The 57,671-nt window shown below is 40.2% G+C and carries 53 protein-coding genes, 2 tRNA genes, 1 pseudogene and 1 other annotated feature (2 of these 57 cut by a window edge); of the genes and pseudogenes, 36 read left to right on the top strand and 20 right to left on the bottom strand.

Annotated features, from left to right (window positions below; translation table 11 throughout):
* Positions 1 to 1,131 carry the 5' portion of an acetate--CoA ligase gene (acsA, locus tag ABRT01_RS04015; RefSeq protein ID WP_367746372.1) on the bottom strand. It extends 585 nt beyond the left edge of the window, so the window shows 1,131 of its 1,716 coding nt (coding positions 1-1,131); it begins with the start codon at positions 1,129 to 1,131; the stop codon falls past the left edge of the window.
* A gap of 390 nt (positions 1,132 to 1,521) precedes the next feature.
* Positions 1,522 to 1,594: transfer RNA gene (locus ABRT01_RS04020), tRNA-Arg, on the bottom strand.
* A gap of 131 nt (positions 1,595 to 1,725) precedes the next feature.
* Here ABRT01_RS04020 and ABRT01_RS04025 point away from each other — a divergent pair.
* Together ABRT01_RS04025 and ABRT01_RS04030 are read left to right on the top strand one after the other, a co-directional pair.
* Entirely contained in the window at positions 1,726 to 2,388 is a 663-nt protein-coding gene (locus ABRT01_RS04025) for a deoxynucleoside kinase (RefSeq protein ID WP_269410796.1), read from the top strand.
* Complete coding sequence (locus ABRT01_RS04030) at positions 2,385 to 3,068, top strand: deoxynucleoside kinase (RefSeq protein WP_269410795.1); 684 nt, start codon at positions 2,385 to 2,387, stop codon at positions 3,066 to 3,068. Before ABRT01_RS04025 ends, ABRT01_RS04030 begins: the two co-directional genes overlap by 4 nt.
* Before the next feature lie 46 nt (positions 3,069 to 3,114).
* Here ABRT01_RS04030 and proC read toward each other — a convergent pair whose 3' ends face one another.
* The 3 genes from proC to ABRT01_RS04045 all read right to left on the bottom strand — a co-directional run bounded on the left by proC (position 3,115) and on the right by ABRT01_RS04045 (position 5,503).
* Entirely contained in the window at positions 3,115 to 3,927 is an 813-nt protein-coding gene (gene proC / locus ABRT01_RS04035; protein ID WP_367746373.1) for a pyrroline-5-carboxylate reductase, read from the bottom strand.
* Between the two features lie 404 nt (positions 3,928 to 4,331).
* Positions 4,332 to 4,421: transfer RNA gene (locus tag ABRT01_RS04040), tRNA-Ser, on the bottom strand.
* 104 nt (positions 4,422 to 4,525) lie between these two features.
* Positions 4,526 to 5,503: an NAD(P)H-quinone oxidoreductase gene (locus ABRT01_RS04045; protein ID WP_367746374.1), complete on the bottom strand. Its 978-nt coding sequence runs from the start codon at positions 5,501 to 5,503 to the stop codon at positions 4,526 to 4,528.
* A gap of 143 nt (positions 5,504 to 5,646) precedes the next feature.
* Between ABRT01_RS04045 and ABRT01_RS04050 the strand changes: the two genes are divergently transcribed.
* Complete coding sequence (locus tag ABRT01_RS04050; protein WP_367746375.1) at positions 5,647 to 6,996, top strand: MATE family efflux transporter; 1,350 nt, start codon at positions 5,647 to 5,649, stop codon at positions 6,994 to 6,996.
* Between the two features lie 104 nt (positions 6,997 to 7,100).
* Here the strand turns inward: ABRT01_RS04050 and serS are convergent, their stop codons facing one another.
* The 5 genes from serS to guaB all read right to left on the bottom strand — a co-directional run bounded on the left by serS (position 7,101) and on the right by guaB (position 13,347).
* Positions 7,101 to 8,375, bottom strand: coding sequence for a serine--tRNA ligase (serS, locus tag ABRT01_RS04055; RefSeq protein WP_367746376.1), 1,275 nt, complete (start codon positions 8,373 to 8,375; stop codon positions 7,101 to 7,103).
* Positions 8,376 to 8,446: 71 nt separating this feature from the next.
* Positions 8,447 to 8,656 (bottom strand) — a binding site (T-box leader).
* 146 nt (positions 8,657 to 8,802) lie between these two features.
* Positions 8,803 to 9,408, bottom strand: a complete 606-nt coding sequence (pdxT, locus tag ABRT01_RS04060; protein ID WP_269410790.1) for a pyridoxal 5'-phosphate synthase glutaminase subunit PdxT — start codon at positions 9,406 to 9,408, stop codon at positions 8,803 to 8,805.
* Positions 9,409 to 9,423: 15 nt separating this feature from the next.
* A complete protein-coding gene (gene pdxS, locus ABRT01_RS04065; RefSeq protein WP_269410789.1) occupies positions 9,424 to 10,308 on the bottom strand; it encodes a pyridoxal 5'-phosphate synthase lyase subunit PdxS in 885 nt (294 codons plus the stop codon).
* Between the two features lie 60 nt (positions 10,309 to 10,368).
* Positions 10,369 to 11,709 carry a serine hydrolase gene (locus ABRT01_RS04070; RefSeq protein WP_269410788.1) on the bottom strand — a complete coding sequence of 447 codons (1,341 nt, stop codon included), beginning with the start codon at positions 11,707 to 11,709 and terminating at the stop codon, positions 10,369 to 10,371.
* Between the two features lie 168 nt (positions 11,710 to 11,877).
* Complete coding sequence (gene guaB, locus ABRT01_RS04075; RefSeq protein ID WP_269410787.1) at positions 11,878 to 13,347, bottom strand: IMP dehydrogenase; 1,470 nt, start codon at positions 13,345 to 13,347, stop codon at positions 11,878 to 11,880.
* A 164-nt stretch (positions 13,348 to 13,511) separates the two neighbouring features.
* Between guaB and ABRT01_RS04080 the strand changes: the two genes are divergently transcribed.
* Positions 13,512 to 14,462, top strand: coding sequence for a YaaC family protein (locus ABRT01_RS04080; RefSeq protein ID WP_269410786.1), 951 nt, complete (start codon positions 13,512 to 13,514; stop codon positions 14,460 to 14,462).
* 39 nt (positions 14,463 to 14,501) lie between these two features.
* Here ABRT01_RS04080 and gyrA read toward each other — a convergent pair whose 3' ends face one another.
* The 7 genes from gyrA to dnaA all read right to left on the bottom strand — a co-directional run bounded on the left by gyrA (position 14,502) and on the right by dnaA (position 23,878).
* A complete protein-coding gene (gyrA, locus tag ABRT01_RS04085; protein ID WP_269410785.1) occupies positions 14,502 to 17,027 on the bottom strand; it encodes a DNA gyrase subunit A in 2,526 nt (841 codons plus the stop codon).
* Positions 17,028 to 17,147: 120 nt separating this feature from the next.
* On the bottom strand, positions 17,148 to 19,073 hold the full coding sequence (gene gyrB / locus ABRT01_RS04090; RefSeq protein WP_269410784.1) for a DNA topoisomerase (ATP-hydrolyzing) subunit B: 1,926 nt from the start codon (positions 19,071 to 19,073) through the stop codon (positions 17,148 to 17,150).
* 154 nt (positions 19,074 to 19,227) lie between these two features.
* Entirely contained in the window at positions 19,228 to 19,506 is a 279-nt protein-coding gene (remB, locus tag ABRT01_RS04095) for an extracellular matrix regulator RemB (protein ID WP_269410783.1), read from the bottom strand.
* A gap of 14 nt (positions 19,507 to 19,520) precedes the next feature.
* A complete protein-coding gene (gene recF, locus ABRT01_RS04100) occupies positions 19,521 to 20,633 on the bottom strand; it encodes a DNA replication/repair protein RecF (RefSeq protein ID WP_269410782.1) in 1,113 nt (370 codons plus the stop codon).
* 40 nt (positions 20,634 to 20,673) lie between these two features.
* Positions 20,674 to 20,892 carry a S4 domain-containing protein YaaA gene (yaaA, locus tag ABRT01_RS04105; protein ID WP_269412644.1) on the bottom strand — a complete coding sequence of 73 codons (219 nt, stop codon included), beginning with the start codon at positions 20,890 to 20,892 and terminating at the stop codon, positions 20,674 to 20,676.
* 228 nt (positions 20,893 to 21,120) lie between these two features.
* A complete protein-coding gene (gene dnaN, locus ABRT01_RS04110) occupies positions 21,121 to 22,257 on the bottom strand; it encodes a DNA polymerase III subunit beta (RefSeq protein WP_367746378.1) in 1,137 nt (378 codons plus the stop codon).
* Between the two features lie 271 nt (positions 22,258 to 22,528).
* Positions 22,529 to 23,878 (bottom strand): chromosomal replication initiator protein DnaA, encoded by a 1,350-nt coding sequence (dnaA, locus tag ABRT01_RS04115; protein ID WP_269410780.1) that lies wholly within the window; start codon positions 23,876 to 23,878, stop codon positions 22,529 to 22,531.
* 633 nt (positions 23,879 to 24,511) lie between these two features.
* On the opposite strand from dnaA, the gene rpmH reads away from it, so the two are divergent.
* The 12 genes from rpmH to ABRT01_RS04175 all read left to right on the top strand — a co-directional run bounded on the left by rpmH (position 24,512) and on the right by ABRT01_RS04175 (position 36,115).
* Entirely contained in the window at positions 24,512 to 24,646 is a 135-nt protein-coding gene (gene rpmH, locus ABRT01_RS04120; RefSeq protein ID WP_269410779.1) for a 50S ribosomal protein L34, read from the top strand.
* A gap of 210 nt (positions 24,647 to 24,856) precedes the next feature.
* On the top strand, positions 24,857 to 25,201 hold the full coding sequence (rnpA, locus tag ABRT01_RS04125; protein WP_269410778.1) for a ribonuclease P protein component: 345 nt from the start codon (positions 24,857 to 24,859) through the stop codon (positions 25,199 to 25,201).
* A 134-nt stretch (positions 25,202 to 25,335) separates the two neighbouring features.
* Positions 25,336 to 26,103 (top strand): YidC family membrane integrase SpoIIIJ, encoded by a 768-nt coding sequence (spoIIIJ, locus tag ABRT01_RS04130; RefSeq protein WP_269410777.1) that lies wholly within the window; start codon positions 25,336 to 25,338, stop codon positions 26,101 to 26,103.
* Positions 26,100 to 26,717: an RNA-binding cell elongation regulator Jag/EloR gene (gene jag / locus ABRT01_RS04135; protein WP_269410776.1), complete on the top strand. Its 618-nt coding sequence runs from the start codon at positions 26,100 to 26,102 to the stop codon at positions 26,715 to 26,717. Before spoIIIJ ends, jag begins: the two co-directional genes overlap by 4 nt.
* A gap of 319 nt (positions 26,718 to 27,036) precedes the next feature.
* On the top strand, positions 27,037 to 28,413 hold the full coding sequence (gene mnmE / locus ABRT01_RS04140) for a tRNA uridine-5-carboxymethylaminomethyl(34) synthesis GTPase MnmE (RefSeq protein ID WP_269410775.1): 1,377 nt from the start codon (positions 27,037 to 27,039) through the stop codon (positions 28,411 to 28,413).
* Between the two features lie 103 nt (positions 28,414 to 28,516).
* The gene (mnmG, locus tag ABRT01_RS04145; protein ID WP_367746379.1) at positions 28,517 to 30,403 is read left to right on the top strand and encodes a tRNA uridine-5-carboxymethylaminomethyl(34) synthesis enzyme MnmG; all 1,887 of its coding nucleotides are present in this window, start codon (positions 28,517 to 28,519) and stop codon (positions 30,401 to 30,403) included.
* Positions 30,404 to 30,421: 18 nt separating this feature from the next.
* Positions 30,422 to 31,138 (top strand): 16S rRNA (guanine(527)-N(7))-methyltransferase RsmG, encoded by a 717-nt coding sequence (rsmG, locus tag ABRT01_RS04150; protein WP_269410773.1) that lies wholly within the window; start codon positions 30,422 to 30,424, stop codon positions 31,136 to 31,138.
* Between the two features lie 363 nt (positions 31,139 to 31,501).
* On the top strand, positions 31,502 to 32,350 hold the full coding sequence (gene noc, locus ABRT01_RS04155; RefSeq protein WP_269410772.1) for a nucleoid occlusion protein: 849 nt from the start codon (positions 31,502 to 31,504) through the stop codon (positions 32,348 to 32,350).
* A 216-nt stretch (positions 32,351 to 32,566) separates the two neighbouring features.
* Entirely contained in the window at positions 32,567 to 33,340 is a 774-nt protein-coding gene (locus ABRT01_RS04160) for a ParA family protein (RefSeq protein WP_269410771.1), read from the top strand.
* Complete coding sequence (locus tag ABRT01_RS04165; RefSeq protein ID WP_269410770.1) at positions 33,321 to 34,160, top strand: ParB/RepB/Spo0J family partition protein; 840 nt, start codon at positions 33,321 to 33,323, stop codon at positions 34,158 to 34,160. Before ABRT01_RS04160 ends, ABRT01_RS04165 begins: the two co-directional genes overlap by 20 nt.
* A gap of 75 nt (positions 34,161 to 34,235) precedes the next feature.
* Entirely contained in the window at positions 34,236 to 35,390 is a 1,155-nt protein-coding gene (locus ABRT01_RS04170; RefSeq protein ID WP_269410769.1) for an aminotransferase class V-fold PLP-dependent enzyme, read from the top strand.
* A gap of 20 nt (positions 35,391 to 35,410) precedes the next feature.
* Complete coding sequence (locus tag ABRT01_RS04175; protein WP_269410768.1) at positions 35,411 to 36,115, top strand: DUF554 domain-containing protein; 705 nt, start codon at positions 35,411 to 35,413, stop codon at positions 36,113 to 36,115.
* 145 nt (positions 36,116 to 36,260) lie between these two features.
* On the opposite strand, the gene yyaC is transcribed toward ABRT01_RS04175, so the two are convergent.
* A complete protein-coding gene (gene yyaC / locus ABRT01_RS04180; protein ID WP_367746380.1) occupies positions 36,261 to 36,887 on the bottom strand; it encodes a spore protease YyaC in 627 nt (208 codons plus the stop codon).
* Between the two features lie 90 nt (positions 36,888 to 36,977).
* On the opposite strand from yyaC, the gene ABRT01_RS04185 reads away from it, so the two are divergent.
* From ABRT01_RS04185 to rpsR, 7 genes are all read left to right on the top strand, one after another.
* Positions 36,978 to 38,003, top strand: a complete 1,026-nt coding sequence (locus tag ABRT01_RS04185) for a hypothetical protein (RefSeq protein WP_269410766.1) — start codon at positions 36,978 to 36,980, stop codon at positions 38,001 to 38,003.
* Between the two features lie 107 nt (positions 38,004 to 38,110).
* The gene (locus tag ABRT01_RS04190; RefSeq protein WP_269410765.1) at positions 38,111 to 39,046 is read left to right on the top strand and encodes a mechanosensitive ion channel family protein; all 936 of its coding nucleotides are present in this window, start codon (positions 38,111 to 38,113) and stop codon (positions 39,044 to 39,046) included.
* A gap of 27 nt (positions 39,047 to 39,073) precedes the next feature.
* Positions 39,074 to 39,271, top strand: a complete 198-nt coding sequence (locus tag ABRT01_RS04195; RefSeq protein ID WP_269410764.1) for a DUF951 domain-containing protein — start codon at positions 39,074 to 39,076, stop codon at positions 39,269 to 39,271.
* A 271-nt stretch (positions 39,272 to 39,542) separates the two neighbouring features.
* Complete coding sequence (ychF, locus tag ABRT01_RS04200; protein WP_269410763.1) at positions 39,543 to 40,643, top strand: redox-regulated ATPase YchF; 1,101 nt, start codon at positions 39,543 to 39,545, stop codon at positions 40,641 to 40,643.
* A gap of 236 nt (positions 40,644 to 40,879) precedes the next feature.
* A complete protein-coding gene (rpsF, locus tag ABRT01_RS04205; RefSeq protein WP_269410762.1) occupies positions 40,880 to 41,170 on the top strand; it encodes a 30S ribosomal protein S6 in 291 nt (96 codons plus the stop codon).
* Positions 41,171 to 41,185: 15 nt separating this feature from the next.
* Complete coding sequence (gene ssb, locus ABRT01_RS04210; protein ID WP_269410761.1) at positions 41,186 to 41,659, top strand: single-stranded DNA-binding protein; 474 nt, start codon at positions 41,186 to 41,188, stop codon at positions 41,657 to 41,659.
* Positions 41,660 to 41,857: 198 nt separating this feature from the next.
* Complete coding sequence (gene rpsR, locus ABRT01_RS04215) at positions 41,858 to 42,088, top strand: 30S ribosomal protein S18 (protein WP_170840739.1); 231 nt, start codon at positions 41,858 to 41,860, stop codon at positions 42,086 to 42,088.
* Positions 42,089 to 42,203: 115 nt separating this feature from the next.
* Here the strand turns inward: rpsR and ABRT01_RS04220 are convergent, their stop codons facing one another.
* Positions 42,204 to 42,704, bottom strand: coding sequence for a DUF1189 family protein (locus ABRT01_RS04220; protein WP_269410760.1), 501 nt, complete (start codon positions 42,702 to 42,704; stop codon positions 42,204 to 42,206).
* A 218-nt stretch (positions 42,705 to 42,922) separates the two neighbouring features.
* Here ABRT01_RS04220 and ABRT01_RS04225 point away from each other — a divergent pair, with 218 nt between their 5' ends.
* From ABRT01_RS04225 to ABRT01_RS04275, 11 genes and pseudogenes are all read left to right on the top strand, one after another.
* Positions 42,923 to 43,861, top strand: a complete 939-nt coding sequence (locus tag ABRT01_RS04225; RefSeq protein ID WP_269410759.1) for a YybS family protein — start codon at positions 42,923 to 42,925, stop codon at positions 43,859 to 43,861.
* Positions 43,862 to 44,163: 302 nt separating this feature from the next.
* A pseudogene (locus tag ABRT01_RS04230) lies at positions 44,164 to 46,136 on the top strand (DHH family phosphoesterase).
* Positions 46,133 to 46,579 (top strand): 50S ribosomal protein L9, encoded by a 447-nt coding sequence (gene rplI / locus ABRT01_RS04235; protein ID WP_269410757.1) that lies wholly within the window; start codon positions 46,133 to 46,135, stop codon positions 46,577 to 46,579. Before ABRT01_RS04230 ends, rplI begins: the two are co-directional and overlap by 4 nt.
* A gap of 269 nt (positions 46,580 to 46,848) precedes the next feature.
* Positions 46,849 to 48,216 carry a replicative DNA helicase gene (gene dnaB / locus ABRT01_RS04240; protein WP_269410756.1) on the top strand — a complete coding sequence of 456 codons (1,368 nt, stop codon included), beginning with the start codon at positions 46,849 to 46,851 and terminating at the stop codon, positions 48,214 to 48,216.
* A gap of 204 nt (positions 48,217 to 48,420) precedes the next feature.
* Positions 48,421 to 49,011 (top strand): uracil-DNA glycosylase, encoded by a 591-nt coding sequence (locus tag ABRT01_RS04245; RefSeq protein WP_269410755.1) that lies wholly within the window; start codon positions 48,421 to 48,423, stop codon positions 49,009 to 49,011.
* Between the two features lie 119 nt (positions 49,012 to 49,130).
* On the top strand, positions 49,131 to 49,835 hold the full coding sequence (gene yycF, locus ABRT01_RS04250; protein WP_269410754.1) for a response regulator YycF: 705 nt from the start codon (positions 49,131 to 49,133) through the stop codon (positions 49,833 to 49,835).
* A 6-nt stretch (positions 49,836 to 49,841) separates the two neighbouring features.
* Positions 49,842 to 51,668 (top strand): cell wall metabolism sensor histidine kinase WalK, encoded by a 1,827-nt coding sequence (gene walK, locus ABRT01_RS04255; protein ID WP_269410753.1) that lies wholly within the window; start codon positions 49,842 to 49,844, stop codon positions 51,666 to 51,668.
* Positions 51,668 to 52,957: a YycH family regulatory protein gene (locus tag ABRT01_RS04260; RefSeq protein WP_367746381.1), complete on the top strand. Its 1,290-nt coding sequence runs from the start codon at positions 51,668 to 51,670 to the stop codon at positions 52,955 to 52,957. The genes walK and ABRT01_RS04260 overlap by 1 nt, the downstream gene beginning before the upstream one ends.
* Before the next feature lie 2 nt (positions 52,958 to 52,959).
* Positions 52,960 to 53,883 (top strand): two-component system regulatory protein YycI, encoded by a 924-nt coding sequence (locus ABRT01_RS04265; protein WP_367746382.1) that lies wholly within the window; start codon positions 52,960 to 52,962, stop codon positions 53,881 to 53,883.
* The gene (locus tag ABRT01_RS04270; RefSeq protein WP_367746383.1) at positions 53,880 to 54,677 is read left to right on the top strand and encodes an MBL fold metallo-hydrolase; all 798 of its coding nucleotides are present in this window, start codon (positions 53,880 to 53,882) and stop codon (positions 54,675 to 54,677) included. Before ABRT01_RS04265 ends, ABRT01_RS04270 begins: the two co-directional genes overlap by 4 nt.
* Positions 54,678 to 54,799: 122 nt before the next feature.
* On the top strand, positions 54,800 to 56,023 hold the full coding sequence (locus tag ABRT01_RS04275; RefSeq protein ID WP_269410749.1) for a S1C family serine protease: 1,224 nt from the start codon (positions 54,800 to 54,802) through the stop codon (positions 56,021 to 56,023).
* Between the two features lie 256 nt (positions 56,024 to 56,279).
* Here ABRT01_RS04275 and ABRT01_RS04280 read toward each other — a convergent pair whose 3' ends face one another.
* The gene (locus ABRT01_RS04280; protein ID WP_269410748.1) at positions 56,280 to 56,654 is read right to left on the bottom strand and encodes a DoxX family protein; all 375 of its coding nucleotides are present in this window, start codon (positions 56,652 to 56,654) and stop codon (positions 56,280 to 56,282) included.
* Positions 56,655 to 56,757: 103 nt separating this feature from the next.
* Between ABRT01_RS04280 and ABRT01_RS04285 the strand changes: the two genes are divergently transcribed.
* Positions 56,758 to 56,922 carry a hypothetical protein gene (locus tag ABRT01_RS04285; protein WP_367746384.1) on the top strand — a complete coding sequence of 55 codons (165 nt, stop codon included), beginning with the start codon at positions 56,758 to 56,760 and terminating at the stop codon, positions 56,920 to 56,922.
* Between the two features lie 256 nt (positions 56,923 to 57,178).
* Positions 57,179 to 57,671 carry the beginning of an ABC transporter ATP-binding protein gene (locus ABRT01_RS04290; protein ID WP_367746385.1) on the top strand. 1,220 nt of this gene lie beyond the right edge of the window, so the window shows 493 of its 1,713 coding nt (coding positions 1-493); its start codon is at positions 57,179 to 57,181; its stop codon lies beyond the right edge, outside the window.

Raw genomic sequence — 57,671 nt, forward strand, 5'->3', positions numbered from 1 at the left:
ACCAGGACGGATTTCCAACGCCGGAATGTTGCAAATCATCTGGGCACCTGTCTCGGTCATCCACCATGTATCATGAATGCGTAAATCAAAGGCTTTTAATCCCCATGTAATGACTTCCGGATTGAGTGGCTCCCCAACACTAAGTATATGCCTTAATGAAGACAAATCATATTTCTTCACAACATCCTCACCAGCACTAACCAATTTCCGTAGAGCAGTTGGTGCCGTATACCAAACCGTAACCTTAAATTTATCCAAAGTACCATACCAGTCGTCTGGTGTAAAGCGCCCGCCACGAATGACATTGGTTACCCCTTTTAGCCAGGGAGCAAATATACCATAACTTGTTCCGGTTACCCAGCCTGGATCGGCAGTACACCAATAAACGTCATCGTCTTTCAAATCCAACACCCATTCAGCAGTAGCATAATGTTGAATCATGGCATTGTGGACATGATAGACACCTTTTGGTTTTCCAGTAGATCCGGATGTATAATGGATCACCATGCCATCTTCCAAATCAACCCATTCTATCGCAAAATCGCTGGATGCCTGCTTCATTTCACTTGCATAATCAATGTATTTATCTGACGTTTCGTTATGTTCCCCAACAAGGACAATCTTTTTCAAATCAGGTAGATCATCTTGTGGCACACGTTCAAGCAGTTCTGGTGCGGTAATCAACACACTTGCTTCACTATCCTGCAACCTGTCGCGAACTGCCTGCTCCATAAACGCTTCAAACAATGGGCCGGCAATCGCACCTGTTTTTAAAATGCCAAAGAATGAGACATAAAACTCTGGACTTCTTGGTAAAAATAAGAAAACCCGATCTCCTTTATTGACACCATATTTCTTCAAGACATTGGCAAATTGATTACTTTGCTCACTGATTTGGGCAAAGGTCATTCTTTCTTCCCGGTCTGGTGAGGAATATAATAGAGCAACCTGATCTTTTTTGTTTGGATTTTCAGCATGTCGGTCAATTGCTTCATAGGCAATATTTACCTTGCCTGTTTTATTCCAGCTGAAGTTCTTTTTCATATCATCCCAGGAAAAGTTCTCCCGTAATTTTTCATAGTTTTGCAGATTATGATTCCCTTCCTGTGCAGGGATCCGTTGCATATCCATCCTATCACCCCATCTGTAAATTTGAAATCGGTTACAAATATTGTTTTACTAAACTTACTAATAAATGGCAACAAATATGTTATTGATTTATTTGAACATTTTGCTAACCACTTTCTATTTTAGAACACTTTGTGACAATTTTAAAGTAATATGATTAAAATTTGTCAATTAATACTTTCAGAATCAGTAGTAAGCCTTTCTACTATTGATTTTTCTTTTGCGGTAATTAGTCGACAAAAAAGTACATCTGCTTTCATCAACTTGTCAAATACAGACAAGAAAACATTGGAAGATGTACTTCAGTTCATTACATATTCAGGTTGTAAACCATGGATCATCAGTTGGGCAACTGTTAAGCAAAAGTCTTGCAACCATTGACACAGGTTATGACGCCCCCGGCAGGATTCGAACCTGCGACGCATAGTTTAGGAAACTAACGCTCTATCCCCTGAGCTACGGGGGCTTATTAATCGACAATGTACATTATACAAAAAATAATACGAAATGAAAAGTAATACAATCAATCTCACTACATGGAACCATTCGTTTTTGTATGATAAAATAGACCATATTCATTTTATTGGAGGGAAAGGAATGGCAAAGGTTCCGTTCATTGCTGTTGAAGGGCCGATTGGTATTGGAAAGACATCTTTGGCAAAAAAGCTTTCCGTCCATTTTAATTTCCATTTACTACAAGAAATCGTGGAAGAAAATCCGTTTCTTGGCAAATTTTATAAAGATATCGAGACATGGAGTTTTCAAACTGAAATGTTCTTTTTATGCAATCGATTCAAGCAACTGGAAGACATTCAACGTCAATACCTAGCACAAAAAAAAGCAGTTATTGCTGATTATCACATATCCAAGAGCATGATTTTCGCCAAACGTACATTGCAACAGGATAAATATAATAAATACGAGCAAGTTTATCATATTTTAACGGATGATATGCCCGTTCCGAATATGATGATTTATTTACATGCCAGTCTTGATACCATACAGGATCGTATCCATTCACGCGGGAGGAAGATTGAGCAGCATATAAAACCGTCCTATTTGGCTCAACTTACACAGGATTATGAAGCGTATATGAATCAATTTGAAGTGCTTCATCCAGATATTCCGGTCATTCGTATCGATGGCGATAAACTGGATTTCGTAAAACGGCAGAACGATTTAAACGATATTATCGAACGAGTCGAACATCAGCTACAATCTAATCAAGCAATACCAATCAGAGGAGAAAATCAACCATGAATTTACGTGAAAAATATCAGATCCCCAATGACAGCATCATTACCGTTGCAGGCACTGTCGGGGTAGGCAAATCAACTATGACCACCGCCCTTGCTAATGCCCTTCGTTTCAAAACATCCTTCGAGAAAGTAGACACCAATCCTTATTTGGAAGACTTTTATGCAGATTTCGCACGCTGGAGTTTCCATCTGCAAATTTACTTTTTGGCTGAACGGTTTAAAGAGCAAAAACGCATTTTTGAATACGGCGGTGGTTTTATTCAGGACCGCTCCATTTACGAAGATACGGGCATTTTTGCCAAGATGCATTACGACAATGGCACCATGTCAAAAACGGATTATGAAACTTATACCAATTTGTTTGAAGCTATGGTTATGACGCCATATTTTCCACATCCGGATTTATTAATTTATCTGGAAGGCTCACTGGACCATATTTTGGAACGAATCCGTTTGCGCGGGCGGGAAATGGAGAAGAACACCCCTGTTTCGTACTGGAAGGAAATGTATGAGCGCTATGATAACTGGATCAATAATTTCAATGCCTGTCCGATATTACGCATAAATATATCTGATTACGATCTATGCAATGAGGAAAATTCTATTGAACCGATTTTGGAAAAGATTGGACAATTTATTCAACAATCACGACGATGGAAATCAAGACAGTTAATTAAGTAACAAAAAGCGAGATAATAGCACAACTATATCTCGCTTTTTTTCGTTTTTAATGGTCTCCCAGTTCAACTGAACGCTTCCGAGCACTATCCACACATTTTATAATTAGTTGCTGGAAGTCATTTTCCTCCAATGTTTCAATGGCTGCTTGTGTGGTTCCCCCAGGACTGGTGATTTTTTCACGCAACATGCTTGCCGACTCACCGGATTTTTTAAGCATCTCTCCCGCACCAATAATCGTTTGCGTAATTAAATCATTCGCCACTGTATGGTCGAGTCCTGCCTGTGCTGCTGCTTTTTCCATGGATTCCACCAAGTAATAAAAATATGCGGGGCCACTCCCAGAGATACCTGTGACCGCGTGCATATCCCTTTCCTCGACAATGACGGTCGTGCCAATGGTCTTAAATAAAGAATCGGCCAAATCTAAATCCGTTTTTCGTGCATGAACACCTGCTGTGATTGCTGTTGCAGACAAACCAATGGAAGCAGATGTATTCGGCATGACCCGAACAACCGGTACCTTAGACCCTAACCGTTCGGAAATAAATCCAGTGTCTATTCCAGCAACGACCGATATTACAAGTTGTGTCGGCTTAATATATGTTTTCACTTGATCAATCGCTTCACCAATGTCATGCGGCTTGGTAGCCAGAATAATGAGTTCCGCCCCATCAATCGCATATTTCTTATCAGCCGTTACCTGAATGTCATACATATTTTGCAGCTTGGTTAACCGCTCCTCGCTATTTTTATTTGTCACAACGATTTGACTACCCGTTAAAAATCGCTTATTCAATATCCCGATGATGATCGACTCGGCCATCGATCCTGCACCAATAAAACAAATCTTTTCCACCATGCTCAACCACCCTTTATGATTTTCATATAAAAAGACCCCATTTTAGCCCTTTGAAAAGGACGAAAATGAGGTCTCGAATTTCCGCGGTACCACCTAATTTGGCATTTATATTCATGCCCAGCTCAATCGATAACGCATTTATCTGCGGTTAGATATTGATCTAACAACTCCCAGGTAGGTTCACAATCATAGTATCCGATGGAATCTTGCAGCCGATGAATTCCACTCTCTTTCGGGCTAAAGATTGGTACTGGCCTGTTCTTTGCCTTTATCATATACGATATGTTTTATGTACTATAAGCTGAAAATGGAAATTTGTCAAGGGACGGTTCTTCTGTCCCACTATTTTTTTACATGGAAGAAAAAAACTGGGACAAGGTGCCTGTCACCTTGTCCCAGTTCAAAGGAGGTAGAGGGATTCGAACCCCCGCGCGGTTTGACCCGCCTGTCGGTTTTCAAGACCGATCCCTTCAGCCAGACTTGGGTATACCTCCGTAATCGACAAGAATTAATATATCATGGCTATACCTATCATGTCAACGTGAAAATGCCAAAATCCATGATAATTCTACAATAAATCTTGTCGAATAATGTATGCTTATGCTAAATCAATGACGATTTTACCAATATTTTTGTTGGCCTCCATGTGTCGATGTGCGTCCTGAATTGCAGTTAAAGGGAAAACCTGGTCAATAATCGCCTTTATTTTCTTTTGGGCAAATAGTGGTAGTGCTTTTTCGGCAAATTCTTTGGTTAATTGTTGTTTGTAAACGTCACTTCTAGGTGTCAATAATGTTGCCTTTAGATGAATTCGTTTGGCCATTAGCGACATGATATCCACTTTTTTGACGACTGATCCACCCAGCACACCGATCAACACCCAGCGTCCATCTACCGCAATGCTGTTTAGGTTTTTATTCCAATAAGATGCACCAATAAAATCAAGAATCACATCGACACCGGCTTGATTTGTCACCTTTAATACTTCTTCGTCAAATTGTTGTTCTCTATAGTTGATTCCGACATCCGCACCAAGGGATCGACAATAATCCAGTTTTTCTTTGGAACCAGCAGTGGTAATAACCTTTGCGTTGGTCAATTGCTTGGTTAATTGGATTGCGGCTGTACCAACTCCACTACCACCAGCATGAATTAATACGGTATCCTGGTTGGTCAGATTCCCCAACCAAAACAATGTCTGATAAGCTGTGAGGAACACTTCCGGAATTGCCGCCGCTTCTTGAAATGACAGGGCATCGGGAATAATCATCGCCCGATTAGCCGGCATGACAGCATACTCAGCATAACCGCCACCGTTTACTAATCCCATAACCCGGGTACCAATTTCTATATGGCTATCAGCACCAGCATCCACCACGACACCGGCAACTTCAATGCCAAGGATCGGGTTCGTCATATAGACAGATCCTTGTTCCCGCGTCATGATATCTGTACGGTTGATCGCACATGCTTTGACCTGAATAAGCAGTTCATCATTGTCTATCTTCGGTTTGGGCCGATCGGTAATCTGTAATTGCTCCGGTCCGCCAGGGTTTGATACAACTACTGCTTTCATGATTGATTGCTCCTTTATTATTTGAGTTAATAGTATCATACTAAAATATTTCATAAAGACAAGCAACTATTGGAAAACAGTTTAATGGACTATTACTATAGGAAAAATTAAAATGGAGATATTATGCAATCGGGGTGATCTTGATGAGCATGGTAAATCAACGATTGGATACCCAGTCAGTAGCTAAAAGCTTTTTTCAATACTTTATTCCAACACTGCTTGGCATGATGCTAATGTCAGTCAACATTGTCGTGGATGGTATTTTTGTCGGGAATGGTGTCGGTTCGGTCGCCCTGGCCAGTGTCAATGTAGCTGTTCCGGTGTTTTCCATTATTATCTCCATTTCCTTGCTTATCGGAGTTGGCGGGGGAACGATCTATTCGATGAAAATGGGTGAAGGTAAAACAAAACAAGCACAGCAGTTGTTCACCATAGCCTTTGCGCTATTAACCACCATAACCGTGATTATTGCTGTTATTTGTTATTGGAACATGGAGAACATTGCGCTGCTTTTCGGTGCAAATGAGGAAACTTTGGACTATGCGGTTGATTATATGCGTGTCTTATTTATTTTCTCATTGATCTTGGCATGGGAAAATTTTTTCAGTATTTTTGTACGTAATGACGGTGATCCACAACTCGCCATGATCGGTCTGGTTGTCTCCGCCTTACTTAACATTGTCCTCGATTATTGGATGGTCTTTATTTTGAAGCTTGAGGTAACCGGGGCAGCACTGGCAACCGTGATTGCTACGTTAATTGGTCTGATTATTTATCTGTTCCACTTTTTCAAAAAGGGAACAGCTTTAAAGTTTACTCGCCTGCATTGGGATAAAACCGCTTTGAAACGAATTAGCACGATCGGTGTGCCTAGTTTTCTTTCCGAAGCAGGAACGGGAATTTTTGTGATGGGTTATAATATTGCAATTGCCCATTATGCTGGTACAACAGGCCTTGCTGCGTTTTCTGTGATTAATTATTTGCATACCTTTATGTTTTTGGCCTTTATCGGTATCGGGCAGTCTATTCAGCCGATGATTAGTTATTACCATGGGGCAAAGCAGGATGCGTCCATCAAGCAAACCGTTAAAATATCGGAAATTACCGGGCTTATTCTTGGTCTCATCTTCTTGGCGATCGGCTATGTTGGGGCAGACGTATTAGTAGCAATTTTTGGAGTAACTGATGAAGCAACTGCTAAACTTGCAACTAAGGGGATAAAACTATTTTTCCTTGGCTATTTGTTTATGGGCACCAATTTTATTTATATGACCTATTACCAGTCAATCGGTTATGTACGACCAGCGATCGGCATTACACTGTTCCGCGGGTTTATTTTATTGATTGGAGCACTCTACATCTTGCCACTTTGGTTTGGTACAACTGGAGTTTGGCTAGCCCTGCCAGTAGCGGAAGGATTAGTTGCCATTACCCTAATATTCTTTTCCAGGGGTGGCGTTATGGGAAAAAGAACGCAATCACCTGGGTATTAACGATATAATAGGAAACCCCCAGAATGTGGAAACTCCGGGGGGCTTCATGTTTCTACTTTAACAACGCATGAATGGGGTGTTCATCGGAAACATCACTGAATGATTCACTTTATATATTCTTTTCCACCCATGTAAGGCTGCAATACTTCCGGAACTGCAACAGAGCCATCTTCCTGCTGATAATTTTCCAGGATGGCTGCAACGGTTCGGCCCAGTGCCAATCCAGACCCATTTAAGGTGTGGACAAATTCCGGTTTTCCATTCTCCTCACGACGGAAGCGGATACCCGCACGTCTTGCTTGGAAATCCTCAAAGTTAGAACACGATGATATTTCCCGGTATGTTTCCTGGTTTGGAATCCACACCTCAAGATCGTATTTTTTTGCAGCTGTGAAACCAAGATCACCGGTACACATGCTCATCACCCGGTACGGCAATTTCAATAACTGCAACACTTTTTCAGCGTGACCAGTTAATGCTTCCAATGTCTCATATGAATCCTCTGGTTTGGTAAAATGCACAAGTTCCACTTTATTAAATTGATGCTGGCGAATCAGACCGCGTGTATCGCGACCGGCAGAACCTGCTTCAGAACGAAAACAGGCACTAAAAGCAACGTATTTTTTTGGCAGATCGTTTTCCTTTAAAATTTCTCCACGATAATAATTGGTTACTGGTACTTCTGCGGTCGGAATCAGGAAATAATCCCAGTCTGATATTTGGAATGCATCTTCTTCAAACTTCGGCAATTGCCCGGTTCCCGTCATACTTGTACGATTAACCATATACGGTGGCAACATTTCCTCATAACCATGTTCATCGGCATGCAAATCCATCATGAAGTTAAGCAGGGCCCGTTCCAAGCGTGCACCCAAGCCTTTATAGTAAACAAATCTGCTACCCGTTACCTTTCCAGCCCGTTCGAAATCAAGAATATTAAGATCAGTAGCGATATCCCAATGTGGTTTTGCGTCAAATGCGAATGTTGGGAGGTCTCCCCATTGACGAACTTGCACATTATCATCCTCATCTTCACCAACCGGTACACTTTCATGAGGGATATTAGGGATAGAAAGCATCATGTGTGATAGTTTTTCTTCAATTTCCTTTAGCTCTGTATCGAAGGCTTTAATTTGCTCACCAACCCGACGCATCTCTTGAATGACAGCATCGGCATCTTTTTTTTCTTTTTTCAAAGCAGATATCTGTTGGGAAGCTTCATTACGTTTTGCTTTTAATTGTTCCGTTTCGGCAATTAATTGGCGACGTCTTGTATCAAGTTCACCGAATTTCTCCAGTTCCGATAAATCCTCACCCCGATGGGCAAGTTTTCCTTTTACCTCATCAAAGTTATTGCGTAAATACTTCATATCAAGCATTTCCTTTTCCTCCTATTTCAATCTGTTTAGTTCCAGCAACTTTCTCATTAAAAAACTCCCGTCCCTAATAAAATAGGGACGAGAGTTTTTTCCCGCGTTACCACCCTTGTTGAAGATAACATCTTCCGGCTCCAATCATAACGGTGATTTAACCGGGTTTACCTACTTAATTCAGCAAACCAGTTCAAGGATGGATTCGCAGTATGTTTGCATCGATTCACACCAGCCATCGACTCTCTGTTAACAAATGATACTGTTACTATTCCTATCATTACTTTTATAATCCTTTATTACCTAATATGATAGCTAACTTGCCCTTATGAAGCAAGTGTTTTTAAAAAGCTAAGAAAGTATAAAAATCCAGCCTACATTCAGCTTATGCCAGAATAGGCCCCGTCCGGCTCCAGCGCCCAGCGGCTAGCAAACTTCAGGTTTGTACGCCGCTAACCGGGCGCTTACGCCTTTGTTCTGAGTCTTCCACTATTTGAGCAAAATATTCCATAAACCGGTTATCATCGGTTAATTCTGGGTGAAATGCAGTACAAATATAATGCTCTTGTTTGGCTGCAACGATTTTATCGTCATACGTTGCCAGCACTTCAACACCATCGCCAACTTCCAATATGTATGGCGCACGGATAAAAACGGCATTGAAGTCCTCGGCAACATGGCTAATCGGCAATTGGACTTCAAAGCTGGCCACCTGACGTCCGAATGCATTTCTGGCTACCTTCATATTCATTAATCCTAAATGAGCCTCTTGCCCGGAGATTTCATTTGCCATTAGGATCAGTCCGGCACAAGTACCAAAAATCGGTTTTCCCTTTGCACCAAATTCCTGGATCGCGGTAAAAAAACCATAGCTATCAATCAGCCTGCGCATTGTCGTACTTTCACCGCCAGGCAGGATCAACCCATCAATTTCTTCCAGCTGCCCTTTATGCTTTATTTCTACAGCTTTTGCCCCGGTTGCTTCAATGGAACGAATATGCTCACGTACAGCACCCTGTAATGCCAGTACACCTATTATCATCGGTATTCCTTCCTTCTATTCACTGCGATCCTGCATACGGTCGCCAGCTGCAAGTGTACTCATTTCAATTCCCTTCATTGCTGTACCAAGTCCTTTGGATAGCTCAGCAATTAATCCATAGTCTTGATAATGGGTGGTTGCTTCCACGATTGCTTTGGCAAACCGTTCTGGATTATCTGATTTAAAGATACCGGAACCAACAAATACACCGTCTGCTCCTAGTTCCATCATTAATGCCGCATCACTCGGTGTCGCAACCCCACCTGCAGCAAAGTTAACAACTGGAAGTCGGCCTTCTTCACGAATTTGTAATAGAAGTTCATATGGTGCGCCGATTTCTTTGGCATAAGTCATGACCTCATCCGCTGACATTGCCGTAAGCTTACGGATTTCTGATTGCACCTGGCGCATATGACGAACTGCTTCGACGATATTTCCTGTTCCCGGTTCCCCTTTTGTCCGTAACATGGATGCACCCTCACCAATTCGACGCGCTGCCTCGCCTAAATTACGGCAACCACAAACAAATGGCACGGTGAAATCTGATTTTTTTAAATGATAAACTTCATCAGCTGGTGTTAACACTTCACTTTCATCAATATAGTCTACACCCATCGCTTCCAATACGCGGGCCTCAACAATATGACCAATTCGTGCTTTCGCCATTACCGGAATGGATACCGCGCGCAAAACTTCCTCGGTGACTGTTGGGTCAGCCATCCGGGCAACACCTCCTGCAGCACGAATATCGGATGGAACACGTTCTAACGCCATAACAGCAACTGCCCCTGCTTGTTCAGCTATTTTAGCCTGCTCAGCGTTCACCACATCCATGATAACGCCACCTTTTTGCATTTCCGCCATTCCGCGTTTAACACGATCTGTACCAGTGTTTGCCATTTAGAATTCCCCCTCTTGTCATTTTTCTATCTACTCTATTATAATACGAAATCCTTTATACTAAAACCATCCTTTAACCATATCAACGAGTGATGAAAATAGATTACTGAAAAAACCGCCGATGGAACCAAGCATAAGCATAAACCAATTCTTTTTATCAACTGTTTCCGTTGCGACAATATCAACCTGATCAGAACCAGCTGTATCAGTGATATACCCATAATCATTTTCTCCATTATACTTTACTTCAGCTGTACCAACTTTTTCTCCTTTTTTAATTGGAGCTGTTAACTCACCATTTTCATTTAACTTACGCTTATCAATATGATACTCAAGCGAATACCCTTCTTTATCGCCTTTTTCAATCGGTTGCTTGACTTGCTTGTTGATAGCAATTTCAACTTTATCTTCTTTGCCTTTGGTTACAGGGAGGGTTTTTTGGTCTTTTAGTTGATAACCTTTGGCAAACAACTCTTTATCCTCAAAGTTTTGAAATCCATAGTCAAATAGTTTGGCTGTTTCTTTAAAGCGTGCATTATCATTCTTCGTTTTCATCACCACGGAAATCAGCCGGTGACCATCACGTTCTGCTGTTCCCGTAAAACAATAGCCAGCAGTATCCGTAAAGCCTGTTTTCAGTCCATCTACCCCTTCATAATAGAATTGGGTCAATGAGCTTGCATCTTTTTTATCATGCTTTAACATCCAGTTCCAGTTGGTGATTGCCTGATCTTCAAACTTCGCTTTTGGAATACTGGAAATTTCCAATGCTTTAGGGTAATCCTTAATCAGATTATAAGCAAGTAATGCAGCGGATCGTGCGGACAATAGATTGTCATCATCTGGTTTTGTGCCTTTTGGATGGTTTTTACCCAGGTCTTCATTTGCTAACCCGGTTGCGTTAACAAACTTGTAATCTGGCAATCCCATTTCTTTCGCTTTTTTATTCATTAACTTGACAAAATCACCCTCGGAACCACTAATTAATTCCGCAAGTGCAATCGCTGTACCGTTATCAGAATAAATTGCCATTGCATTGTAAAGATCACGAACCTTATAATCTTTGTTTTGTTTTAAACCTACACCAGAAAAGCTATCATCTGCAGATATGCTATATGGATAATCACTAATCTGTGTGGTTGTATCCCAGCTGATTTGACCTTCATCGATTGCTTCCCATACCAGGTATTCGGTCATTATTTTGGTCATACTAGCTGGAGGAAGGGCCTCATCAGAATTTTTTTCGTAAAGGATTTTTCCCGAATCTGAATCAACCAGAATAGTTGATTCAGCATCAATGTCTACTGCTGCCTGTACTGTAAATGGCTGTACCATAAATGATGTCATTATGACAAGCATGGCGAGTAATATCGATAAATCTTTGCGTAACTTCAATTTCACTTTCTCTACCTCCACCGATAAATAGTATGCATCTTTTGTATTTTACCACATGAAGAGATAAAAAAATAGATAGGGAATCAACCCTATCTATTAAAAATTTTCGTATTGGAAAATCCAAAGAACCAGTGTTGGTCAAAAGCGCTAATCGGGGCGCTTGCATCTTTGTTTTTAAACCGAGTAGTTTGGTGCTTCCTTGGTTATTTGCACATCATGTGGATGGCTTTCGCGCAATCCGGCATTGGTAATGCGGACAAATTGTGCTTCTTCCCGCAATGCGTTAATAGTTGGAGCACCGCAATAACCCATTCCTGAGCGCAGACCGCCAAGCAATTGATGGACTGTATCAGCAAGTGGCCCTTTGTATGCCACCCTGCCTTCAATCCCTTCTGGAACCAGTTTTTTGTTTTCTTCTGATTCCTGGAAGTAACGGTCCTTGGATCCGGCTTTCATCGCACCGACAGAGCCCATACCACGATACACCTTATAACGCCGGCCTTGGAAAATTTCTGTTTCTCCAGGACTTTCCGAAACTCCGGCAAACATACTACCTAACATGACGGCATGTGCTCCTGCTGCAATAGCTTTGACAACATCACCGGAATATTTGATACCACCATCAGCAATCACAGCAACACCATATTTTTCTGCTATTGTCGCACAATCATTAACCGCCGTTATTTGTGGAACACCGACACCGGCAACAACTCTGGTCGTACAAATCGATCCCGGTCCGATACCAACTTTAACAATGGTTACCCCTGCTTCAATCAGATCCTTAGTTCCTTCGGCTGTAGCAACATTACCAGCAATAATATCTAAATCAGGATATGCCTTTCTTATATTACTAATCTGTTCTAATACACCTTTGGAATGACCATGTGCTGTATCAATAACAATTACATCAACACCAGCTTCGACAAGTTTTTCAATCCGTTTCATACCATCCGCAGTAACACCAACGGCTGCACCAACCAACAATCGGCCATGCTCGTCTTTTGCAGCATTTGGAAATTCAATTGCCTTTTCGATATCTTTGATGGTGATCAGACCTTTTAATACCCCTTGTTCATTGATTAGTGGCAGCTTTTCTATTCGATGTTGCTGCAACATTTTTTCCGCTTCTTCAAGAGTAGTACCAACAGGGGCGGTGACAAGATTTTCACTCGTCATCACATCTTTGATTAATGTCGAATAATCTTGAATGAACCTTAGATCCCGATTCGTCAAAATACCAACTAATTTTTGCTCCTCCAGACTATTGACGAGTGGTACACCAGAAATGCGAAATTTACTCATCAAGTGTTCCGCGTCATAAACTTGATGTTCCGGTGTCAAAAAGAATGGATTGGTAATTACCCCACTTTCCGACCGCTTTACCCGATCGACTTCTTCCGCCTGTTCCTCAATCGACATGTTTTTATGAATGACACCCAGGCCACCCTGACGTGCCATAGCAATCGCCATACTTGATTCAGTAACGGTATCCATACCTGCACTAATCAATGGTGCATGAAGCTTTAACTTATTCGACAATTGTGTCTGTAATTTGACTTCCTTGGGCAGGACTTCTGATTTAGCCGGGACGAGCAACACATCGTCAAATGTTAATCCTTCTTTGGCAAATTTATCAGTTCGCATGATTTTTCCTCCTTCTTGATAGTTGCGGTGTATATTTCAATTCACTGGGATAAACTATTTATTGTTATATACAATACGGTATCCAAAATACTTTTTCAATAAAAGTTTTTTATACACAAAAAGAAAATGGATTCATAATATTTTAAGCATTGAGGTAGAACAACATGTCCAAACAAGATTTAGCACTATTATACCTATACCTGCAATCTCAGGACACAGCCCAACGGTATTTAGAGCAGCATTACAAGGAACTTACCGGTGTCGAAGCAAAGGCAAAAAGCTACGAAAATTGTAACCCGTTTATTTACTATCTTGATCATGGGCAGCAGTTCATTACAGCCAGTCACAACTCACCAATGCTGATGCAGCCAATATTATTATTTTATGGATTGACTCATTTACTAAAGGCATGTCTCTTAACAAGAAGACCAGATTATCCCGAATCTACTTCTATCCTTGCCCATGGTGTTTCAACAAGAAAACGGAAAAAGAAACACTATACCTTTGTCCATGATGAAGTTAAAATCCAGCATAATGGTTTGTTCTCCTATGCTGCCAGGCATCTGTATGATATGAATACCATTCCATTTGAAAAGATAAAGATGAAAAAGTTATTTGCACTAATCCCGGAAATGAATGATTTATGGAGCCTTTCTAATCAGCAAAAATTAGTTGCGATTGGAAAAGCGGACAATAATCGACTTGTTTTTCCTGCAACAACTTTAGATGATTATCATATAACAAAAAAGGCATTCATTCATCGCATTTCCCCACACTTGCCTTATATTCATAAAGTATCACAAACAGTCAATCAAATTCATCTTGAACTGGATAAGCCGATTGCCCAATCGCATGGCCCATTTTTTTGCCATCAAAATGGAACAATCTATTTCCCGTTGGACCGGGAATATTTTTTGACCCTTCCAGAGATATTAATTCATTATTTGCTGCTTTACAATCTAAGTATGATCAGCAGGTATGAGACAGAATGGTGGGGCGAATTGATAACGGGGAAGGCAGATATGGATTATCCCTGGATCAAACATTTTTTGAAAACAGCTGCCGATAAGATTCCTTTTCTTTTGGGACAAGAGCTCGCAATTGGAAATACATGAGAATAAAGGTGACCATGAATGACACAGGTCACCTTTAGATTATTCTTCATCGTCATCATTTTCATCTATTTTCTCTGCCGGTTTCGTTTCTTCGTTGATTACTTCCTCATCGTCACTTTCTTCTTCTTCGTCTTCGTCTCGTTCTAGTATTGTAACTGTAGCAACTTCCTCTTCATCGTGAAGACGAATCAGGCGGACACCTTGTGTATTTCTTCCTGTTTCTGAAATACCGCCGACCGGAATACGAATTAACACACCCGCAACAGTAATTAACATCATATCCTCTTCACCGGTAACTGCCTTAACAGCAACTACATGTCCGGTCTTTTCTGTTACGTTACAAGTGAAGATTCCCTTACCGCCACGATTTGTTACCCGGTATTCTGCTTCAGGTGTTTGTTTTCCATACCCTTTGCTGGTAACATTCAGGATTCTGGAACCTTCTTCAAGAATCTCCATGGAAATCACTTCATCATCACCACGTAATGAAATACCTTTGACGCCAGCTGAGATACGTCCCATTGAACGAATTTGGTCTTCAGGAAAGCGAATAAGATAACCATTTCGGGTGCCAATCATAATATGTTTATTCCCATCGGTTAAACGTACAGAGATTAATTCATCACCCTCGCGAAGATTCAAGGCAATTAACCCGCCCTTTCGTATATTAGCGAATTGTGACAAACTCGTCCGTTTGGAAATGCCATATTTTGTCGTGAAAAAGAAATACCAGTCGTCAGAAAACTGTTCAATCGTAATCACTGCATTTACCCATTCATCCGGTTCGATCTGCAGCACATTAATAATAGGAATTCCTTTGGCTGTCCGTCCAAATTCAGGTATCTCGTAACCTTTGACCTTGTATACTTTCCCTTTATTCGTGAAGAAAAGTACCGTATCATGGGTGGAGGTGGACACTAAATGTTCGACAAAGTCATCTTCATTTGTCCCCATTCCTTGTATTCCCCGGCCACCACGTTTTTGCGTACGATATGTCGACGATGGCAGGCGTTTAATATACCCCTTGTGGGTTAGCGTAATGACGATATTTTCTTCCGGAATTAAGTCTTCATCCTCGAAAAAATCAGCGCCGCCAACCATGATTTCCGTCCGCCGGTCATCGCTGTAGCGCTCTTTTATTTCAGTTAACTCTTCACGGATGATCTCAAGCACTTTTTCATCATCAGCCAGAATCGCCTTCAATTCCTCTATTAGTTTGACTAAGTCATTATATTCGCTTTCGATCTTTTCCCGTTCCAAACCGGTTAGTCGTTGCAAACGCATATCAAGAATTGCCTGTGCCTGTTTTTCTGACAACTTGAAGCGTTCCATCAAGCCATCACGGGCAATATCGGCTGTTTTGGAGTTGCGAATAAGTGAAATAACTTCATCAAGATGATCAAGTGCTATCCGCAATCCTTCCAATATGTGTGCCCGGGCTTCTGCTTTTTTAAGTTCAAATGCCGTACGACGTTTAATGATGACTTTTTGGTGATCCAAATAGTGTACCAGGCATTGTTTTATCGTTAATACCTTTGGATGTCCGTCAACCAGTGCCAGCATATTGATTCCAAATGTTGTTTGAAGTGCTGTATATTTATATAAATTATTCAACACCACATTTGGATTGACATCACGACGTAATTCAATGACAACACGCAGACCATTTCGATCAGATTCATCGCGTAAATCAGTAATTCCGTCAATCCGTTTATCCCTGACAAGTTCAGCAATCTTTTCCACTAATTTTGCCTTGTTTACCTGGTAAGGCAGTTCAGTTGCAATGATCGTTGCCTTGCCATTTGCCTGTTCCTCAATATTCACTTTTGCCCGAATCGTGATCGATCCTTTTCCTGTTTCATACGCCTTGCGAATACCACTGAGTCCAAGAATTTGACCTGCAGTCGGGAAGTCGGGACCATGGATATAGTTTTCCATTAATTCTCCAATGGAAATTTCCGGGTCTTTACTTATAGCCAGAACTGCATCAATTGTTTCACCCAAATTGTGCGGCGGAATGTTTGTCGCCATCCCGACAGCAATTCCCGATGTCCCGTTAACAATCAAGTTTGGAAAGCGGGAAGGAAACACAATTGGCTCGCGTTCTGTACCATCATAGTTATCCTGGTAATCAATGGTATCCTTATTGATGTCGCGAAGTAACTCCATTGATATTTTGGACATACGCGCCTCTGTATATCGCATTGCCGCTGCCGAATCACCGTCAACGGACCCAAAATTCCCGTGTCCATCAACAAGCATATACCGATAACTAAAATCCTGTGCCATCCGTACCATTGATTCATACACGGCAGAGTCACCATGTGGATGATACTTACCGATTACTTCACCGACAATACGAGCGGATTTTTTATATGCTTTATCCGCATGCATACCTAAATCGTTCATCGCAAATAATATTCTGCGATGAACCGGCTTCAAACCATCACGCACATCAGGCAATGCACGTGACACAATTACACTCATTGCATAGTCAAGAAAGGATGTCCGCATTTCCTGACTAAGATTCACTTCCTGAACATTTGGACGTTGTTGATCCGCCATCTACTCTACCTCCTGATTCAGACCCCCGACTTCTACTGGTCACCGGATTATCTTCTGGTTAAGAAATTCAGACTCTGTTCTGCTTATGCCGGCTCCAGCGCCTTTGTTCTTATGCATCAATTAAATATCCAGGTTCTTCACATATTGCGCATTTTCCTGGATAAAGTTCCGTCTTGGTTCTACTTTGTCACCCATCAGGATATTAAACACCTGATCCGCATCAATCGCATCTTCCAGTTCCACTTGCAGTAATGTTCTGGACTCCGGATTCATGGTTGTTTCCCATAACTGTTCGGCATTCATTTCACCAAGACCTTTATAACGTTGTAAACCTGGTTTTGGTACCTTGGGAATTTCCTCCAAAATACGATCCAATTCCTTATCATCATAAGCATAGTGGGCTATTTTACCTTGCTGGATTTTATAAAGCGGTGGCTGAGCAATGTAAATATAACCATTTTCAATTAATGGACGCATATACCGATAGAAAAAGGTTAATAATAATGTCCTGATATGCGCACCATCCACATCTGCGTCGGTCATGATTACTACTTTATGATAACGTGCCTTGGTGATATCAAAATCCTCCGCAATTCCGGTTCCAAGAGCAGTAATCATCATTCGTACTTCATTATTCGACAAGATCTTATCCAATCGGGCTTTCTCCACGTTTAGAATTTTCCCACGTAGCGGCAGGATCGCCTGAAAATGCCGGTCACGTCCTTGTTTTGCAGATCCACCAGCGGAATCTCCCTCAACAATGTATAATTCACTTATTTCAGCGTCACGGGACGAACAATCTGCAAGTTTTCCCGGAAGATTGGAAACTTCCAAGGCACCTTTTCTACGGGTTAATTCACGTGCCTTCTTAGCTGCCATTCGTGCCCTTGAAGCCATCAAACCTTTTTCCACAATAATCTTTGCAGTTGTTGGATTTTCAAATAAAAAATTGGAAAAGGATTCACTAAAGGCCGCATCGGTAACCGTACGAACTTCGCTATTGCCTAGTTTTGTCTTTGTTTGACCTTCAAATTGCGGGTCAGGATGTTTAATGGATACGATCGCAGTCAACCCTTCACGTACATCATCACCTGTCAAATTCGGGTCATTTTCCTTAAACAGGCTATTCTTTCGCGCATAATCATTAATCACCCGTGTCAGCCCTGTTTTGAAACCAGCCTCATGGGTGCCACCTTCATAGGTATGAATATTATTGGCAAACGAGTAAATATTACTGGCAAAGCCATCATTGTATTGGATAGCTACTTCGACGATAATATTCTGTTCTTCCGTTTCAGCATAAAACGGCGGGTGCAGTACTTCTTTCGTACGATTAATATATTCAACATATGACTTAATCCCGCCTTCATAGTGAAAGGTCACGGGTTCTTCGTCTGTACGTTTATCTTCTAATGAAATCCGAATTCCCTTATTTAAAAAGGCTAATTCACGAACACGCTGCTGTAAGGTGTCAAATTCAAATGCCGTTGTTTCCGTAAATATTTCCGGGTCAGGCTTAAAGTGGGTAATTGTACCAGTAATCTCTGTTTCACCAATTACTTTAATTCCATCCTGTGCAACACCCTTTTCAAAAGCCAAAAAGTATATTTTGCCATCCCGATGGACATACACTTCCAAATTGCTTGATAATGCATTGACAACTGATGCTCCAACACCATGCAGACCACCGGATACCTTATAACCGCCACCGCCAAATTTCCCTCCGGCGTGCAAGACAGTCATGATTACTTCCAGTGCAGGTTTGCCTGTTTTCTTTTGAATATCAACTGGAATTCCCCGGCCATTATCTTTTACTGTGACGCTATTATCCTTTTCGATAATGACCTGGATATGATCACAAAAGCCGGCCAAAGCCTCATCAATACTATTATCCACAATTTCCCAAACCAGATGATGTAAGCCTCTTTCACTCGTTGAACCAATATACATACCAGGCCGTTTGCGAACAGCCTCAAGCCCTTCAAGTACCTGGATCTGATCTGCATTATAGGCTTGTTTATCTGATACTCTGTTGTCTATTGACATTTTTTCACCCACATTTCTTCATACAAGAGTCATCTCTAATATTCGTTATATCGTATACAGCAAGACCGCTGTTATTTTCTTTTTATAAAAAAGTATAAATTCATGGTTTTATAAACTTGTTAGTTTCATGCCGCTTACCGGGCATTTCAGCTTTTCACTCGATTTCCTCCACATAATCATCCAGCTTGCTGATTGTTGAGATCATACTTGCTCGTTTTTTTAGTGTAGATACGGATAGTGAACTGTAGTAAATATAATCAGTGGTCACCACAACAGATTTTGACTCATCAGGATCGCCTGCTATCTTGTCCGTTTGTTTGGCAGCATTCATCATCTCCTCCATGATGGAAGAGGAAGTAACCACATTTCGGTCAATAATGGTGACCACATCTTTTGATTGTATAACTGTATCATTTCCAATGTGAATAAACATCAGTTTCACCACCTCTATGTATCTACTGTGCCGTTTCTGACACGAAATAGCTCCGCTTCCTGCAATGTATCATGGTTAATTCCTTCAATGCTTGTTGTTGATACAAAGGTTTGAACCTTACCTTTAATCGTATTTAACAGATGAGATTGCCGGTAATCATCCAGTTCACTCAATACATCATCAAGTAAAAGTACCGGATATTCACCAACTTCATTACAAATTAACTCAATCTCGGCAAGCTTAAGGGATAATGCAGTTGTTCGCTGCTGGCCTTGGGAGCCAAAGGTTTGCACATCCTTGTTGTTGACCAAAAACAACAAATCATCACGGTGTGGACCGATCAAGGTGGTTCCCCGGTCAATTTCTTTATCTTGCAGGCTTTTAAATTTGGATAGATAAGTTGTTACTATTTTCTCCTTATTTGCTGTTTCTGATACTTCAATCGTTGGAGAATACTGGATTTCAAGGCTTTCAAGCCCCCGACTTATTCCCCGATGAATAGGACCTGCCCATTTCCGCAATAAATCCAGGAAGTTAAATCGCCGCTCAACTAATGTTGCAGCATGTTCAATTAACTGCTCCGTTAAAACAGTAAGCATGGTACGATCAAATACTGACTGGCGTTGCATTTGTTTTAATAAATGATTTCGTTGTTTTAATATTTTTTGATACTGTCCTAAATGATAAACATATCGGGGTTGAATTTGACCAAGTTCCATATCAATAAACCGTCGGCGAATTTGCGGCACACCTTTAACCAGCGTCAAATCTTCCGGGGCAAACATAACGACGTTTAATGCGCCCACATAATCACTCAGGCGCTTTTGTTCCATATGATTCATTTTTGCTTTTTTCCCTTTTGAGGAGATAACAATTTCAAGTGGCAGCGATTGATTTCGTTTTGTAATCCTTCCCTCTATTTTAGCATATTCTTTCTCCCACTGGATGAGTTCTTTTTCCCTTGCTGTTCGATGGGACTTGGTGAATGCTAAAACATAAATGGCTTCCATCAGGTTTGTCTTTCCTTGTGCATTTTCACCAATAATAAGATTGATTTTATCATCAAACGCGAGGTCCAGCTGATCATAATTTCGATAATTTTTCAAGGTTAATTGCTGAATATGCATTTAAATTCCTCTTTTTTCCATTTGTTTAGCAACATGTATGTTATTTCTTAGTAACTATATAGGACCCGTTTTGCTCTACTTCAATCACATCATGTTCATAGAGTTTTCTGCCACGGCGATGCTCTTGCTCACCATTAACCATAACACCAAAATCTTGTAGAAAAGCCTTAATCATACCGCCTGATTCAAAAATATTTGTCAGCTTTAAAAACTGGCCCAATGTAATGAATTCGGTGTCTATTTCAATTTGTTTATGCAAGTTTTTCACCACTTTTAATGCAAAATATATTCGTTTCATTCTCATTTGTTCGTCATGCACGATTAATATCCATACTCTATTGTACTAAAGTTTTGTCATGAAAGAAAGGAAGGACATAATATATATGATTTAATAAACAGTAAAAGGTCCTTATCAAACAAGATAAGGGCCTTTAGATAACATTTTTTCCAAAAAGAGTAAAAAAGGAAACTACTGCCAGAGTTTTTTCTAATATGTCCGAACAGGTAAAATAAGTTGCAGAATTGGTTCATCAGTGATTGGTTGAATAATAAATGGGCGCATGGCACCGGTGAATTCAATCTTTACGATGTCATTATTAATTGCCCTTAGCGCATCAAGCATATATTTTGCACTGAACGATATCTTTAAATCTTCGCCTTCGATGGATTCCGCTGAAACCTCTTCAACAACCCGGCCAATTTCCGGTGAATTGCTGGAGATCTCTAATACGTGATCACTTTTTGTTGTTAACTTGACAACGTTATTTCGTTCATCCTTGGCCAAAAGTGAGGCACGATCGATCGTATGCAACAGATCTTTGGTAATGACTGTAATTTGCGTTTTACTTTGATCCGGAATTAACCGGGATGTTTCCGGGTAATTGCCGTCTAATAAACGTGATAAAAAATATAAATGATTTGTTCGAAATAAAATTTGATTGTTAGTTACACTAAGTTCAACAGGTTCATCAGAATCCGCCAAAATCTTATTTAATTCGGTTAAACTTTTTCCGGGTACAACCACATTTGAAAATTCAATGGTAGTGTCGGCAACAGGAACATCCCGTGATGCGAGACGATGGCTGTCTGTCGCATTAAAACTTAGCGTGCTATTTTTTAGTTGCAGATTCACCCCGGTTAGAATGGGACGTGTTTCCATTGCTGATACCGCAAATACGGTTTGCTTGATTAGATTTTTAAGTATATCTGTCGGTATTTGAAAGCTGTTGTCTGTTTGCAGTCTTGGCAATGGCGGGTATTCCTCCGCATCTTGACCATTAAGACTAAACTCGGCTTTACCGGAACGAATAGTTACCTTTAGATTGTCGTCTGCCTCTATTTCTACAGTGTTTTCTGGTAATTTGCGGACAATTTCAGGGAAATATTTTGCTTGTAAAACAATACTTCCCTCTTCAATATTTTCCACTTGAACAATCCCATCTTCTTCAGCAGGAATAAATGATTCAATTGAAATGTCTGAATCACTTCCAGTTAATGTGATCCCGTGCTGTTCAGCATTTATTTTCATTCCGGTTAAGATTTGGACAGCTGTTTTTGACGAAATTGCCTTCATTACATTCTGAACGCTTGCAATTAATTGCTCGCGTTGAATCATAAATTTCATGAAATATGTCCTCCTATGTGGAAGTAAGTTAAATGTTGTACAAATAATCCGTTCTAGCAAAGGAATGTATATTCAGCGTGCTTGCCATGTATTTATATTTATTATCTTTATAAAAAATAATAGTAATAATAATAGGGACTGTGATTATGTGGATAACCGTTCATGTCGCTTATTTTATGAAGTTGTACACATGTGGATAACGTGTTGATAAGTCGGAACTACTGTTCACATTATACACATGTGCATAACGGTAGTATGAATCAATGTGCGTTTAAAATGTTTTAAGCTGTTCTTTTAATTGTTCAACTTCCCGATCAAGTAATGTATCATTTTCAAGTAATTTTGCTATTTTTTCGTGCGCATGAATGACGGTAGTATGATCACGTCCGCCAAATTCCTCTCCGATTTTAGGGAGGGAGAAATCAGTTAATTCCCTCGCTAAATACATGGCAATTTGACGCGGAAAAGCAATCGACTTTGTTCGTTTTTTTGCTGCAAAATCCTCTAGTTTGACATTATATTTTTCACCAACGGCTTGTTGAATTTTGTCGATTGTAATGACTTTAGGTTTACTGCTGGGAATAATATCTTTTAAAGCGTCTGCCGCAAGTGATGCATCAATATCATGGTTGACAAGCGATGAGTAGGCAACGACACGAATTAATGCACCTTCAAGTTCTCTGATATTGGTATCTATTTGATTGGCAATATAATTCATTACCTCACTTGGAATATCAAGTCCTTCAGCTTTTGCCTTTTTGCTTAGAATTGCAATTCTTGTTTCCAGGTCTGGCGGCGTTATATCTGTGATTAATCCCCATTCAAACCGGGAACGCAAGCGATCTTCTAGCGTTGGTATTTCCTTGGGCGGACGGTCACTGGAGATAATAATCTGTTTATTTTCTTCATGTAACGCATTAAAAGTATGGAAGAATTCCTCTTGTGTTGACTCTTTTCCCGCAATAAACTGAATATCATCAATCAGTAGAACATCGACGTTACGGTATTTATTACGAAAATTATTTGATTTGTTATCCATGATGGCATTAATAAATTCATTGGTAAATTTTTCAGAAGTAATATAAACAACATTTGCCTTTTGATTGTGTTCACGTACATAATGACCGATTGCATGCATTAAATGTGTTTTACCAAGCCCGACACCACCATAAATAAATAGTGGGTTGTAAGCGTTTGCTGGTTGTTCAGCGACTGCGAGTGAGGCAGCATGAGCAAAACGGTTCCCTGAGCCAATAACAAATGTATCGAAGACGTAATTGGGATTTAGCATGGTTTTCGCAGTGTCCTGGCCTTGGGTATTACTGGCTGCAGTTGGTTCAGGTACCGGTTTTGTCTCATTGGGCTTGGTGTTAGCTTCAGGAATAATAAATTTCACTTGTAACTTGGAACCGGTTATTTCATATAACGCGTTGGAAATTAAATTCGTATACTTACTCTCTAACCAATCCTTTGAGAATTCATTCATTGCAGAGATCGTCAAGGTGTCACCGTCTAGTGAATATGCCTTAGTATTTTTTAACCATGTATCAAAACTTGGTTTACTGATCTGTTCCTCAATGACTTCCAGTGTAGCCATCCAAAGTTCATCAATGTTTTCCAATCCGGTTTTCACTCCTTTCAGGTCAAGATGATAGAAAAAGCCTCTCTCAATCCTTCAGTGCTAAAAGTGAAAGATGGAAAGGCGTAAACGTACAGAATACTCCTTTTTTGTTATTGTGGATAAAAAAGAATCTATATATATGTTGTAACAGAAATTATATACAATATCCACTAGCTTGTTGATAAGTTAGCAAACAAGACTGTGAACAACTATCCACAACTTATTCACACTTTGTGGATAAGTGAAACATATGATTGGGTTTTCCACATGTTAAAACACAAATATAATATCAAATAAAAGGCTATTGTGCAACGGTTTTTCGACAGTTATCCACAAATTCCATACATTGTAGATATTTGTTGTCCACACTACTATATTTTGTGATTTTCTTGTCGATAGCTGTTGTGGATAGAAAAAAATCGTCAATAAACAGTGAACATTGGTATGTGGATAAAATAAAATTTTCTTTGGGAAGGAGTTTAGCTAAAAAATGTAGGTGAGTTATAAATGGGGAATGAAGTTTATCTTCGTACCTTGACAGATAATACGCTTATTCCGTATAATTAGTGAGACTGTCTGAAGGATTAGTTTAAAGTTGTATTTATATATTTTCCCCTGGGAGGTGCATGATAGATGAAAAGAACGTTTCAACCAAATAATCGTAAACGTAAAAAAGTACACGGATTCCGCGCACGGATGGGCACTAAAAACGGACGTCAAGTTTTAGCTCGTCGTCGCCGTAAAGGAAGAAAAGTATTATCGGCATAGGCCACTGAAATAAGTCAGTGGTCTTTTTCCACTTGTTATGCCTTGACGTGGAAATAATGCAGTGTATATGGCTTATATTATATAAAAATGTGGGAGATATTTTCTTAATCGTAAGGGAGTCTCCCGTATTTCCGTTTAGTATGATTTTTTGTACAAGTACAGCGTCGGTTAAATCGGTGTTTGCGCTTTTAATATAAAGGTGATTGATATATGAAAAAGGAATTTCGGATTAAAGCCAATAAAGAATTTCAACATGTATTTAAGAAGGGGAAATCATTTGCTAATCGTCAGCTGGTCATTTATTTCTTAAAGAAGCCGGATCAACGTCATTTTCGTATTGGTCTTTCTGTTGGGAAAAAGATCGGCAATGCTGTAACAAGAAATCGGATTAAACGTTACTTGAGACAAGCATTTCTTGAATTGGAAGAGAACATCAGGAATGACTACGATATTGTTATTATCGCCAGACAACCAACAAAGGAAATGAGCTCCCATCAAATGAAAAAAAGTTTAACACATTTATTAATGAAACAGCATTTGCTTAAAAAATCGTAAAGGAATGCTGGTTTTATATAGAAATTTTCATGAATGTAATGATAAACTAATGAATAAGTAATATACATAGGCTTGTCTTGTGCACTATAGTCTTGATAGATTAAGTTATAGTGCAAGAGTTAGGAGGAAACAGGGTGCGTAAAAAGTTATTACTGCTTGCAAGCCTGGTTGGTTTGCTGGCAATTCTCTCTGGATGTACAGAATGGGATCAACCAATAACACCGGAGAGTAAAGGGTTTTGGAATACAGTTTTTGTTTATCCTTTGTCATGGGTTCTTACATATTTTGCTGACTTGTTCAGTGGCAGTTATGGTTTGTCGATTATTATTGTAACCATTATCATTCGTTTAATTTTACTGCCATTAAATGTGAAGCAATTAAAAAGTTCGCAGGCAATGCAGGACATTCAGCCGCAATTAAAAGAACTGCAAAAAAAATATAGTTCAAAAGATGCCAATACACAACAGAAACTACAGCAAGAAACGATGGCATTGTTTCAAAAACATGGAGTCAATCCGCTTGCTGGATGTTTGCCAATTTTTATTCAAATGCCGATTTTAATTGCTTTTTACCATGCAATCAGGCGAACGCAGGCAATTCAAAACCACCAGTTCTTATGGTTTGAGTTAGGTCAGCCGGATCCATTCTTTATTTTACCATTACTTGCAGGTGTAGGTACATTCTTGCAGCAAAAATTGATGATGGCGGGCAACCCCGCAGGACAAAACCCGCAAATGGCGGTTATGCTGTATATGATGCCAATTATGATTTTTGTCTTTGGGTTATTTTTACCATCCGCGTTACCATTATATTGGGTGGTCGGTAACATATTTATGATTGCGCAAACTATTTTCATTCGAAAGCCGATGATGGCTAATAATAATGGAGGAGAGAAGAAGTGAAAGAGATAACTGCTAGTGGACAAACGGTTGAGGAAGCGGTCCGGTCAGCGTTAGAGCAGTTAAACACCACGAAGGATCATGTCGAAGTTGAGGTTATTGATGAGGGAAAAAGGGGACTTCTTGGGGTCTTTGGTTCGAAACCTGCAGTTGTAAAAGTAACAAAAAAGGAAAATCGGGTCGAATATACAAAGAAATTTATTCATTCAGTTACCAGACAAATGAATGTGCCTGTTGAGATAGTGGTAACAGTGGAAGACAATCATGTACACTATGACTTGAGTGGCGAAAAAATAGCAATGCTTATCGGAAAACACGGACAAACATTAAACGCATTGCAATATTTGGTTCAACTTGTTTTAAATAAAGGCAGTGACCAATTTTACACTGTAACCGTTGATGCGGAAGGTTACCGACAAAGGCGACGGGAAACATTGCAGGCATTGGCAGAAAAAATGGCCAATAAAGCGGTACGATTGCAAAAAAAAGTGGCGCTGGAGCCAATGCCTGCGTTTGAACGTAAAATCATTCATCATGTATTACAAAATAATGGAAGCATTTCCACATATTCAGATGGAGTCGATCCGCATCGGCATATTGTTATTAAGCCATTATAATCTTTGTCTGTTTCGGGAAAAATATAAAAAGAAATTAAAAAAACACTTTGATCATTGATGATCAAAGTGTTTTTTTATGGCAATAAACTCTTGAATAGTTCGTCAGCTTTATTTCCACAGATTTCATCTTATTTTTTAATAATCGACCCGGTTTTAAATAGTTATGAACATGTGGATAAATAAAGATAAAGAGATGAATAAAAATCTGTTGTGGATAAGTTTATTTTTATTTTAACTTGTGGTATTCTATTAAGTTAGTGACCCTAAAAAAATAATTTCTTAACATATAGATATTAGCTATGGAATTGGAGGTGAAGTAATGGAAGCAGATACGATCGCAGCAATTTCGACGCCAATTGGTGAAGGTGCGATTGCTATTGTACGATTAAGTGGACCAGAAGCAATTGCGATAACGAATAAATTGTACCGCGGAAAAGATCTGGCAGAGGTACCATCACATACGATTCATTATGGGAAAATCATCGAACCGGAAACAGGGGAAGTTGCTGAGGAAGTGATGGTATCGGTTATGCGTGCACCGAAGACATTTACGCGGGAAGATGTCGTGGAAATTAATTGTCATGGTGGTATGGTTTCGGTAAATCGTGTGCTGGAACTCATTCTGCGTAAAGAGGCACGTTTGGCAGAGCCTGGTGAATTTACGAAACGGGCATTTCTAAATGGACGAATTGATTTATCGCAGGCAGAAGCGGTGATGGATCTCATTCGTGCCAAGACGGATAAAGCAATGTCTGTAGCATTGAAACAGATGGACGGACGATTGTCCTATTTGATTAAACAATTACGACAAGAACTATTGGAGACGGTGGCCCATGTTGAAGTGAATATCGATTATCCCGAATACGATGATGTAGAAGAAATGTCTCATCAAATGATGCGGGAAAAAACGCAAAAAGTGCATGAGGAAATTGCTAAGCTGCTGGAAGTGGCCAAACAGGGTAAAATTTTACGTGAAGGTTTGGCAACTGCGATTATTGGTCGTCCAAATGTAGGAAAGTCATCATTAATGAACGCACTTGTTCAGGAAAATAAAGCAATAGTCACTGAAGTCGCCGGTACAACCAGAGATGTCATTGAGGAATATGTCAATGTCCGTGGTGTGCCGTTAAAATTGGTTGATACGGCAGGAATTCGTGAAACAGAAGATATCGTTGAGAAAATTGGTGTCGAACGATCCAGACAGGTTTTGAATGAATCAGATCTTATCTTGTTTGTGCTGGATTATAATGAGGAACTAACTGAAGAAGATAAGCGGCTGTTTGAAGCAATTCAAGGTTTGCAGTATATTGTTATTATCAATAAAACAGATTTACCGCAAAAACTTGATTTAGATAGTCTAAGGGAATATACGGGAGGAAATCCTGTTATTACGACTGCATTAATTAATGAAACTGGAATTGATGAATTGGAAGCGGCTATTGCGAAAGTATTTTTTGCTGGTGATATTGATACAGGTGATTTAACCTATGTCTCCAATGTACGTCATATTCAACTGTTGAAACAGGCAAACCAGGCGTTGGAGGATGCAATGCAAGGCTTGGAGATGGCTATGCCTTTGGATATTGTACAGATTGATGTCACCCGTACTTGGGAAATTTTAGGTGAAATTATTGGTGATACCGCCAGTGACAGTCTGATTGACCAGTTATTTTCACAATTCTGCTTGGGAAAATAATGATACAGCGTTTCGAAACATATTCAGATAGGTATTGAATGCATCCAGTCAACGGTAGCAAAAGGATGCTTCAGCAGACTTCGAAAAAGAAAGGATGAAAAATATGGTATATGATGCAGGACATTATGACGTCATTGTCATCGGTGCAGGTCATGCCGGATGCGAGGCAGGTGTAGCTGCTGCCCGCATGGGTGCGAAAACATTAATGTTGTCCCTTAATCTGGATATGGTCGCATTTATGCCATGTAACCCATCACTTGGTGGTCCAGCAAAAGGGATTGTTGTACGGGAAATTGACGCCCTTGGTGGGGTTATGGCAAAAGTGATCGACAAAACATATATCCAAATGCGGATGTTAAATACCAGAAAAGGACCTGCAGTGAGAGCCTTACGTGCACAGGCGGATAAGCCATTATATATTCGAGAAATGAAAAAAACATTGGAAAATGAGGAAAACCTGACCCTTCGCCAAGGCATGGTTGACAAATTAATCATTGAAGATGGTGTATGTAAAGGCGTTATAACGGAAACAAAAGCAGCGTATCATGCTGAAAATGTAATTATCACTACTGGCACATTTATGCGCGGAAAAGTGTTAATGGGGGATCTGGAATATGAAAGTGGCCCCAACAACCAACGTCCATCGATCAAACTTTCTGAACACCTGGAGGAACTTGGTTTTGAAATTACCCGGTTCAAGACAGGTACACCACCACGGGTAAATAGTCATACGATCGACTATTCGAAAACAGAGATACAACCAGGTGATGTGAAAGCACAAGGATTTTCTTATGAAACGACGGAATATATTACTGACCAAATTCCATGCTGGCTCACGTATACAAATGAATTCACACACCAGATTATTAATGATAATCTGAGTCTTTCTGCGATGTATTCTGGAGCAAAACGTGGTACTGGCCCACGATATTGTCCTTCCATTGAAGATAAAATTGTTCGTTTTAATGATAAGCCTCGCCATCAAATCTTCTTGGAACCAGAAGGAAGAGAAACAGAGGAAGTATATGTCCAGGGATTATCAACCTCTTTACCGGAGTCTGTTCAGCATGAAATGGTAAAATCCGTGCCAGGTCTGGAAAATGCTGAAATCATGCGGGCTGGATATGCGATTGAATATGACGCGATTGTACCAACACAACTTTGGCCAACATTGGAAACGAAAAAGATTCCTGGTTTGTTTACCGCCGGGCAAATTAATGGCACATCGGGATATGAAGAAGCCGCTGCTCAAGGGATGATGGCCGGGATCAATGCAGCAGCCAAGGTATTGGGAAAAGATCCATTAATTTTGGACCGCTCACAAGCATACATTGGCGTGTTAATTGATGACCTGGTTACCAAAGGAACAAAGGAACCATATCGTTTGTTGACATCCCGTGCTGAATATCGCCTGCTGTTACGTCATGATAATGCAGATTTGCGTCTAACGGAAATCGGCTATCAGTTGGGCTTGATTAAAGAAGAACGGTATCAAGCGTATCTGGAGAAAAACCGGTTGGTAGAACAGGAAAAAGAACGGCTTAGAAAAATTATCGTAAAACCGGAAGACAATGTTCAGGCATTGTTAAAGGAAGTAAATGCGACACCACTAAAAGAAGCAGTTAGGGCAGCAGACTTGTTAAAACGTCCGGAAATGACCTATGAACTCCTTGAACGGGTAATTGAAACGGATGACACCTTAACAGCGATTGTCAAGGAACAGGTCGAAATCCAAATCATGTATGAGGGTTATATTAAAAAAGCCAATGAACAGGTAGAACGCATGTTGAAGATGGAAGATAAGAAAATACCGGATAACCTTGATTATGACGATATTAATGGTATTGCTACCGAAGCAAGACAAAAACTGAAAAAGGTACGACCACTATCTGTTGGCCAGGCATCAAGGATTTCCGGAGTGAACCCATCAGATGTGTCTATTTTGCTCGTCTATATTGAACAAGGAAAAATAGCACGAGTGGCAAATTAAAGGTAAGGAGACGCCGTCATGAATCCAGAGCAATTTGTTACTGAATTAGGCAAGCATGGGATAAAATTGAGTAAAAAACAAATAAAACAGTTTGCTTTGTACTTCAACACCTTAATTGAGTGGAATGAAAAAATAAATTTAACGGCATTAACATTGGAAACAGATGTCTATTTAAAGCACTTCTATGACTCCATTACTGCTGCATTTTATTATGACTTTGCAAACAATCAGCATATTTGTGATGTGGGTGCTGGTGCTGGATTCCCAAGCATCCCGCTCAAAATATGTTTTCCAGATTTGCACGTCACTATTGTTGATTCACTTAAAAAACGGATTGGGTTTCTGGAACATTTGGCAACAACGCTTGATTTGAACAATGTCGCCTTTTACCATGACCGGGCCGAAAGCTTTGGGAGAAAATCGACATTTCGGGAAAAATTTGATGTTGTTATTGCTCGTGCCGTGGCCAGATTGTCAGTTTTAAGTGAATTATGTTTACCATTGTGCAAACAAAATGGCGTTTTTCTAGCTATGAAGGGTGCACAAACAAACGAAGAAGTAACTGATGCAAAGCCGGCACTGGCACAATTGGGTGGCGATACGCCCAATGTACATACGTTTGCATTACCAGAGGAAAATAGTGAACGTGCGATTATTTTTGTCAATAAAATAGGCAAAACCCCCTCCAAATACCCAAGAAAACCAGGTTTGCCAAATAAAAAGCCATTATCATGACCAAACGAGAATATCATTTGTTTGTTATATAATCACTATCTTAAGGTATGACAGTTAAAATAAACATAGCATTTTCCATAACTAGTCGTCACCAAAAAGTTTCACTTATTTTTTCTATGTCATACTTTTCTAGCTCCATCTATGATAGAATAAAATTAGTAGAGTGTTTTATGAGTTTATATTAGATGAAAGAAATTACTATGTTTCACGTGAAACATTTAATAAATAATGGACAGCAATACTTCTATATTAGGGCGTGAAGTTCTATTCATTTTAAAGATATGGGATTAATTTATGCTAATTGTATGCTAAAGGAAGGTTCACTTTATTTGTAGCGCTTCATAGTAAAGGTGGTGTCTGATAATGTTGCGTATTTTTGGGTTGGGGGATAAATCCAATTCAGAACCAGAAGAAGAGACATATCGTCCAGACGAGGTTATTCAGATTCCTGTTAAAAATATCGGGCCGAATCGCTTTCAGCCGAGATCCGTGTTTGATGAAGAAAAAATACAAGAATTGGCACAAACCATTCATACACATGGAATGATTCAGCCAATTATCGTCAGGAAAGTAGATGAAGATTCATATGAACTAATCGCCGGAGAACGAAGATGGCGTGCGATCCAAACGTTGGAGTGGGAAAAGGCGCCGGTAATTATTCGGGAAATGACCGATGCGGAGACTGCTTCCGTTGCCTTGATTGAGAACCTGCAGCGGGAGGAACTGACAGTTATTGAAGAAGCAACAGCGTATGCCAAATTATTGGAACTTCATTCATTAACACAAGAGGCCTTGGCGCAACGGTTGGGTAAAAATCAATCAACAATTGCGAATAAATTAAGACTGTTGAAGTTACCCGAAAGTGTACAAACAGCATTAATGGAAAAAACAATTACCGAACGGCATGCACGGGCATTAATCAAAGTGAAGGATCCGGAACAGCAGGAAAAACTACTTGAAGAAATTTTGGACAAGGATCTCAATGTCAAACAAACTGAAGAACGGATTAAAAAATTAAATGATTCAACAGAAAGTAAAAAGAAAAAGCGACCAAAATTAAAAGGCGTTAATAAAGACATTCGAATTGCTATGAATACCATTCGGCAATCATTAAATATGGTTTCTGATACTGGAATTGATGTGGAGACAGACGAAGAAGATTTGGACGAATATTATCAGATCACCATTAAGATTCCCAAAAAGAAAGAGTAAACAGCAGGCAAGATCAACTACCCGTCCCCTTTACGATGGGTAGTTTTTGTATATGCAACAGCGGTGGCGCCCTTGATCGCTGCAGCCGGATATAGGGCTGTTATTTAAACCCTCCTTAAGCAAATTAATTTTTTTTCAACAAAGCGAAAAAGCTAGTTCTTTCTAGCAAATAAATGATAAAATAATAGATATAGAGTTTTTTAGGTAGGTGAAACCATGAATAAAACAATCGCCATCGCAAACCAAAAGGGTGGTGTAGGAAAAACAACATCTTCAGTTAATTTAAGTGCTTGCCTGGCGTCGTTTGATAAAAAAGTGTTATTGGTTGATATTGATCCGCAGGGAAATGCTACAAGTGGATTAGGTGTAAATAAGGCCGATATGGATCAATGTGTATATAATGTGCTTGTTGAAGACCTGCCTGCCGAGGAAGTTTGTGTTCCAACAAATGTTGAAAACTTGGATATAATCCCTGCCACCATTCAACTTGCTGGCGCAGAAATTGAATTAGTCCCAACTATATCCCGTGAAATTCGCTTAAAAAAAGCATTGGACAGTCTAAAGGAAAATTATGATTATATCATTATTGATTGCCCGCCATCATTAGGGTTGTTGACGATAAATGCCCTCACATCTGCGGACACAGTAATGATTCCGGTGCAATGTGAATATTACGCTTTGGAAGGACTTAGTCAATTGTTAAATACGATCCGTTTGGTACAGAAACATTTGAACAAGGAATTGATGATTGAAGGCGTTTTGTTGACGATGCTGGATGCCAGGACCAATTTGGGTATTCAGGTTATTGAAGAAGTGAAAAAGTACTTCCAGGACAAAGTATACAAGTCGATTATTCCAAGGAACATACGATTAGGTGAAGCCCCTAGTTACGGACAGCCGATCATTACGTATGATCCGAAATCAAGAGGTGCAGAAGTATATCTTGAATTAGCGAAGGAAGTGATGAGTAGTGGCGAGAGGGTTAGGTAAAGGTATTAATGCGCTTTTCCCCAAGGTAGAGGAAGATGATAAAGCGAACATTCAAGAGATTCCGATTAACGAATGCAGGCCCAATCCTTATCAACCTAGAAAAACATTTCATGCAGACGCAATTGAAGAATTGAAAGAATCGATACTTCAACATGGAATCATTCAGCCATTAATCGTTCGTGAAAGTATCAAAGGCTACGAAATTGTTGTTGGTGAAAGACGCTTTCGTGCTGCAAAAGAGGCAGGACTTTCCACAATCCCGGTTATCGTTAAAGAATTAACTGATGAAAAGATGATGGAGCTTGCATTATTGGAAAACCTGCAGCGTGAAGATTTGACACCAATAGAGGAAGCCCAAGCATACGCTAATTTGATGAATGAATTAAACATCACCCAGGAAGTTTTATCCCAGCGGCTAGGCAAAAGCAGATCACATATCGCCAACATTGTCCGTTTACTTTCATTGCCGGATCAAGTCATTGCGTATATTAATAATGGTGAACTATCAATGGGACACGGACGGGCATTGTTAGGATTAAAGGACAAGACCAAGTTGATCCCAATGGTAAAAAAAATCCGCAATGAAAAACTAAATGTTCGTCAGGTTGAACAATTAATTATTCAATTAAATAAAAAGCCGGAACCCAAAAAGGAAAAACCCAAAAAGGATATTTTTCTAAAAGAACGGGAATCTATATTACAAGATCGCTTTGGAACATCGGTTACCATTCAACGAGGAAAACGAAAGGGCAAGATCGAAATTGAATTTTATTCGGATGAAGATCTGGAACGAATTATCGAAACAATGGATTATAAATAGGATGATAGAAAAGGCTGACTTCCCTTATTAACGTCAGTCTTTTTTTCTATACATGTGTTAGGAGGGGATTCGTAAATGATTTATTTTGATCAAGCGGCATCATCATTTCCTAAGTCACCGGAAGTAACCAATGCGATGATAAAGGCAGTCGAGGTTTACGGAGCCAATCCGGGAAGAAGCGGGCATCAACTCGCACGAAAAGCATCAGAAAAAATTAATCAAACAAGAGAAAAGGCAGCTTCCTTGTTTGGACTGCAGGATCCAAAACGGGCATTGTTCTATATTAATGCGACTGTTGCAATTAATCAAGCAATTAAAGGATTGTCTTGGCAAAAAGGTGATCATGTAGTCACAACTTCATTTGAACATAATTCCATACGCAGACCGCTTGAATACATAAAAAGAACATATGGTGTATCAGTCACCTATGTACCTTGGAGAGGAAATAGTAAAACATTTATAGAAGATGTTTGTCATGCAATACAACCAAAGACGAAATTAATTGCCATGACGCATGCATCAAACGTCACCGGCACAATAATTCCACTGCACAAAATAATGACCTTTGCTAAAAACAGTGGGATTTTAACATTAGTGGATGCCTCACAAACAGCAGGGCATGTACCTATAAACATGGAGGAAATGGGAATCGACATGTTAGCTTTTCCTGGACATAAAGGGTTATTAGGCCCTCAAGGAACTGGCATGTTACTTGTACAAACGGGAATTGAATTAGAACCGATTCATCATGGTGGAACAGGCAATTTTTCTGAAGCCATCACTCAACCGGATCAATGGCCGGAACATCTGGAAAGTGGAACATTAAATACTCCAGGCATTGCTGGGCTTTTCGCAGCTTTATTAGCCTATGAACAACGAAAAACCAACAATGTTCCACGTGAAACATTGTTGGCGAAACAACTTTATCAGGAACTAAAAAAAATACCAGGTGTATTACTATATGGCCCAACAGACCAGGAAGAAAGAATACCAATTGTGGCCTTTAATGTCTTGCATGTGCCTTCACAGGAAATTGCTATGATCCTAGATTCACATTACGATATTGCGGTACGGGCAGGGTTACATTGCAGTCCGCTAACTCATGAAATGATGGGAACAACCAATATGGGAGTTGTTCGGGCGAGCCTAGGCTATTATAATACGGAAAAAGAAGTTGATACGTTTATTCAGGCAATCACAGATATTGTAGCAGCATACGAAGATATTTAGCAGATAATGGAGTTGTAGCAATGGCTTTACTAGGCACTATCATAAATGGGATATGCATTATTATTGGCAGTTTAATTGGATTGTTATTCACCAAAATACCGGAACGTTATAAAGAAACCGTTATGCAGGGGATTGGACTTGCCGTTATCCTGATTGGTTTACAAATGGCTTTTGAAGCAGATGTGATTATTATTGTACTGCTCAGCCTGTTGAGTGGGGCGATTATTGGAGAATGGCTGCATATTGAAGAAGGATTAAACCGGTTGGGAGCCTGGATTGGCAGTAAGTTTACCTCAAGTGGTGATGATTTTAGTATTGCCCAAGGGTTTATTACTGCTTCCCTTATTTTTGGTATTGGTGCCATGTCCGTAATTGGTGCATTGGACAGTGGAATTCGGGGTGACCATGAAATTTTAATTACAAAGGGAATCATCGATGGGTTTGTGGCTCTGGTACTGACAACCACACTTGGATTTGGTGTCATATTTTCTGTTATCCCTGTGCTGGTTTATGAAGGTTCGATTGCTTTATTAGCGACACAAATCGAAAATTGGCTTCCTAAAGCATTCCTGGATGGATTTATTATTGAACTTACTGCAGTGGGCGGGCTAATGATTGTAGCTATTGGACTTAATCTATTAAAATTGACCAGCATCCGGATTGGCAATTTATTACCCGCCCTCGTGACTGTTGGAATTGTATTTTATATTTATCAGCTATTTTGACCGCATTTAGTTGATATGTGGTCCACTGGTATGATGATTTATCGCAGTGTAACTGGCTGTAAGACTGCTCACTTCATGAATAGAGAAAATATGAAAATTCTAGGTGAGAGATCCAACAGCCAGTAACGGTCTGATTGGTTCAACTTCAAATATCAATTTTCGATGAGGCGATGTTTTTTTGTGAAATCATGGCGGGGAGTTTTCGACCATGTGTCAACTGGCGATCAATTTGATCCAATATGGCGGTTACCTTCTTCGCCATATCAATAACAATGGATAACCTTGTATTTTGCAGGACTGAATACTCCATAAAACCACTCACATTTACCACACCAGTTATATAGATATTCCCGATTTCCGGCAGTTGTTTATTCATGGCTGCCCCAGGCTTAATTGGCCCAACACCAGTAACAATGGATCCTACTGAACGGCTCTTTCCCAAACAGGCATCAATCGCGATAATAAACGGACAACGATGGCGGCGCTCAATATGTCGAACATAATCATGGAGATTTGCAGCATGTACCGGCTTTTTCAATGTTCCATATACCGTCATATGTCGTGGCCTTAATTCGGTAAAAAAACTACCGATTAATGGACCAAGTGCATCTCCTGTAGAACGGTCAGTGCCGATACAGACAATGACATATTCATGCGGGAACTTGGGAAGCCATGAAATGAGTTTCTCACCCATTATTTCAAGTAAATCAGGATCTGTATAGTCCATCCTGAAAACATCATTTTTTGTTTTTAACTGCTTTTTTAGATTCATAGCTTATCCTCCACAAACATATTGGTATTAGTATACGGATTTTAAAAAGGAAGTATACGTACCATATTAAAAATTATTGGAGGAACTGCAATGATTAAGGCTGGTCTTAGATGGATGTTTTTAATTATAGGCACAACGATAGGTGCTGGTTATGCATCGGGAAGAGAATTATGGCAATTTTTCGGGCATGAAAGTGGACTGGCTATCCTGTTGTTTGCCGTTTTCTTTTCCATATCTGTGTACGTCATTTTGGATCTGAGTTACCAGCGGCAATCTACAGACTATCTGCCAATTCTTCGCGACATTGTAGGTAAAAAGCTTACGGGTGTTTATGATGTCATGATTTTTTTATATCTGATTACGACTACCGTAGTCATGATTGCCGGAAGTGGTGCAACAGGACAGGCTTTTAATATTTCTTATTGGTGGGGTGTTGCTTTTATTGTCGTTACGCTTGTTTTACTGTTCTTTAAAGATATCAGCGGAATCTTATCGGTAAATCAGGTGGTTCTGCCATTATTGCTTGGCGGGCTTCTCTATATATTGCTCTTATTTACCCATGATCAGGGATTGTCTCTGTTTTCTCACTGGTATGAACAACGAAATTGGACGGCTGCCTTTCCATTTACAGCATTGAATATTCTTCCTTTGATTGCTGTTCTTGGGGCAATTGGCAATAAGATTCATTCCAAGGGAGAAATTTGGTTTGCCAGTGTTGGATGTGGCGTCATTTTGGGCACGCTCTCATATATCTATAACAATAGCCTCATCCAGATTGCTGACGAATTATTACTCTATGAAATACCGTTATTTGCAATTTTGAAGGATTACCCGTTCAGCATGCTCATCTTTATGTCTGCCATGCTCTGGTTTGCAATTTTTACGACAGCTGCTTCCGGGGTAATGGGAATAGTGACAAGGATCCAGCATTATCTGAATGTACCTTTATGGTTATTAGTGCTTTTAATTTTGCTTGTGATGGTTCCGTTAACGACCTTGGGATTCTCAACGTTAATTAACTATCTCTATCCCTTTTATGGCCTGCTTAATTTATATGTACTCACCCGCCTTCTGTTATTTCCAATTTGGAAAAAAATCGATAAAAGAAGCAGCTAAATTAGATTGCTATATTCTTTTCTTATTCTCCATATTGAGGTAAAATCTATACATGGAATAGGCTTTGCCTGAAAAAAAGAAAGTTTCCTATTTTCGGAGGGATAAAATTGGCGGAAACATTAACAGAGGCTAATAAAATAAATAGCATCAATGATTTATGGAGTTTTTTAACAGGCGCCCAGCTTTGGATTGATATATCCAAATCAATCGGCAGGGCTGTATTAATTATACTGATCGCGATAATTATTGTCCGTCTGGGGAAAAAGATTATCGAGCGGATATTTCGGAATAAACAGCGTGGCCCTTTTCGTATCACGGAACGTAGGGAAATGACGCTCAAAAAACTGATTCAGAACATGTTATCATATACCGTGTATTTTGCCGCAATTATCATGGTACTTGATAATGCTTTTGGCTTTAACGTGGGGGCACTTCTAGCGGGAGCAGGAGTTGTTGGGCTAGCAATCGGCTTTGGTGCCCAAAATCTGGTTCGTGATCTTATTTCCGGCTTCTTTATTATCTTTGAGGATCAGTTTTCGGTAGGGGATTATATTGTCGCCTCTAATGCTGAAGGAACAGTTGAAGAAATTGGGATTCGTACAACAAAGATTATGAGCTGGACAGGAGAACAGTACATTATTCCTAATGGCGATGTCACCCAGGTAACTAATTATTCGATTCATAACGGGCTGGCTGTTGTTGATATTAATGTACCATATGAAAGTGATATATTAGCAGCTGAAAAGATTATTGAGACAATCATTGAGGATTTGCCAGAGAAATATGAAGAAATTGTAGAAACACCGGTTATTCAAGGTATTCAATCATTGGAAACATCACACTATGTCATCCAGGTGATCGCCGAAACCTTGCCCGTATACCAATGGGCTGGTGCCAGAATCATTCGTAAAGAGGTCAAGGAACGACTTTATCATGAAGGTATTGAAATCCCTGCACCAAGACTTGTCATGTACACACGTGAGGAAGCACCGCAAATAAGCGGGGATGGGGTACAGGAACGGATAAGAAGCAATAGTCAATGATTAAAGCATGCAAAGGGGGATGCGATAATGCCGGATAAACAGTTTGGATTACATGATATTGTTGAAATGAAAAAACAGCATCCGTGTGGAGAAAACCGTTGGAAAATCATTCGGATGGGGATGGACATCCGCATCAAATGCATGGGCTGTAACCATAGTGTAATGATCCCGCGCAAAGAGTTTACCAAAAAGATGAAAAAGGTATTGGAAAAAGCGGAAGAGTAAAGAATGATTTTACAAAAATTGACAGATTAATCTCCCCGGCAGTTGTTAATATGAAAAAATTATGTAAAATTATTTTTTTAGCCGAGAATGTGATTTTTCGGCTGGCTAATAACAGATGAAATTAAATTTTCCATGTTCAATTGGCAAAAATGTGTCCGTTAAAAAGGCTCATTTTTGCTTTTTCGTTGCTTGTCAATTGATTGGCATGTACTTATAATGAATGGTAACGAACGCGTTCATGGAAGGAATCCTTAAGGAGTGAAAGTTAGTTATGTCTTTAACAGCAGGAATTGTTGGCCTTCCCAATGTCGGGAAATCAACATTATTTAATGCAATTACCCAAGCAGGTGCGGAGGCAGCCAACTATCCATTTGCGACAATTGATCCAAACGTTGGTATTGTTGAAGTACCTGACGATCGATTAAATAAATTAACGGAATTGGTACATCCGAAGAAAACTGTACCAACAGCTTTTGAATTTACCGATATTGCAGGTATTGTCAAAGGTGCAAGTAAAGGGGAAGGTTTGGGTAATCAATTTTTGTCCCATATTCGCCAGGTTGATGCGATTTGTCAGGTTGTACGTTGTTTTGAGGATGAAAATATTACCCATGTTTCCGGCAAGGTTGATCCTATTACTGATATTGAAGTGATAAATTTGGAATTGATCTTAGCTGATTTGGAAACTGTCAATAAACGCTATCAGCGGGTAGAAAAATTAGCCAGACAAAAGGAAAAAGGTGCGGTTGTGGAGTATGAGGTACTTACCAAATTGAAACAAGCGCTTGAAAATGAACAACCCGCACGTGTAGTCGAATTTAATGAAGAGCAGAGGAAGGTTGTTAAAGGACTACAACTATTAACAAGTAAACCAACCTTGTATGTAGCCAATATTAAAGAAGATGAAATTGCTGAACCTGATGCTAATGAGAATGTGCAAAAAGTAAAGAAATTTGCAGCCAATGAAAATGCGGAAGTAATTGTCGTCAGTGCGAAAATTGAAGAAGAAATTGCCGAATTGGATCCGGACGAAAAGGATATGTTCCTGGATGAACTGGGGATTGAAGAATCTGGGCTGGACAAGCTTATTAAAGCATCATACAACTTATTGGGACTGGCAACTTATTTTACGGCAGGTGAGCAGGAAGTTAAAGCATGGACCTTTCATAAAGGCATTAAGGCGCCACAAGCAGCAGGAATCATCCATTCTGATTTTGAACGAGGATTTATTCGCGCAGAGGTCGTTTCCTATGAGGATTTAATGGCTGCTGGATCCATGGTGCAAGCTCGTGAAAATGGTCGTGTACGTCTGGAAGGGAAAGAATATATTGTCCAAGACGGCGATGTCATCCATTTCCGTTTCAATGTATAGTTAAAGGTGTCTGGTTGTCTAAGGTCTGTATTATAAAAAAGGCTGTTTTTTAATGTGATTGCTATTAACGTATATTTGGATTCTCTCGAAATGTTGTTTTTTTAGGTCTGTTTTGGTATAATATCTCATTGTGAGTAATGTATAAGATTACTCCTTGCTCTTATTGCAGAAAATGGAAGGTTTTAACCTTTTTTCTAATAGATAAGGGCCGCTAAGACCAAAAGGAGGTGTAACGGATGACAAAATACGAGATCATGTATATCATCCGCCCAGATATCGAAGAAGAGGCGCAAACAGCTTTAATTGAGCGCTTTAACAACATTCTTACTGATAATGGAGCGGAGATTGAAAAAGTTGATGAAAAAGGCAAGCGCCGTCTTGCATATGAAATTCAAGATTATCGTGATGGCTACTACGTTGTTATCAATTTTGCGGCTGATGAAAATGCTATCAATGAGTTTGATCGCCAGGCAAAATTTAGTGACGATATTATTCGCCATATCGCAATTCGAGAAGAAGATCAATAATAAGGGGTGGTTCTGATGTTAAATCGTGTCGTACTAGTTGGCAGATTAACGAAGGATCCAGATTTACGTTATACAGCAACCGGAGTCGCGGTGGCCAACTTTACCATTGCGGTTAACCGGCCTTTTTCCAACCAGCAAGGTGAACGTGAAGCAGATTTTATTAATTGTGTCGTTTGGCGCAGAGCTGCGGAAAACCTGGCAAACTACATGAAAAAAGGTAACATGATCGGCGTTGATGGTCGGGTTCAGACACGCAGATATGAAGGACAGGATGGAAAGACCGTTTTTGTAACAGAAATTGTCGCCGAAAGTGTGCAATTTTTGGAAACAAAAAGTTCTTCACAAAGAAGTCAAGGATCCTCTGGTTTTCAGCCACAACAAAGTCCGAATCAAAACCAAAACCAGAATCAGAACCAGCCAAATCCTGAGAACCCATTTGGAAATAATGGCGAACCTATCGATATATCCGACGATGATTTACCGTTTTAGTGAGTGTTCAAAAAGGAGGATAAAAAGGACCGAGAAGTTCTAGGCGGCGTAGCTTTGAGCACCGGAGTGTACATAGAAGGTACATGAGGAGCGGAAAAGCAAGCCAACGACGAAATTCGAAGCGTCATTTTTACCGGACTTTTTGAACATCCTCTTTTAGATCATTGTTTGAACAAATAACCAAAAGGAGGGGTACAAATGGCAGCTCGTCGCGGTCGTGCAAAGCGTCGTAAAGTGTGTTACTTCACAGCGAACGGAATTACACACATCGACTATAAAGATGTTGATTTACTGAGACGTTTCATTTCAGAGCGCGGAAAGATACTTCCACGTCGTGTAACTGGAACATCTGCAAAATATCAGCGTAAATTGACCAAAGCAATCAAACGTGCTCGTCAAATGGCATTATTGCCTTACGTAGCCGAGTAATAAAATAAAGACCCTTTTGCAAGTATTCCGCGAAAGGGTCTTTATTTTATTTGATTATAATAGTGATGACGCTTTCGCCAAAAGTGCAGTTTTTCAATAAAACTAGATAACACAGCTATATTTTTCCTCTTGACTGTTCTTTTCTTCTTGGATAGACTGTAATCATTTTAATCATTAATATAATCGTATAAATAAGAAATAGCCATAGCCAGCGATCGCTAATTGGAATGAATAGCGCGATAATGGTATAGATTAAAAACGGAATCGTTGTTGTGTAAGCACACATTTTCCACAGGATGGCAAAACGGATCTTACGGGATAGCGCCCGGCTAATCAAAACACCAATATAAGCCACTGCAGATAGTATGACAAATACAAAGATCACTAACGGCAGATAATAGAAAATAAAAAAGTACATCAACAAAAAAAATATATGTACTGTAATCCCTGATTGGCTTGGGTTGGACAGTCGTTCCAGCAGAGATGGGATGGAAACAATCAGCAGAAGCAAAAACATGTACATAACGGTAATATCCATACCAATCCGATTGAGCCGGAACATGGCATTTTTAGCTGGTAGTTTGATACTATGGAGTAACGCCTGGATAAAAATCATTGCTGGACATCCTTCTTTTCTTAAGTAAGCTGGACAAATAAATTAATATCTCCCCCCTATTATAGTAAAAAAACTTGTAAAAAGCGCATGTAATATCGTTTTTACTTTTCTTTTATTTGGATTTCCGCATTTTTCAATCCCAAAATGTCTACAAAAAATGTTATCATATAGTAATGATATGAAAAAAAGTCTGTAATTGAATGTAAGAGGTGCAATTCATGAATCGATCGAAACTACTGACAGAAGGTGCATTACTCACTGCGATTTATATGATTCTCCTTTTAATTATCACGATTGTACCAGTGGTGGGAGCTATTGCTTTCTTTCTTTTGCCAATCCCATTTGCAGTATTTGCATCACGATATAATTGGAAACCATCACTTATCATGTTTGTGGCGTGCCTGGTTCTGTCAACTTTATTTGCAACAGCCTTTTCTCCGCTAACCATTTTGATGGGGCTTGGCGGGATCATGATTGGTGTTGCCATGAATAAGAATTTGTCAGCCTATGAAACATGGGCACGGGGTACGGTTGGTTTTGTGATCGGCTTCGTATTTTTGTTTTTGATTACACAGTTGGTGTTTGATGTGAATATTGTAAAAGCAATCAACCAGGCAATTGACCAATCGATGGAGCAAGCCCAGGGAATGATGGATCAGTTTGGTTTGCCAGGGCAAGCCGAAGAACAGCTTTCCATGATTGAACAGCAGGTCGATCTGATGAAAAATTTAATTCCAGCCGGTATCGCAATAATTGGAATTATTTTTGCCTTTATCTGTCAATGGATCAGTTATAAGATTGTCAATCGTATATGGAGCAAGGATTACCGATTTCCGCCCTTTCGTAATCTGACATTGCCGGTATCACTCATATGGATTTACTTTATTGCGATTATTTTCTCTTTCTTTGATTTGGATCCAAATGGAACCTTGTATTTGGCAGTAAATAATGTGTTAATGCTCATTGGTACATTAATGATTTTACAAGGATTTTCACTGATTTTCTTTTATGCTTATCAGAAAGGCGGATCAAAGGCACTGCCGATTATCAGTATTATAGCTACACTTTTTATACCGTTCTTGGTAATTCTGGTGCGAGTCTTGGGAATCATTGATATAGGCTTTCGCTTGCGGGATCGGATTTCCGCCAATAAATAAAGTGAAATTTCATTCAGTGGGGGTTTTACAGCCCGTTAATGCGAGATAAAGAAAGAATTGTGCAATCGGCTAAACGCTGGTCGATTAAAGCCGGACGTCTTGTGCTGACGTTGGCATGACCAGCGTCTTGCGAACTGAACAAAGGTACTGGAACCGGATGGAAGGCTGCAGGACGCAGGTCAGTTCGGCGTTGCGACAGGGTCGCGGGCTTGGCCGAACTTTCCCTCCCCTGGCAATACCCAGAATAGGGCCTGGATTTTTGTACGTTCTTACCTAACGAAAAAGGTTATGGAGTGAATTCTATGCCAGATTTACAGAAGAAACCCGCATTTAGTAGACACCTATGGATTATTTATTTATTATCCATTATTCTGCTTGGTGTCATTTGGTATTATCAATGGATATTAGGGTTATTAATGACGTTATTTTTAATTGCATCGTTTTATTATAGTATTCGAACCGAGAAAACAATTATCAATGAAACAGAGGAATATATTGCGACACTCTCCCACCGGATCAAGAAGGTTGGCGAGGAAGCATTATTGGAAATGCCAATTGGAATTGTTCTGTACAATGAAGATTACATCGTTGAATGGGCGAATCCGTATATGAATCGATTCGGTGAGGAGGATATCTTAGTTGGCAAGTCATTGAATTTGCTGTCCGATGATCTCATTCCAACGATTAAGGAAGGAAAAGATGAAGTTTGGTTTGAACTGGAAGGCTATGATTTTCAGTCGATTATTAAAAAGGAAGAACGTCTGCTATACTTTTTTGACCGAACTGAGCAAAAAAAATTCAAACATTATATGAAAATGATCAAACAATTTTAGCAATCATTTTTTTGGATAACTATGAGGAAATCACGCAAAACATGGATGATACATGGAAGAGTCAATTGAATTCAAAGGTTACAGCTGCCTTAAATGATTGGTCACATACGTATGGGCTATATCTGAAACGAACGTCACAGGAGCGGTTTCTGGCAGTTGGCACAAGGGAAATTCTTGGTAAATTGGAAAAGACCAAGTTTAATATTCTTGACGAGATAAGAGAACTTAATTCAGAACAGAATATTCCATTGACGATCAGTATCGGCGTTGGTTATGGTGAGATGCTGTTACCTGCACTCGGGGAATTGGCACAATCGAGCCTTGACCTGGCACTGGGCCGCGGGGGTGACCAGGTTGCGATTAAGGATGATCTGGGAAAAGTTCGATTCTATGGCGGGAAAACCAATCCAATGGAAAAACGTACAAGGGTCAGGGCTCGTGTTATCTCCCATGCACTGAAGGAATTAGTGAAGGAGAGTGATCAAGTACTGATTATGGGGCATAAGTCACCTGATATGGATTCGGTTGGTGCCGCAATTGGTATTTTAAATATTGCCAGAGCCAATGATGTGGAAGGGTATATTGTGCTTGATCCGAATGATATTAATTCAAGCATTACCCGGATGATGGACGCGATTAAAAAAGAGGAAAGTTTATGGAACCACTTTATTGAGCCAGATGAAGCAGAAACAATTGTTACTAGCAGAAGCCTGGTTGTTGTTGTTGATACGCACAAACCGTCTATGATGGCTGATCCTCGATTGTTAAGTAAAACCGACTTTAAGGTTATCATTGACCATCACCGCCGTGCTGAGGAATTCGTGGATAATCCGACACTTGTATATATGGAACCGTACGCATCATCGACAGCAGAATTGGTTACAGAGTTGTTGGAGTATCAGCCGAAAACATTAAAATTGAAAATGCTGGAGGCAACCACACTGCTTGCTGGTATTATTATTGACACGAAAAGTTTCACATTACGAACGGGATCACGAACATTCGATGCTGCATCCTATTTACGTTCCAAGGGTGCTGACACGGTGTTGGTGCAGCAATTTATGAAAGAGGACTTAAATATTTATGTGAAGCGCAGTAAGTTAATCGAACGCGCTACAGTTTATCATCATTCGGTTGCCATAGCCAAGGGAATCAAGGGGGAAACCTATGGATCTGTGCTAATTGCCCAGGCAGCGGATACGCTGTTGACGATGAGTGGAATCGAAGCTTCATTCGTTATTTCTGAACGGGAAGATGGTAAAATTGGTATAAGTGCAAGGTCACTCGGTGATGTAAATGTGCAGGTTATTATGGAGAAAATGAACGGCGGCGGTCATTTAACCAATGCCGCAACACAAATTGAGGATACTACCATGGATGACGCTGAAGCACTGTTAAAAGAAATACTTGAAGATTATTTTGGAGGAGGAGAATTAGAATGAAAGTTATCTTCTTAAAAGACGTGAAAGGTAAAGGAAAAAAAGGCGACGTTAAAAATGTTTCTGATGGATATGCCCGTAATTATTTACTAAAGAATAAATTAGCTGAAGAAGCAACAGAAGGTAATATGAAGGCATTAAATGCTAAAAAGCGTAAAGCAGCTCAAGAAGAACAAGCGGAAAAAGATGAGGCTATAAAATTAAAAGATACCCTTGCCAATCTAACTGTTGAGTTGCAAGCAAAGTCAGGAGATAACGGTCGTCTGTTTGGCTCCATTACCAGCAAACAGATCGCTGAAACATTGGAAAAATCGTACGGCTATAAGCTCGATAAACGTAAAATTGAACTGGATGAACCAATCCGGGCTTTGGGATACACAACCGTCCCGATAAAACTCCATCCCGAAGTAACAGGTTCCATAAAAGTACACGTCACAGAAAAATAGGGACAGAGGGACGGTTCTCCTGTCCCATCGTTTTCATACAAGTGCGTGTTCAAAAAGGAGGATAAAAAGGACCGAGAAGTTCTAGGCGGCGTAGCTTTGAGCACCGGAGTGTACATAAAAGGTACATGAGGAGCGGAAAAGCAAGCCAACGACGAAATTCGACGTGTCATTTTTACCGGACTTTTTGAACATCCTCTACAAGGGAAACGATGGCTTGATAAGTAACCAACCCTTAGTCACTCCGATTTATAAGAGGAGAAATGAAACAAATGAATGAGAATTGGAATGATCGTACACCACCACATAATATTGAAGCGGAACAGGCGGTCATTGGTGCTATTTTCCTTGAACCTGAGGCTTTTTCCCAAGCCTCTGAACGGTTAATGCCGGCGGATTTCTATCGGGCCGGTCATCAACGCATCTTTGAGACAATGATGCGGCTCTCCGACCTTGGTGAACCGATTGACCTGGTCACGGTAACTACATCATTATCAAATGCAAAACTGTTAGATGAGGTTGGCGGGGTCTCCTATTTGACCGATCTGGCTGGCAGTGTCCCAACCGCTGCTAACATTGGTTATTACAGTAAAATTGTTGAAGAAAAATCGATACTGCGCCGGTTAATCCGAACCGCAACAGACATTGTTACTACCGGTTACACCAGAGAAGATGATGTCGATGATGTTTTAAATGAGGCGGAGAAAAATATTCTCGAAGTTTCACAGCGACAAAGTGCCGGCGCTTTTAAGTCTATCAAGGACGTATTAATAGAGGTCTACGATGATATTGAAATGCTGCATAATCATCAAGCGGATGTCACAGGCGTACCAACAGGGTATCGGGATCTTGATCAAATTACCTCAGGGTTTCAGCGCAACGACCTGATTATTATCGCTGCCCGTCCATCAGTCGGTAAGACCGCATTTGCGTTAAATATTGCGCAAAACGTGGCTATTAATACCAATGAAAATGTGGCGATCTTCAGCTTGGAGATGGGCGCCGAGCAGCTTGTCCAGCGGATGCTTTGTGCGGAGGGCAATATTGATGCTCAGCGTCTTCGGACAGGTACGCTGGAGGCCGATGACTGGGGAAAGTTGACGATGGCAATGGGGAGCTTGTCCAACGCTGGTATTTATATTGATGACTCACCTGGCATCCGTGTTAGTGAAATTCGCTCCAAATGTCGGCGGTTAAAACAAGAACATGGATTGGGTATGATCCTGATTGATTATTTGCAGCTCATCCAGGGAAGTGGCAATTCCAGAGAAAACAGACAACAGGAAGTATCCGAAATTTCCCGGTCATTAAAAGGACTTGCCCGGGAATTGAATGTACCATTAATTGCTTTATCACAGCTATCCCGTGGTGTGGAGCAGCGTCAGGATAAACGCCCGATGATGTCGGACTTACGTGAATCCGGAAGTATTGAACAGGATGCTGACATTGTTGGATTCTTATATCGTGATGATTATTATGATCAGGAATCGGAAAAACAAAACATTATTGAGATTATCATTTCCAAACAGCGTAATGGCCCTGTTGGCACAGTGGAGCTTGCTTTCGTAAAGGAATATAATAAGTTCGTTGATTTGGATCACCGTTACCAGGAAAGTGATATCCCGCCAGTACCGGTATAAGGCGGATTCTTAGGGGAACCCCGGTAACGCACAAAATCTTCAATTGAGAAAAGATCCTCCATTAAAAACTAACTCAAGCTGGTTTCTATGCAAGCTCCACAGCCTTCAAACATGGGAAGGCTTATTTTTTTCGTTCTGTTGTGAACCTTGAAATACTGGATAAACTAAGTCTTATTAGCTTATAAATCCAGGAGGAAAAAAACAATGGCAGACTTTTGCCCGGTTCTGTGGCCGGAGGAACCAACACCGAAAAATGAAAAATCATGTAAGGAATGTGGTCTTTATCAGCATGGTTCAAGAATGATTTGGGGTGAAGGAAACCCCGATGCTCCGATTATGGTTTTATTGGACAATCCAGGGGCGCGGGAAAACCGTGAAGGAAACCCGTTTGTCTGTGGCACAAGGCAAACATTGCAAACAGCCGCCAATGATGCAGGATTAAACATGCATGATTTATATGTAACCTTTATATTAAAGCGAAAGCCAACTAAAAAATATGACAAAGAAGCGACCAGAGCTATTTGTATGAACCATCTGGAGCAACAACTGCAAGCAAAACAGCCGGCATTTGTGTTGTGTTTGGGGAATGTCGCTGTCCAATCGTTTTTTCAAGATGTTCATGTTGATGTAAAATCACTACGCGGTCAAATGCACGATGTACGAGGATATCAAACCTGTACCGCTTACCACCCATTAGCAGTCAGACGCCGGCCAAATTTATGGAAGTTATTTCTGGAAGATTGGCGATTCCTCGCTAACAACTACCAAACACGCATGAGGCTAAGTATCAATTAAGGGGGATAACCACATCATATTAGCTGTCCTCCCCCTAAAATTAAAAATAGAACAAAAGACATTTGGCCAAAAGTAAGGTAAAATAGACAAAAGCATGTGACTAAAAGGATGTGACTGGATTGAGTCAGAAAATATTAGTTGTTGATGATGAACAGCCCATTGCAGATATATTGAAATTTAATTTGGAAAAAGAGGGTTATCAGGTTGTTTGCGCATATGACGGAGACGAGGCGATTGAACTTGCGCAAAGTGAGGAACCTGATTTAATATTGCTGGATCTTATGTTGCCTAACAAAGATGGCAATGAAGTATGCCGGGAAATCCGTAAAACCCAATCAATGCCGATTATTATGTTGACGGCAAAAGATGCGGAAATCGATAAAGTTCTGGGCCTTGAACTTGGTGCAGATGATTACGTTACCAAACCGTTTAGTAATCGGGAACTAGTTGCCCGGGTGAAGGCAAATCTGAGAAGACAACAGAATATCCCGGATGATAAGGTAAAAGCAACCAAAGATATTGTGATGGGGAACCTTGTGATTCACCCGGATGCATACGCTGTTACCCGAAATGGAGAACAGGTGGAACTGACCCATCGTGAATTTGAATTATTGCATTATTTGGCACGTCATATCGGACAAGTCATGACCAGGGAACACCTGCTGGAAACAGTCTGGGGGTATGATTATTTTGGTGATGTACGGACGGTTGATGTAACGGTCAGAAGACTTCGTGAAAAAATTGAGGAGAATCCAAGTAACCCCATGTGGATTGTGACACGCCGTGGAGTTGGTTATTATTTGCGTAATCCTGGCGAGGAGTAGGTTTTTATGAACAAAGTCGGTTTTTTCCGATCGATACAATTAAAATTTATCATTATTTATATTTTACTCCTTGTCGTCGCCGTACAAGTGATTGGCTCCTATGTTGCAAGGGAATTGGAGGAACGCTTGACCTCCAACTTTAAGGAATCCGTGGATAATCGTGTCGAGTATTTATCTTTTAATTTGAAAGATGCCTTTACAGAGGAACGTACCGAGGATGAAACGGAGCCCACGTTACAGGAGGATGTCCAGGAAATCGTTAATAATATTGGCCCTGAAGAGATTACTAGCTTACAAGTAGTCAACAATGTCGGCCGGGTACTGGGTGCCAATAGTTATTCTGATCAGGATAAGATTGGGAAGAAAACAACGGGTGATCTAATTACAAAGGCTCTTTCTTCTGATGTTTCCTATAAAAATACAATGTTAAGTGCGGAGACGGGAAATAGGGTTTATGTACGGATAGAACCGCTTAAAATCGGCGAAGATATCGTCGGCGCCATCTACTTGGAAGCATCATTGGAAAATGTCTACAATCAATTGCAGGAAATCAGCCGGATATTCTTGCAGGCATCTATTTTGGCAATTATTGTTTCTGCGTTATTGGGAATCCTCGTTGCCAGGACGATTACCAAGCCAATTACCGAAATGCGTCGACAGGCCCAAACGATGGCTAAAGGTGATTTTACACAAAAGGTTAATGTTTACGCCCAAGACGAGATTGGTAACCTGGCAGAGGCATTTAACGATATGAACGATCAACTCAAACACTCGTATGCAACCGTTGAGGAAGAGCGGCATAAGCTAAGCAGCGTTCTGTCCAATATGTCTGATGGGGTTATTGCAACCGATGCAACCGGAGCTATTAATTTAATTAATGACGCAGCAGGTAAATTGATTAGCCGTAATCCCGACGATGTAAAAGGTGAATTCCTGCTTGATGTGCTGCAATTGGGAGAAAAAGACGTCGATTTATCCCAAATGCAGGAGAGCGGATCAATGGTCATTGACTTCAGTGAAGCAGATGATATCTTTCTTATTCGGGCAAACTTTTCCACCATCTCTGATGACGAAGATGATATTATTGGCTTTATTACGGTGATTAGTGATGTAACGGAACAAGAAAAAGTGGAACAGGAACGCCGGGAATTTGTATCAAACGTGTCCCATGAGTTGCGCACCCCATTAACAACGATGCGGAGCTATATGGAGGCACTGACCGATGGTGCCTGGCAGGACAAATCGATTGCACCGAAATTCTTACAAGTGGCACAAAATGAAACGGAACGAATGATTCGAATGGTCAATGATTTGCTGCAGCTGTCCCGGATGGATAATAAGCAATATGGGCTGCATTGGGAAAAAACAGACTTTATAGCTTATATTAATCATATTATCGATCGGTTTGAGATGAATGCTTATGAGGGGATCGGTTTCAGCCGTAAATTGCCTCATGGTGTATATTATGTCTGGATGGACAAGGACAAGATGACCCAGGTATTGGATAATATCATTTCCAATGCCGTTAAATATTCTCCTGAGGGCGGAATGATTTGTGTTAGTGTTGAGAAACAACGGTATCAATTATTAGTCAGTATTCAGGATGAAGGTATTGGTATCTCTTATGATAAGGTAGACAGGGTGTTCGACCGTTTTTACCGGGCAGATAAAGCAAGAACAAGAAAACTTGGCGGAACTGGTTTAGGATTGGCAATAGCCAGGGAATTGGTGGAAGCACACCATGGCAGGATTTGGGCTAAAAGCAGACAAGGCAAAGGGACAACTATTTATTTCACCCTTCCGTTGATGAATCAGAAGCGGAGGACCGGCTAATGAAATTAGAAACGGTAAAATCAGTTATTTTGGCAGTTTTAATTGGAATTAGCTTGTTGTTGACATTGGGACTTTGGAGTTACCAGCCAAATTACAAATTTATGGCGAATATGGAATATGCGGAGGCAGATATTGGCGGTAAAGGTGACGTACACAAGAAAGATGTCATTGTACCTACTTCCGTCATCTTTCATCGTTATAATCGTGTTTATGGATTCACGGATCCAAAGCAACGGGAGTCATTATATCGGGATATGCAGTCCTGGGTGATGTATAATTTTAAAACAGGAAAAGCGGATGGTCCGCCCACTGATGATTATCAGGTAGAGCTGACATTTCCTTATAAACTACCGATGAAAATCCTGGATAGTCTATTTTCGTTTAATGAAAAAATTGACTTGCCAGACTGGTCGTTTCAGCGGATATACATCACTTTTAATGAGGACTTGTCATTAAAAGTGCAATTTTTATCAGAGAATGGTGATCAGCGCGCAACTGCCCTTGTCAATAACTCCAAAAAATATAATGAATTATGGAATTATGTAACCAATCCAAAAGAGTTAAGTGAGTATATCCTATTCAAAGAATCAGATACACCCATTTATATTCCTAAAAATAAACCGGAGATGAAACAAAGAAGGGTTGCCATGCAGAGTATTAACCCGGGTGAGCTTGTGGATGTATTGTTTAGTAATCCAGAAATCGTTCGTCGGGACACAACAAATGCCGGAGGGGTTTACTATACGGACGAGGTACGTGGTATGCGTGTAAAAGGAGATGGTAAGAGTATCGAATTCTTTAACACGTTAAATACCAGTTACAACCAAATGGAACCAATGAATTTGTTGGATACCAGTATAAACAATATTAATGAACAAAAAGGCTGGACAAGTGAATTTCATCTGGAGGAATTACGGCCAGCAACCAACTTTATACGCTATCGTATGTTCTATTCTGGTTATCCAGTCTTTAACAGTGATTTAGCTGTCATTGAGCAGGAGTTTCGGAATGACGATTTATATAAATACCAGCGCCCTATCGTCAGTTTCAATACCCCGCCAGGTGAAAACACCGTAGAATTGCCTTCAGGTGAGGATGTTATTTACATGATCGACAAGTCTGATATGAAAGCAGATGAAATTGATGATATCAGAATTGGTTATCATTTGGCAGCGGAAGATGATGATTTGCCCTATTTGACCATGAAGCCAGCTTGGTATGTGAAATATAATGGGAACTGGCAGGAATTAGAGTTCGACAAATTATCCATCAATAAGGGGGGAGCTTGAGGATGCAATGGAGTCAGATTAAAACACTGTTTATCCTCTGCTTTCTCGTGTTGGACGTGTATTTAGCCGTTCAGTTTTTTCAAAAACAGGAAAAGAATGATTTGGATATTATGGAACAACAGGAGTCGACGATTGAACAGCAATTAAAACTGGAGGATATTACATTACCAAAAATGCCGGATGGAGAACTGGAGGAATCCTACATTTCTCTCAAGCAAAAAAGCTTTTCAGAGTCTGACTTGAGCGGGATTGCCAGTACAGACAACCAAAAAATAACTGTTGTGAAAGATAAATTACTCGTTTCCAAATTTGATAAACCTATCCCCATCAAAGATAGTGATGAAGCAAAAGATGTCATCAAGAATAACGTGTTCTCTCCTGACAGTTATGTTTATTGGGATTGGGATAAAGATTTGAATGTGATCATTTATTTCCAAAAGAAAGATAAAGTGCCTGTCTATTATAACGACAAAGGTCTGTTGCTCGTATTCTTAAACGATAAGAACGAGATTGTTTGCTATACACAAACCATGCTGGGTAAGGAAAATAAGGATTTTGATAATAGTAAGAAGCCGCTGATTAAGCCGATTCGGGCCATTGATACATTGTATAATCACAATGAACTGCATACAGGTGAGAAAATTACCAGTGCAAAAGTGGGCTATTACACAACCCAACCTATTGCCAGTGATGAGCAAACATTTGCACCGACATGGAAGATCACAGTAAATGGAAAACGTAATTATTTTATCCATGCGATCGAAGGGTTTGCTTTTCCTAATGATGATGATAGCACTTTTCTAAAAGATTCCATTACCTCTATCAAAAGCTCCCTCACTGCTGTTAAAGGGGATAGGGATTTCAAGGGGATTATAAAGCAGCTGGATCAAAAATTAGAGACAAATAAACGGGGTGAAGAGGAATGACCTTACGATTTAGTGTATTGGCATCAGGAAGTACAGGAAATGCCTTTTATATCGAATCGGATAGCCAAAAGCTGCTTGTTGACGCAGGACTTAGTGGTAAGAAAATGGATCATTTATTTAGGCAAGTTCACGTAGATCCGAAAACATTATCCGGAATTCTGGTCACGCATGAACACAGTGACCATATTAAAGGGCTTGGGATCGTTGCACGCAAATACAACTTACCAATCTATGCGAATGAAAAAACATGGAAGGCTATGGAAGGATCGATTGGGAAGCTCTCCCTCGACCAAAAGTTTTATTTTGAAATGGAGGAAGTTAAAACATTCGGTGATATAGAAGTGGAATCATTTGGTGTTTCCCATGATGCTGCTGAACCGATGTTTTATACGTTTCGACATGATGGTAAGAAAGTTGCCCTTGTAACAGATTTGGGCTATGTATCCGAGCGAATCAAGAAGACGGTTGAGAGTGCGGATGCCTACATATTTGAGGCGAACCATGATGTGGAAATGCTGCGGATGGGAAGATATCCATGGAATGTCAAACGCCGTATTCTGGGCGATTCCGGTCATGTTTCCAATGATGATAGTGGATTGGCATTATGTGATATAATTTCCAATCGTACCAAGCGTATTTATTTGGCCCATTTAAGTCAAGATAATAACATGAAAGATCTGGCTCGCATGTCTGTTGGCAATGTACTTGGGGAACGAGGAATTGATGTGGGGCACACGATTGAGTTATGTGATACAGATCCTTATCAGCCAACAACCTTATACGAAGTCGGTTAAGCGAAAACCCAATTCAATGTTCCTCATTCAATTAAATCCACCTATCATTATGACGAGTTGCTTATGTGCATGATAGTAATTCATTTTACATATGATATGGGTAGAATGAAGGAGTTGAATGTATGGACTATTATGATAATCAACCCCCGCCGCCAAACCGAAATAAAAAAAGGCGGAGCTGGTTACCCGTTCTATTAGGTATTGTCATCGGGATTGTTGTGGTGATTGTTGCCATGCCATCATTAATGAAAACAGGAATTGTACCCGATAGATGGACACAACAGGCGGAGCAACATCATAATCAAAACCAGAAGCCTAATCCGGGTGATGGGACAGCCGAAAATAATTATGTAAATGTTGATGTAACCACCCAGTTAACCAATATTGTGGAAAAGGTTAGCCCAGCTGTGGTCGGTGTTTCCAACATCCAGCGGGAGGGAAACTTTTGGGATCAGCAAGGCGAAGAAAGTGAGGCAGCTACCGGATCCGGTGTTATTTATAAAAAGCAGGATGGATATGCCTATGCAATTACCAACCACCATGTTGTAGAGGGTGCCGATGACTTGGAAGTGGTTCTATCGGACGAAACACATTTAAAAGCCGAGCTGCTTGGAAGTGATTTATTTTCTGACTTGGCTGTCTTACGGATGAAGGATGACAAAGTGGATGGAGTCATTGAAATGGGTTCATCTGACAATGTTAAAGTTGGTGAGCCAGCCATTGCAATAGGAAATCCCCTTGGTATGCGTTTTTCCGGATCAGTTACCCAAGGTGTGATTAGCGGGAAGCAACGGACTATTCCACAGGATTTTAATCAGGATGGCCGGCCTGATTGGCAGGCGGAAGTGCTCCAGACCGATGCTGCGATCAATCCGGGAAATAGTGGCGGTGCACTCATTAATATTGAAGGTCAACTAATAGGCATTAATTCCATGAAAATCAATCAAACAGCAGTCGAGGGAATTGGTTTTGCGATCCCGATTGATTCTGCCAGGCCAATTGTCAATGAATTGGCGAAAAACGGAAAAGTGGTCAGACCATACTTGGGTGTTGAAATTTACTCCTTGGAAGAAGTCCCGCAATCCGAGTGGAAAAACACCTTGAAGTTGCCAAAAGAGGTTAAAGGTGGCGTCTATATCTGGAATATCGAGCCATTATCTCCTGCAGATGAAGCGGGTCTAAAACGCCTGGATGTTATCACCGAACTTGATGGCAAAGCTGTGGATAACATGATTGATTTGCGAAAGATATTGTACCGGGAAAAGAAAATTGGTGATACTGTGGATGTGACGTATTACCGGAATGGGAAGCAACATAATACATCGATTAAATTGACTGAGAAATAAAGAAAAGCAAAAAGTGCACGTGCCCAGGTAGTGGCGTAACGGCTAAATCGAACGTACCCCGTGTCGAATGATCTGGATTATGATGTATTCGCTATTGCGGAAGATAAAAAAGAACTGCTCTGTTTTTGCCGGAGCAGTTCTTTTTTTGATCGATAAGAACGTTTGTACACATGTGGACAAAATTGTGGATAACTTGCTGTTTGCCTGTTATTTTTGTGTTTATAATTATAAAATGGTGATACATGATTGGATTTTCTTATACTTTTTTTGGGACATGCAGCCAAATGACAGCCAGTAACACGAGCATGACGATATCCAGCCGGGCCTCAAATAAGAAGGATAGCAAGCCGCGATTAGTGGTCAAAGTCGGAATTTTAGTAAGAAAGATGGCACCAAGCATAATGATAATGAGTGGTGTGGCTGCCTGCTTTACATAAAGGCGGATGACAATCAACGTGCCGCACACGATCTCAGTAATCGCCACAAGAAATAAAAATGAGTTCGGAAATGGCAGCGCCAGATTACTAAAGAAAACCTGGAAATTATCGTCAACCAGTTTCATGATCCCGGATGTAATAAATACATAACCGATCATATAACAAACCCAATGGAATAATGGCAGTCTCCTCATGATTATCCCTCCAATTTAAACGTACTTTATGTATATGCAAAAAATGAGACAACCTTGACAAGCATTTTATGTTTATTGGTTTTTGGATAAAACTAGCTGATACTTGGCTGAAAGTTCAGGTGTTGCTGTCAATATGGGAGGAGAAGTGATTGATATATTCGTATCCCTGGTCGATAATTTGGCCGATGTGGTTGATACAGATGTGAATTTGGTCGATAGCTGGGCACAAGCGGTTGATACGGATGTACCCTTGGTTGATATGTCCTAGGAAGTGGTCGATAACCCGCGGCCACGGTTGATATCCCCTATTATGCGGTCGATAAGCTGATACACCTGGTTGATGTCTAACCCAATTTTGGCCAATATTGTTATATTTTAAGTTGAATTGATCATTAAATGTGCAACCGGTCCCGAGTAATAATTTTTACTAGTATAAGTCTCTAAAAATGCGTCCCTATTGCTAATTGACATGGCAACGCTTATAATCCTTGTAGACATTCATTTTTTATAAAGGATGTGCCATATTGATTAGACAATTTTTCTCCTATTATAAACCACATCGTCGGCTATTTTTGATAGATTTTTCCTGCGCAGTCATTGTCGCGCTGTTAGAACTCGCTTTTCCGGTGGCGGTGCAATCATTTATTGATAAACTCCTGCCCAGCGGGAACTGGAACCTGATCGTACTTGTCAGTATCAGCCTTTTGCTTGTTTATTTACTTAGTACTTTTTTACAATATGTTGTCACGTATTGGGGTCACAAACTTGGTGTGAACATTGAAACCGACATGCGGCAGCAATTATTTAATCATGTACAAAAGCAATCATTCCGCTTTTTTGATAATACCAAGACAGGACACATTATGAGCCGGATTACCAATGATTTATTTGATATTGGCGAACTTGCCCACCATGGCCCGGAGGATTTTTTCATTGCGATGATGACTTTTGTTGGTGCCTTTCTGCTGATGTTTAACATTAACTTTCAGTTGGCCGTTATCATTTTAATCATAGTGC

It is taken from the genome of Lentibacillus sp. L22 (assembly GCF_040812445.1).
In the GTDB taxonomy this organism is placed as follows: domain Bacteria; phylum Bacillota; class Bacilli; order Bacillales; family Amphibacillaceae; genus Lentibacillus_C; species Lentibacillus_C daqui.

Excerpts from the sequence above, each read along its gene's own strand:
- ssb (WP_269410761.1), top strand. The coding sequence starts at position 41,186 with ATGTTAAATCGTGTCGTACTAGTTGGCAGATTAACGAAGGATCCAGAT.
- ABRT01_RS04270 (WP_367746383.1), top strand. The coding sequence starts at position 53,880 with ATGACCTTACGATTTAGTGTATTGGCATCAGGAAGTACAGGAAATGCC.
- ABRT01_RS04260 (WP_367746381.1), top strand. The coding sequence starts at position 51,668 with ATGAAATTAGAAACGGTAAAATCAGTTATTTTGGCAGTTTTAATTGGA.
- noc (WP_269410772.1), top strand. The coding sequence starts at position 31,502 with ATGTTGCGTATTTTTGGGTTGGGGGATAAATCCAATTCAGAACCAGAA.
- pdxT (WP_269410790.1), bottom strand. The coding sequence starts at position 9,408 with ATGATAATAGGTGTACTGGCATTACAGGGTGCTGTACGTGAGCATATT.
- ABRT01_RS04245 (WP_269410755.1), top strand. The coding sequence starts at position 48,421 with ATGGCAGACTTTTGCCCGGTTCTGTGGCCGGAGGAACCAACACCGAAA.
- ABRT01_RS04280 (WP_269410748.1), bottom strand. The coding sequence starts at position 56,654 with ATGAGGAGACTGCCATTATTCCATTGGGTTTGTTATATGATCGGTTAT.
- ABRT01_RS04025 (WP_269410796.1), top strand. The coding sequence starts at position 1,726 with ATGGCAAAGGTTCCGTTCATTGCTGTTGAAGGGCCGATTGGTATTGGA.
- ABRT01_RS04225 (WP_269410759.1), top strand. The coding sequence starts at position 42,923 with ATGAATCGATCGAAACTACTGACAGAAGGTGCATTACTCACTGCGATT.
- ABRT01_RS04045 (WP_367746374.1), bottom strand. The coding sequence starts at position 5,503 with ATGAAAGCAGTAGTTGTATCAAACCCTGGCGGACCGGAGCAATTACAG.
- mnmG (WP_367746379.1), top strand. The coding sequence starts at position 28,517 with ATGGTATATGATGCAGGACATTATGACGTCATTGTCATCGGTGCAGGT.
- mnmE (WP_269410775.1), top strand. The coding sequence starts at position 27,037 with ATGGAAGCAGATACGATCGCAGCAATTTCGACGCCAATTGGTGAAGGT.
- rsmG (WP_269410773.1), top strand. The coding sequence starts at position 30,422 with ATGAATCCAGAGCAATTTGTTACTGAATTAGGCAAGCATGGGATAAAA.
- guaB (WP_269410787.1), bottom strand. The coding sequence starts at position 13,347 with ATGCGAACTGATAAATTTGCCAAAGAAGGATTAACATTTGACGATGTG.
- ABRT01_RS04050 (WP_367746375.1), top strand. The coding sequence starts at position 5,647 with ATGAGCATGGTAAATCAACGATTGGATACCCAGTCAGTAGCTAAAAGC.
- rnpA (WP_269410778.1), top strand. The coding sequence starts at position 24,857 with ATGAAAAAGGAATTTCGGATTAAAGCCAATAAAGAATTTCAACATGTA.
- ABRT01_RS04265 (WP_367746382.1), top strand. The coding sequence starts at position 52,960 with ATGCAATGGAGTCAGATTAAAACACTGTTTATCCTCTGCTTTCTCGTG.
- rplI (WP_269410757.1), top strand. The coding sequence starts at position 46,133 with ATGAAAGTTATCTTCTTAAAAGACGTGAAAGGTAAAGGAAAAAAAGGC.
- gyrB (WP_269410784.1), bottom strand. The coding sequence starts at position 19,073 with ATGTCAATAGACAACAGAGTATCAGATAAACAAGCCTATAATGCAGAT.
- ABRT01_RS04170 (WP_269410769.1), top strand. The coding sequence starts at position 34,236 with ATGATTTATTTTGATCAAGCGGCATCATCATTTCCTAAGTCACCGGAA.
- ABRT01_RS04275 (WP_269410749.1), top strand. The coding sequence starts at position 54,800 with ATGGACTATTATGATAATCAACCCCCGCCGCCAAACCGAAATAAAAAA.
- proC (WP_367746373.1), bottom strand. The coding sequence starts at position 3,927 with ATGGTGGAAAAGATTTGTTTTATTGGTGCAGGATCGATGGCCGAGTCG.
- ABRT01_RS04160 (WP_269410771.1), top strand. The coding sequence starts at position 32,567 with ATGAATAAAACAATCGCCATCGCAAACCAAAAGGGTGGTGTAGGAAAA.
- ychF (WP_269410763.1), top strand. The coding sequence starts at position 39,543 with ATGTCTTTAACAGCAGGAATTGTTGGCCTTCCCAATGTCGGGAAATCA.
- dnaN (WP_367746378.1), bottom strand. The coding sequence starts at position 22,257 with ATGAAATTTATGATTCAACGCGAGCAATTAATTGCAAGCGTTCAGAAT.
- ABRT01_RS04220 (WP_269410760.1), bottom strand. The coding sequence starts at position 42,704 with ATGATTTTTATCCAGGCGTTACTCCATAGTATCAAACTACCAGCTAAA.
- serS (WP_367746376.1), bottom strand. The coding sequence starts at position 8,375 with ATGCTTGATATGAAGTATTTACGCAATAACTTTGATGAGGTAAAAGGA.
- ABRT01_RS04175 (WP_269410768.1), top strand. The coding sequence starts at position 35,411 with ATGGCTTTACTAGGCACTATCATAAATGGGATATGCATTATTATTGGC.
- dnaB (WP_269410756.1), top strand. The coding sequence starts at position 46,849 with ATGAATGAGAATTGGAATGATCGTACACCACCACATAATATTGAAGCG.
- ABRT01_RS04030 (WP_269410795.1), top strand. The coding sequence starts at position 2,385 with ATGAATTTACGTGAAAAATATCAGATCCCCAATGACAGCATCATTACC.
- rpmH (WP_269410779.1), top strand. The coding sequence starts at position 24,512 with ATGAAAAGAACGTTTCAACCAAATAATCGTAAACGTAAAAAAGTACAC.
- recF (WP_269410782.1), bottom strand. The coding sequence starts at position 20,633 with ATGCATATTCAGCAATTAACCTTGAAAAATTATCGAAATTATGATCAG.
- walK (WP_269410753.1), top strand. The coding sequence starts at position 49,842 with ATGAACAAAGTCGGTTTTTTCCGATCGATACAATTAAAATTTATCATT.
- yyaC (WP_367746380.1), bottom strand. The coding sequence starts at position 36,887 with ATGAATCTAAAAAAGCAGTTAAAAACAAAAAATGATGTTTTCAGGATG.
- ABRT01_RS04195 (WP_269410764.1), top strand. The coding sequence starts at position 39,074 with ATGCCGGATAAACAGTTTGGATTACATGATATTGTTGAAATGAAAAAA.
- ABRT01_RS04185 (WP_269410766.1), top strand. The coding sequence starts at position 36,978 with ATGATTAAGGCTGGTCTTAGATGGATGTTTTTAATTATAGGCACAACG.
- ABRT01_RS04080 (WP_269410786.1), top strand. The coding sequence starts at position 13,512 with ATGTCCAAACAAGATTTAGCACTATTATACCTATACCTGCAATCTCAG.
- remB (WP_269410783.1), bottom strand. The coding sequence starts at position 19,506 with ATGTTTATTCACATTGGAAATGATACAGTTATACAATCAAAAGATGTG.
- pdxS (WP_269410789.1), bottom strand. The coding sequence starts at position 10,308 with ATGGCAAACACTGGTACAGATCGTGTTAAACGCGGAATGGCGGAAATG.
- rpsR (WP_170840739.1), top strand. The coding sequence starts at position 41,858 with ATGGCAGCTCGTCGCGGTCGTGCAAAGCGTCGTAAAGTGTGTTACTTC.
- gyrA (WP_269410785.1), bottom strand. The coding sequence starts at position 17,027 with ATGGCGGATCAACAACGTCCAAATGTTCAGGAAGTGAATCTTAGTCAG.
- rpsF (WP_269410762.1), top strand. The coding sequence starts at position 40,880 with ATGACAAAATACGAGATCATGTATATCATCCGCCCAGATATCGAAGAA.